Here is a 55980-nt window from a genome sequence, read left to right as displayed (position 1 = left end):
CCGCCGACCCGGCGGTGGGCGTGGAGACCCTGCGCACGGCGTTCCGGCAGATCCACGAGACGCTGGACGCCATCGACACCTACCGGGCGCGGGCGACCGAGTCCATGGCGGCGACCGTCGACTCGCTGGCCGGGGAACTGCGCACCGCGAGCGCCCATCTGGAGCGCACGCGTGCGACGGGCGCGCTCGACGGCGGTGCGGCATGAGGGCCGCGGCCCGGCGCGCGGGACGGCTCGGCGCCGCCCTGGCCGCCGTCGTCGCCGTGCTGGCCGGCTGCTCGGGCGGTGGCCCGCAGGACCGCTCACGCGAGGACGACGGGACCGCGCTGCCGGACACCACACTGCGCGTTCTCGCCTCCAGCGAGCTCGAGGACATGGGCCCCGTCCTCGAGGCCGCCCGGAAGGCGACCGGCATCGAGGTCAGGACCACCTGGAGCGGCACCCTCGACGCCGTCGAGCGGATCGCGTCCGGCGAGGCCGACGGGACGTACGACGCCGTGTGGCTGTCGTCGAACGACTATCTGCGGCTGCGGCCCGGGATCGAGCAGCGGCTCAGCTCGGAGACGCCGATCATGGCCTCGCCCGTCGCCTTCGGCGTACGGACGGAGGCCGTGCGGCGGCTCGGGTGGCGCGCGGAGGACGTCACCTGGACGCAGATCCACCGCGCGGTCGCCGACGGCGAGCTCACCTACGGGATGACCGATCCGGTCCGCTCCAACTCCGGTTTCTCCGCGCTGATCTCCGTGGCCTCCGGGCTCTCCGGGGCGCAGTCGGCGCTGACCGACGCGGACGTGCGCGCCGCGACGCCGAAGCTGACCGGGTTCTTCGCCGGCCAGCGGCTGACCTCCGGCTCCTCCGGCTGGCTGGCCTCCGCGTACACCCGCCGGGGCGATGTCGACGCGCTCGTCAACTACGAGTCGGTGCTGCTGTCCATGAACCGGGACAGCGATGCGGGGCTCACCGTCGTGCGGCCCACGGACGGGGTGGTGACCGCCGACTATCCGTTCACCCTGCTGTCGTCCGCGTCCGAGGCGCGGCGCGCGGCCGGCCGGGAGCTGACCGGGTATCTGCGCAGCCCGGAGGCCCAGCGGGCGATCACCGAGCGCACCCTGCGGCGGCCCGTCGTCGCCGGTGTGCGGCCCGCGGGCGAGCTGGCGGCCGGTGTCCGGCGGGAGCTGCCCTTCCCCGGCAGCCGCTCGGTCGCGGACGGCCTGCTGGACGCCTACGACAACCGGCTGCGGCGCCCGTCGCGGACCGTGTACGTGCTGGACACCTCGGGGTCCATGAGCGGGGAGCGTCTGGAGCGGCTGCGGGCCGCCCTGACGGAGCTGACCGAGGACTTCAGGGACCGGGAGGAGGTGACGCTGATGCCGTTCGGCTCCTCCGTGAAGCGGGTACGCACCCACACCGTCGACCCGGCCGACCCGGACGCCGCCCTGCGCGCCATCCGCTCGGACGCGGCCGCCCTCACCGCCGGCGGCGACACGGCCGTCTACAGCAGCCTGCGGGAGGCGTACGAGCACCTCGGTCGGGCCGATGTGTCGAGGGCGTTCACCTCCGTGGTCCTGATGACGGACGGGGAGAACACCACGGGCGCGTCCGCGCGGGACTTCGAGGACTTCTACCGCTCGCTGCCGCAGGGTCGGCGCGACACCCCGGTCTTCACCGTCCTGTTCGGCGACTCCGACCGCGCGGCGCTGGAGAACATCGCCGAGCTCACCGGCGGTCGGCTCTTCGACGCGCGGACGGGTTCGCTGGACGGCGCGTTCGAGGAGATCCGTGGCTACCAGTGACCGGGTGCTGCGCCGGCTGGAGTCGCGCAAGAAGCTGACGGGCAGCGCGCTCGGCGTCGGCGGGCTCGCCCTCGCCCTCACCGGACTGGCGGGCGCCTACTGGCCGTTCGTGATCGGCGGGCTGTACGCCGCCGGTGTGCTGATCGCGCCGCCCGAGCGGCCGGCGGTCCCGGACTTCCCCGGGCCCGCCGGGCAGTTGGACGCGCTGCGCGGCGACCTGGCCACGCTGCGGCGGTATCTGGCGTCCGTGGAGCTGCCGCCGGCATCGGCCCGCCTGCTCGAAGAGCTGACGGACCTGCCGGCGGCGCTGCTGGAGCCCGGCGTGCCGGCCGAGGCGGTGGCACGGGATCCCGAGGGGATGCACGTCCTGGCGCGGGCGATCCGGCAGGACGTCCCGGAGTCGGTGGACGCCTGCGTACTGACCCGCTGGTGGTCCCGGCTCGCGGCCGGGGCGCAGCCGCCGGAGCGGCATCCGGAGCGTCAGCTCGGGGTGCTGCACGCGGAGGCGGTCGCGGAGGCGGTCGCGGAGGCGGTCGCGCTGCCGGCCGCCCTGCGCGAGACGGAGTCCCGCCGCCAGGAGTCGCACACCCGCTGTCTCGAGGAGCGGGGCGGCGGACCGGCGTGACACGGAGGAGGTCCCCGGAACCCTGCGGCTTCGGGGACCTCGCCCGTCTCTCCGGGTGGCGCTCAGCGCCGGACGTAGACCGTCGCGGAGGCGGTGCTGCCGCTGTGCAGGGCGTCGCCCCCGTACGACACCGTGTACGTCACATCGCGGCGGGCCCGGGGCAGGTCGCGGACCGTGAACGTCCCGTCGGCGGCGACCGGGACGGACGACAGGCTGCCGGTGCCGAGCCGGTCGGTGCGCTCGACGGAGAGCGTGACGCCGGCGGGCAGCGGGCGGCCCTGCACCGTGAGCCGGCCGGTGATCTCCACCCCGGTGCTCATGGACGCCTCCTCGGGCGCGGTGAGCGCGAGCGCCGTCGGGGCCTTGGCGACGTCGACGGCGATCGTGACGTCCTGGGCCGGGCGGTGCGTGATGTCGCCGAGGTAGGACACCGTGTAGGTGGCGCTGCCCACGGCGTCCGGTACGTCGAGGACGGTGAAGGTGCCGTCGGCGGCCACGTCCGCGGCGGCGAGCGTGCGGGTGCCGTCGGCGGTGGTGCGTACGGCGGTCACCCGGACCGGGTCGGTGGGCGCGGGGCCGTCGAGTTCGAGACGGCCGCGGATGCCGAGCGGTTCGCCGACGACGGCCTGGGACGGGGTCTGCGTCAGCGACCCGCCGAAGCGGGAGTCGTACTGGGCGGCCGGGGGCCGCACGATGTGCAGCCAGAAGGCGTTGCCGTTCGCGTTGGTGGTGACGGCGAACAGGCGGGAGCCGTCCCGCGACCACTCCAGACCACGGGGCACGATCCGGTCGCCGTCGAGGTCGCCCTCGAAGACGAACTCCATGGCCGTCGTGCCGTTCGCCGGGTCGGCCGGCTGGATCAGCAGGTCGGGGGTGCTGCCCGTGGCCGAGGCGCCGCGCGCCACGTACGTCCCGTCGCCGCTGAAGGCGACGGCGGACGACGTGGCGCCGGCCGGCAGCGGCTGGTAGGCGGTGCCGGTGTCGCTCAGGTCGCCGGAGTCCAGCAGGCGGGTGCCGTACGCGGCGTCGGCGACGGCGAGGCGGGCGCCGTCCGCGCTGACGGCGAGGTCCTTCAGGTCCAGCGCGCCGTTGCCCTCGGCGTCCGCGAAGCGGCGGGAGTCGCCGCGCACGGGGGTGTCGCCGGTGGTGTCGAAGGAGGTGAGGAACGGGTCGGGCGAGACCGGTCCCTTGGCCTGGCCCATGAACAGCCGGCCGGCCGCCCCGTCACCGGTCGCAAGCAGCAGCTTGCCCGCGGCATTCCAGTTGGTGCGTACGTGCACCCCGCCCACCACCGAGTCCAGGTCGGTCCGGTTCTGGTCGCAGTAGGAGTCGTTGGACGCGGGGGTGGTGGTGTGCCAGCGTTTGGTTCCGGTGACCGCGAGCTCCCGGCCGCAGGAGTCCTGGTGGGCAGCGGTACGGCCGGTCTCCTGCAGGGTCAGGGTGTCGTAGGCGAAGACGCCCTCGCGCTGGCCCACGTACAGGGTGGAGCCGTCCTCGCTGAGCGCCAGCCCGGAGGCGCGGGTCGTCGTGGTGAACGAGCCGACCTTGTAGCCCTGGAAGTCGTAGGCGACGACGTTGCCGCCGTACTGGCTGTAGTAGTTCCGGTCGGAGACGAAGACCCGCCCGTTCACCGAGTCGACGACCAGGTCGGAGAACGACGAGAACGGCAGCTTGGCGACCACGTCGGACGGCTCTGCCGCGTGTGCGGCGGGCGCCGCGAGGAGGATGCCGCTGCCGCCGACCACGGCGGCCGCCACCATGGCGGCGACTCTTCGTCCGGCGTACTGATACGTGCTCAACTATGCCCCCCACAGGCTCAGTTCATCATTGAACATGAAGATCCCATGGAACATGTGAGCGAGCTGTGAGCACAAGACGCCGCGCCGGTGCATGCGGGGCAGCGTGCGGCCCCCGGAGCCTGAGGGGACTCCGGGGGCCGTCTTCACGTGGCGGATCGTTCGTGACCCCACAGGTCAGGGCGGATGTCGGGCGACCCGCCACGGGCCTTGCGGGTCAGCCGAGACGCGACACCAGGGCGCGGTACTCGTCCCACAGCTCCTTCGGCGTGTGGTCGCCGAAGGTGTTGAGGTGCTCGGGGACCAGGGCGGCCTCCTCGCGCCAGACCTCGGCGTCGACCTTGAGCAGGTAGTCGAGGTCCGCGGCCGGCAGGTCCAGGCCCTCGGTGTCGAGCGCGTCCCGCGTCGGCACGATGCCGATCGGGGTCTCCACCCCCTCCGCCTTGCCCTCGAGGCGCTCCACGATCCACTTCAGGACGCGACTGTTCTCGCCGAAGCCCGGCCAGACGAACTTGCCGGCCTCGTTCTTGCGGAACCAGTTCACGTAGTAGATCTTGGGCAGCTTGGCGGCGTCGCCCTTGGACGTCGCGGCGGCGCCGACCTTGATCCAGTGGCCCATGTAGTCGCCCATGTTGTAGCCGCAGAACGGCAGCATGGCGAACGGGTCGCGGCGCAGCTCGCCGACCTTGCCCTCGGCGGCGGCGGTCTTCTCGGAGGCGACGTTCGCACCGAGGAAGACGCCGTGGTTCCAGTCGAAGGACTCGGTCACCAGCGGGACGGCCGAGGCGCGGCGGCCACCGAAGAGGATCGCCGAGATCGGCACGCCCTTGGGGTCCTCCCACTCGGGCGCGATGATCGGGCACTGCGAGGCGGGCACGGTGAAGCGGGCGTTGGGGTGGGCGGCCGGGGTCTCGGAGTCCGGCGTCCAGTCGTTGCCCTTCCAGTCCGTGAGGTGCTTGGGCGACTCCTCGGTCATGCCCTCCCACCAGACGTCGCCGTCGTCGGTGAGCGCGACGTTGGTGAAGACGGCGTTGCCCCAGAGGGTCTTCATGGCGTTGGCGTTGGTGTGCTCGCCGGTGCCGGGCGCGACGCCGAAGAAGCCGGCCTCGGGGTTGATCGCGTAGAGCCGGCCGTCGTCACCGAAGCGCATCCAGGCGATGTCGTCGCCGATGGTCTCGACCGTCCAGCCGGAGATCGTGGGCTCCAGCATGGCCAGGTTGGTCTTGCCGCAGGCGGACGGGAAGGCGGCGGCCACGTACTTGGACTCGCCCTGCGGCGGGGTGAGCTTGAGGATCAGCATGTGCTCGGCCAGCCAGCCCTCGTCACGGGCCATGACGGAGGCGATGCGCAGCGCGTAGCACTTCTTGCCGAGCAGGGCGTTGCCGCCGTAGCCGGAGCCGTAGGACCAGATCTCACGGGTCTCGGGGAAGTGCGAGATGTACTTGGTGGAGTTGCACGGCCACGGGACGTCCTCCTGGCCCTCCTCCAGCGGCGCTCCCAGCGTGTGGACGGCCTTCACGAAGAAGCCGTCGGTGCCGAGCTCCTCGAGGACGGGCTGCCCCATGCGGGTCATGGTGCGCATGGACACGGCGACGTACGCGGAGTCGGTGATCTCGACGCCGATGGCGGACAGCGGAGAGCCGAGCGGGCCCATGCAGAAGGGCACGACGTACATCGTACGGCCCTTCATCGAGCCGCGGAAGATGCCCTTCTCGCCCGCGAAACTGTTTCCTTCTCCGGTAAAGATGGCCTTCATCTCCGCCGGGGCCTTCCAGTGGTTCGTCGGGCCGGCGTCCTCCTCCTTCTCGGAGCAGATGAAGGTGCGGTCCTCGACGCGGGCGACGTCGGTGGGGTCGGACGCGGCGTAGTACGAGTTGGGGCGCTTGATCGGGTCCAGTTTCTTGAACGTGCCCTTGGCCACCAGCTCCTCGGCCAGCCGCTCGTACTCGGCCTCCGAGCCGTCGCACCAGACGATGTCGTCCGGCTGCGTGATGGCTGCGATCTCATCGACCCAGGAGATCAGTTCCTGGTGCTGGGTGGGGACGCTGGGAGCCGCGATGTCGCGCGCCACGATCGCTCCTAAATGAGGGGTTTGTTGGTTTGTGCCCCGTGGGGGCTGCGACCCGGATGCTTCGTACCTACTTTTGGCTGGCGCTCATCCGGTGCCGACCGCACTCATCTGATCATCCGTGGCGAATGCCCATATGTCCAGAGCCCCTCTCACGTGAGCATGACCACTCCCCGCTGCGACCTACGGTCGCGTAGGTAGCATGCGGACATGGATGCAGCCAGGCCAGAAGTGACCGAGATCGACCCGACCCCGACGAAGCCGAGGCTGCGCGGCTGGCTGCACGCGGGCATGTTCCCCGCCGTGGTGATCGCCGGAATCGTCCTCACGGCACTCGCGGACTCGACCCGCGCCAAGATCGCGTGCGGCATCTACGTACTGACCGCGTGCCTGCTCTTCGGCGTGAGCGCGCTCTACCACCGCGGCAACTGGGGCCCCCGCGCCACGGCGGTGCTGCGCCGGCTGGACCACGCCAACATCTTCCTGATCATCGCGGGCACCTACACCCCGCTCACCCTGCTCCTGCTCCCCGACTCCACCGGGCGCGTCCTGCTCTGGGCGGTCTGGGCGGCGGCCGTGGCGGGCATCGCCTTCCGCGTCTTCTGGGTCGGCGCCCCGCGCTGGCTCTACACGCCCTGCTACATCGCCATGGGCTGGGCCGCGGTGTTCTTCCTGCCCGACTTCCTGCGCGAGGGCGGCATCGCGGTGCTGGTCCTGGTGGTCGTCGGCGGGCTGCTCTACAGCGCGGGCGGGGTGATCTACGGGATGAAGCGACCCAACCCGTCACCCCGCTGGTTCGGCTTCCACGAGGTGTTCCACTCCCTGACGCTCGCGGCGTTCATCGTCCACTACGTGGGGATCTCGATGGTGGCGTATTAGCACAACTGAGCCGGCCGCGGCCCGCTGACACAGAACCGAATATTGACGCCCACTCCCTTTTGAGAGTTACTGTCACTTGACATCAACTCTCCGAAGGAGGTGCGTATGTCCGCACCCGACCCCCGGCGCTGGTGGGCGCTGGCCGCGATGGTCGCGAGCCTGCTCGTGCTGGGCTTCGACATGACCATCCTCAACGTCGCGCTGCCGACGCTCGCCGAGCAGCTCGGGTCCACGACGGGCCAGCAGCAGTGGATGGCGGACGGCTACGTCGTGGTCTTCGCGGCGCTGATGCTGCCCGCCGGGCTCATCGGCGACCGGTTCGGCCGCCGGCGGATGCTGGTGGCCGGCCTGGGCGTCTTCCTGGCCGGCTCGGTCGCCGGCGCGCTCGCCGGCGACGTCACCACCGTCATCGCCGCGCGCGCCGCGATGGGCGTCGGCGCCGCCTTCGTGATGCCGCTCTCCATGGCCGTGGTGCCGTCCCTCTTCACGGGCGCCGAGCGCACCAGGGCCGTCGGCATCGTCACCGCCGCCGCCGCGCTCGGGCTGCCGCTCGGACCCGTCGTCGGCGGATGGCTGCTCGACCACTTCTGGTGGGGCTCCGTCTTCGTCGTCAACATCCCGATGGTCGCGGTGGGCATCACCGCCTGTCTGTTCCTGCTCCCCGAGACCCGGGACCCCGCCGCGCCCAGGGTCGGCGTCCTCGCCACGGCTCTGACGGCCACCGGTCTCGGCACCCTCATCTACGGGATCATCGAGGCGCCCGTCCGCGGCTGGAGCGACCCGGTGGTCCTCGCCTCGCTCACCGCCGGCACGGCGCTGATCGCGGTCCTCGTCGTACGGGAGAAGCGCTCCGTGCGGCCCATGCTCGACATGGCGCTCCTCGCCGACCGGCCGTTCCTGCTGAACACCCTGGCCGTGACCCTGGCCATGTTCGTGCTCGCGGGGCTGATGTTCGTCCTGCCGCCGTATCTGCAGGCCGTCCTCGGGAACGACGCCTTCGGCACCGGGCTGCGGATGCTGCCGATGATGGGCGGGCTGATCGTCGCCGCCAAGGGCAGCGGGCCGCTGGCCGAACGGTTCGGCGGCCGCGCCGTGATCGCCGCCGGACTCGCCGTCCTCTCCTTCGCGGGCTTCCTCGGCAGCCGCATCACCGTCGACAGCGGCTACGGCTTCACCGCGGTGTGACTGTCGGTCGCCGGACTGGGCTTCGGCTTCTCGATGGTGCCCGCGATGACGGCCGCGATCGACGCGCTGCCGCCGGACCGCGCGGGCTCCGGCTCCGGGCTGCTGACGACCGTACGCCAGGTGGGCAGCGCGATCGGGATCGCGCTCATCGGGTCGCTGCTGGCCGCCGTCTACGAGAGCCTGCTGCCGGCGGGCGCGCCGGAGGCGGCCGGCGACTCGGTGGTGGCGGCGCATCTGCTGGGCGATCCGGCGCTCGCGGCGGCGGCGGACGCCGCGTACGTACAGGGCATGGGCGTGGTGCTGGCGGCCTGCGGGACCGCCGCGCTGATCACGGCGCTGCTCGCGGGGGCCCTGCTGCCGAAGCCGGCCGGGTCGCCCGCCCCCGGGGCCCCGGGCGTGGCCGGGGCGGGGGCCGATGCCCGACAATGACGACCATGGCCGGCACCGCACCTCTGCACTACGAAGAGCACCAGCCCCCGATGGGGCTGCGGGAGCGCAAGAAGCTCAAGACCCGTATCGCGATCCGCAGGGCCACGTACCGGCTGATCGACGAGCAGGGCTACGACGCGACCACCGTCGAGCAGATCGCGGCGGCGGCCGAGGTCTCCCCCTCGACGGTCTTCCGGTACTTCCCCACCAAGGAAGACATCGTCCTCACCGACGAGTACGACCCGGTCATGGAGGCGGTCCTGCGCGCACGGCCGGCCGACGAACCGCCGCTCGAGTCCCTGCGGACCATCCTGACCGGCGCCGTCGCCGCGATCCTCGAGAACGAGCCGGAGGAGATGCGGGTGCGCACCCGGCTGATGCTGGAGGTCCCCGCCCTGCGCGCCCGGCTGACCGACAGCATGGCCGAGACCTCGCAACTCCTCGCCCGCCCGATCGCCGACCGGGCCGGCCGCGAACCGGACGACCTGGAGGTACGGGTCTTCACCGCGGCCGTCATGGCCGCCCTGCGCGAGGCGCTGATCCACTGGGGCGAGCGCGGCCAGCAGGACGACCTGATCGCACTGGTGAACCGCACGCTGGACGTCCTGGAGGGCGGCCTGCGGCTCTGACCGGCCGGGCGGGGCCGGAGAGTTGCCCTCCGGGACGCTGCACACCGTGCACCGCCTCTGACACCGGGCCCGGAGCCGGCCGCTCACGACGGCTTCCCGGGGTTGTCGGCGGATGCCGGTCAGGACCGATCTGATCTAATCGTGTCCGACGATCCCCCGGGGGCGGGGTTCAGAAGCGGGGGGCGGCGTTGCAAGCGCTGGATGCGGCAGATCCGCGGCAGGTGGGACGGTATCGGATCCTCGCGCGCCTGGGCGCGGGCGGCATGGGCCGGGTGTACCTGGGCCGTTCGACCAGCGGCCGGATGGTCGCGGTCAAGGTGGTCCGCGACGAACTGGCCGGGGACCCGGAGTTCCAGCGGCGGTTCGCCCGCGAGGTCGAGGCCGCCCGGCGGGTCACCGGGTTCTTCACCGCCGCCGTGGTCGACGCCGATCCCACCGGCTCGCCCGCCTGGCTCGCCACCGCGTACGTCCCGGGGCTGCCGCTCGACGAGGCCGTGCACAGCCACGGGGCATGGCCCCGGCGCTCGTTGCTCGTCCTGGGAGCCGGGCTCGTCGAAGCCCTGGAGGCCATTCACGGCGTGGGGCTCATCCACCGCGACCTGAAGCCGTCGAACGTGCTGCTCGCCGGCGACGGGCCCCGGGTGATCGACTTCGGCATCTCGATCGTCACCGAGGCCAGCTCCCTCACCCAGACGGGCATGGTCGTCGGAACCCCCGGGTTCATGTCACCGGAGCAGGTGACGGGACAGCCCGTCGGCCCCGCCGGCGACGTGTTCTCGCTGGGCGCGGTGCTGGCGTTCGCCGCCACCGGGACGGGCCCGTTCGGGAACGGCGCGCCGCACTCCGTGAACTTCCGTGCCGTGTACCAGGAGCCGGTCCTGAACGGGCTGCCGCCGGGCACGGAGTTCATCGGCCGGTGCCTGCAGAAGGACCCGGCCCTGCGGCCCACGGTGCCCCAGCTGCTCGCGGAGTTCGCGCAGTTGCTCGGGGACGCCGGCGGGCAGACGCTCACCGGCCGGGTGCCGAGAGAGAGCGAATGGCTTCCGGAGGCGGTGGCCTCGGCCCTCGCCCGCCAGACGTCCGGGGCCGCCGCCGGCGGCAGCGCGAACGTCACGCCGGTGCCCCCGTCCGACCCCCGGATCGATCTGGCCAAGCGCCCCGCGGCGCCGCCCGCCCCGCCCCTGCCGCCGACCGCGCCGCCGTACGCCCCCGGCGCCGTCGCACCCGGCTACGGGCCGCCGCAGCACCCCGCGCCGCACCTCCAGCAGCAGCCCTTCGTCACCGGGCCGCCCGCGGGATACCCCACGGCCCCGGCCGGGCACCCGGTGAACGGGCCCGCCCGTGCCCGGCGCCGCCGGATCGCGGCGATCGCCCTCGCCGTGGCTCTCGTCGCCGGCGGCGGCATCACCGCCCTCGTGCTGAACCAGGAGAACGACAAGGGCCGGAAGGTGGCGACCGACAAGGGAACGGACGAGGGAACGGACAAGGGAACGGGCGGCCAGAGCCCCCCGCCCACGGCGGCCGGCTTCAACGCCGCGGTCGGGCACGTCGTCAACCCCTCGGGCAAGCGGGGCGGCACCCTCCGCCTGGTCAGCTCCATGGACGCCGACTCCTGGGACCCGGGCCGCTCGTACTACGGGTGGGTCTGGAACATGCAGCGGCTGTACGCCCGCACGCTGTTGACGTACTCCCCCCGGCCGGGGAAGGAGGGCCTGGACCTCGTCCCGGACCTCGCCGCGGCCCAGCCGCGGGTGTCCGCCGACGGCAGGACCTACACCGTCAGGCTGAGGCCCGGTCTGAAGTTCGCGGACGGTTCGCCGATCACCGCCGCGGACGTCAAGTACGGGATCGAGCGGGTCTTCGCGCAGGACGTCATCAGCGGCGGGCCCACGTACCTCGTCGAGGCGCTGGACCAGCAGCAGAACTACCGGGGCCCGTACGAGGACTCGGCGTCGTCCGGGCTGCGGTCGATCGACACGCCGGACCGGCACACGCTCGTCTTCCGGCTGGCGAAGGCCGACTCCCAGTTCCCGTACCTGCTCGCCATGGGCGCGACGGCGCCCGTCCCGCAGCAGAAGGACACCGGCGCCGAGTACGGGGACAAGCCCGTCTCGTCCGGTCCGTACCGGTTCGACTCGTACCAGCCGGACCGGAAGCTGGTGCTCGTCCGCAACGAGCACTGGGACCGCGAGACCGACCCGATCCGCACGGCCCTGCCGGACCGCATCGAACTGACCGTTCTCGGCGACCCCGCCGAGGCGGACGCCCGGCTGCTGGACGGCCGGGCCGACCTGGACGCCTCCCAGACCGGCCTGGCCGAGGACGGCGCCGCCAAGGTGCTGCGGGACCCGGACCTGAAGGCCGCCGCGGACAACCCGTACCGCGGCTACCTGCGCTTCGCCGTGGTCGCCTCCAGGACCGCCCCGTTCGACGACGTGCACTGCCGCAAGGCCCTGATGTACGCGGCGGACCCCGACGACCTGCGCACCGCACGCGGCGGTCCGACGGCCGGCTCCCTGCACGGCAACATGCTGCCCCCGACGCTTCTCGGCGCGGACGACTACGACCCGTTCGGCCTGACCGACGGCAAGCCCGACCTGGCCAGGGCCAGGAAGGAGCTGAAGGCCTGCGGCAAACCGGGCGGCTTCACCACCGAGGTCGCCGTACGCAGCGACAGTCCGAAGGACGTCCAGGCAGCGGCCGCCCTGCAGAGCAGTCTGAAGGACGCCGGGATCACGCTGAAGATCGACCGGTACGAGGACTTCGCGACCTTCTACGAGCACGTCGGCTCGCCGGCTTCGATCAAGAAGAAGGGCACGGGCCTGTTCCTGCTGGGATGGGGCGCCGACTACCCCACCGGCGCCGGTTTCCTCCAGCCGCTGGCCGACAGCCGTCTCATCGGTTCCCAGGGCAGCACCAATTACGCCCAGGTCGACGATCCCCGGATCGACGAGATGTTCGACAAGGCGGCCGCCGAGAGCGACACCGCCGAGACCGAGCGGATCCACCGGGCGATCAACCACCGGCTCACCGACGGTGCGTACTACCTGCCGCTGGTCGCCGACAAGACGGTGAGCTACCGCAATCCGCGGCTGACCAACGTCTACGTCCACGAGGCGTACAACGTGATCGACATCGGGACGCTCGGTACCGGCGCCGGTTCCTGACACGGGCGACGGCGCCCCCGCTGCGCGGGCAGCAGGGGCGCCGTCGCCGTGCAGGGCGCTCACCTCCTGCGCACGTCCCCCTTCCCGCACGCCACGCCGTCCCGGTTCGGGTCGAGCCGCAGCGGGTCGTCGCCGCCGTTGACCTTCAGGCGGCCGTAGTCGTGATCGGCGAGCCAGGTGCAGCGGGCCGCAGTGGTCGGCTTCACCGTCTTCGGGAAGACGGTCGGGACGCAGACGCCCGCGTTGCCGTAGTGCCGGTCGCAGCCCGCGATCTGCGGGTCGACTGCCACCGAGTCCCGCTTCTTCCGCGGCTTCTTCGGCGCCTTGCCCAGATCGTCCGCGAAGTCGTGGACGTGGGCGGAGGGCGCGTCGGCCGCCGCGCGGGCCAGGGCCGGCGGGCCGCCGAGGTGGACCCACTCGGCCACCGAGGGCACGCCGTTGGCGTCGACGGCGAAGAGCATGTACCAGCCGGGCGGCGCCAGGTTCGGGTTGCTGGTGACGTTGAGGTCGACGTTGTCGCCGTCCACGGTCATCGGCAGGTCGACGAAACGCTGGTTGGGGTCGGAGGAGTGGGTCACCGCGGCCGGGCGGATCAGCTCGGCCTTGGCGATCGGCCGGTCGACCGTGATCCGCTGGGTGTCCCCGTAGGTCCACTCGCCGTCAATCACGGAAGTGATCTGCGGGCGCGGCCCCTTGAGCAGGTACGGCGGCGTGTAGACGGACACGTTGTGGTTGTAGGTGCCGTTGCCCGGGTTGTCGCCGACCGACATCACCCGCCCGTCGGGCAGCAGAAACGACGACGAGTGGTAGCCGCGCGGGATCGGGTCGGTCGCGAGCCCCGCCTCGTACGTGTTGGTCACCGGGTCGAAGAACGACGCCTCGTACACCGGGTCGGCCCGGTCGTGCAGGCCGCCGCCGGTCTCGAAGACCTTGCCGTCGGGCAGCAGCACCGCGGAGACGTACATCTTGCCCTCGGCGCCGGTCTGCGGTCGGCGGCCCTGGCCCTGGTCGACCTCGCCCTGCGGCAGCGGCGGGCCGTGCACATAGGCCGGATTCGGGTCCTTCAGGTCGATGATGTCGGTGTGGCGGTTGGCGACGGGGTTGGTCTCGTTGTTGCCGCCGCCGATGGTGAGCACCCGCTGGTCCTGCGCGGGCGGCAGCAGCACGCTCGCCGACTCGTCGCGCTCGTCCTTGGCCTGGAGGCCGGGCACGTCGGTGACGGTGTTCGCCTCGTAGTCGTAGATGGAGGCGCCGGTGCCGGGCGTGCCGTTGCCGAAGACATGGCTGCCGGAGTAGAAGAGACGGCCGTCTTGCATGAGGATCATCGACGGGTACAGGCCCCAGTACGACCAGGTCTGGTTGACCTCGTTCATCGGCAGCCACTTGCGCTCGGCGTCGGAGAACTTCTCGGCGGTCACATTGCCGGTGGAGTCCTCCTTCAGGCCGCCGAAGGAGATGACGTCACCGTTGCCGAGGATCGTCGCCGACGGGTACCAGTGGCCGCCGTTCATGTCGTTGGTCCGGGTGTAGGTCTCGGTCTCCGGGTCGAAGACGAACGAGTCCTTGAGGCCCTGGTAGCCGATCGTGCCGTCGGCGGACGGATAGCCCTTGTTGCCGGACATGATCAGGACCTTGCCGTCCTGGAGCTGCACATGGCCGGCGCAGAACATGTCGACGGGCGTGGGGATCGTACGGAAGGTGCCGTCGGCCGGGTCGTAGACGGCCGAGGTGAAGCTGCCCGCCTCGAAGAGCGCCGGGTCGTTGCCCGAGCCGGCGATGACGAGGACCTTGCCTCCCCCAGAGCCTCCGGCCTGGGAGGTACCCCCATGCATGACCACCGAGTGCATGGAGCGCACCGGGTTCTGCACCGGGAGGACGTCCCAGCGGCCCTTCACGCACTCCTCGGGCGTGCCCGTGCAGCCCGGTTCCGAGGCGGGGATGGTCACCTCCTCCATCGCGTAGTCGTCGGTGGTGACGGAGCCGGTGCCGTACACGGACGCGCCCCAGGCGATCCGGTCGGTGCCGGGCGGGACGGCGGGGGTGCGGACCTCGGCCCTGGTCCAGCCGGCGCTCGTCTCCAGGGTCTTGAGGTCCGTCCAGTACTGCCAGCCGGCCGTGGTGTCGTGCCGGAAGAGCGTGACGGAGGTGTCGGGGGTGGTCGACTTGTACCAGAGGGACAGGTCGTACTGCCGGTCCGGCGTGACCTGCGGCGCGCACGCCATGGATTCGGTGATCAGGGCCTTGCGGTCGCCGTCGACGCGGCGCGTGAGGGAGACCTTCATGGCCTTGGTGCCGGAGTGGGCGTCGGCGACCGTCTCGAAGGTGAAGTCGTTGTCGCCCCAGCCCGACTTCGACCAGCAGGCCGGCATGTCGGCGGTGCCCGCGGTCTCGAAGCCGGGGTTGGAGATCAGGTTCGGCGGACCGGCCTGGGCGGCCTGCGGGGCGGAGACCAGCAGCGCGGTGGTCATGGCGGCGACGGCGAGCAGCGCGGTTCTGCTCCTGCCGCGGCGGGGCCTCCTGGACGGTGTCGTGAGCGATGTCCTGACCGGTGGCGTGTGCGGCGTTCCGTGCGGCGTCCCGTGCGGTGTTCTGTGCGGTGGAGGCATGGCGGTTCCCTTCGTACGGCTCTCTTGCCAGAGGCTCCTGGGCGGTGTCGGGCGGTCAGGTGCCGGCGGGCGCGTCGGCGCGCGCGGCGCGGGCCGTGCTCGTGCGGCGCGGCAGATAGACCAGCGCCTCCGTCGCGGCGAACCGCAGGACGAACGTGGTGAGCAGCGCCAGCGCCGTCGCGGGCAGCACGGCCATGCCCAGCCGGCCGACGAGCAGCGCGATCAGCGGGATGCGCAGCAGCAGATCGGCGTTGGCGAGCAGCGCGAAGCGGCCGGCCCGGTCCGCCCAGTGCCGGTGGCGCCGGCGGTCGCGGAACAGCAGCACCTCGATGAGGAGGAAGTTCCAGACCACGCCGAACTGGTTGGCCACGATCTCGGCCGGGAGGTAGTGCATGCCCGCGCCGGTCAGCAGATGCAGTCCCAGCAGGTTCGGTATGAAGCCGGTGAGCCCGATCAGCCCGAACGCGACCATCCTGGCCATCGGGGAGGCGGTGCGCAGCCCGGTGAGATGGCCGAGGAAGCGCATGCCCTCCTTGGCCGTCGACTTGGACTCGCCGGCGAACCGGTCCTGGAAGACGAACGGCACCTCGGCGACCCTCTCGGGGCGGCAGCGCACCGCCAGTTCGAGCAGGATCTTGTAGCCGAGCGGCTTCAGCGCGTCCGCCGTCACCACGCTGCGCCGGATCGCGAAGAAGCCGCTCATCGGGTCGCTGATGCCGCGCAGCCGGCGCGGGAACAGGGCCCTGGTCAGCCAGGTCGCGCCGCGGGACACGGCGATGCGGTAGCCGCCGGCGAGGCCCTCGCGGCTGCCGCCGCGGGTGTAGCGGCTGGCGACGACCAGGTCCGCGCCCGTGTCGTCGCCCGCCGCGACCAGTTCCGGCACGAGGGCGGGCGGATGCTGGAGGTCGGCGTCCATGACGACGATCCAGTCGGACCCCGCCTTCCGTATGCCCTCCACGACGGCGCCGCCGAGCCCGCCGGCGGCGGTGTCGCGGTGCAGCACGTCCACGGGGAACGGGCAGTCCTGCGCCGCGTCGCGGATGACGTCCGGGGTGTCGTCGGTGGAGTCGTCGACGAACAGGACCTCGCAGGGCAGCCGCGCGGGCACCGACTCGGTGAGCCTGCGCAGCAGTTCGCGGATGTTGGCGGACTCGTTGAACGTCGGGACGACGATGGTGACGGCGCCGGGCTCGGCGACCTGGGCGCCGCTCAGCTCCGGGTCGCCGAGCTCTCCGGCGCCCGTACGGGGGGTGGTCACTGTGCGCCTCCAGCGGTGCTGATGCGGCGGATCTCGATACGGTCCTCGCCCGTGCCGAAGACGGCGACCGGCGTCGAATGCTTCAGTGCGGCCCTGACGTTCGGCAGGTCGACGGCGTCGCGCCGTACGGTCGGGGAGGAGACGACGTAGTCCAGGTCGCGCCAGCCGCGCGGCATGGTCTTCGTGACGGCGGGGTCGAGGTCCGCCTTGTAGAACCAGATCGCCCCGGTGCCGGGTTCGAAACCGTCGTGGACGAGATCCAGCCACAGGGCGTCGTCCACGAGGACGCGGGTGCGCGCCGGGTCCTCCACCTCGTTCTGCATCCACGCGGCGGCGGCGCGGTAGGGGCCGTTGGCGTCGACGGTGAGGGCGGCGCGGTTGCCCTCGTACCAGTGGGGCACGACGTAGGCGGTCGCGGCGAGCGCGAGGAGCGTGGCCGCGGCGAGGCGTGTGGCGCGACCGGGCGATTTCAGACTCGTCGGCGCTTGGCTCCGCCCGGTCGGCAGGGCGCGGCCGAACCGCCGCCTGAGCACCAGGTGGGCCACGCTCGCCGTGCCGCCCGCCAGGACCAGCGCCAGGAACGGCAGGGCCTGGATGACGTACATCGCCGGGAGGTAGCCCGAGGGGCGCATCGCGACGACCGCGAGGATCGCCACCACCAGCGCCGGGCCCGCCAGGGCCCGCGCCGTGACCAACCAGCGCACGGTGAGCAGCAGCAGCGCGGCGCCGGCCAGCCCGCCGAGCGGCAGCACCGTGTCGTAGTACAGCCAGGAGCGGAGCACCCCGTTGGAGCCGGAGCCGCTGTCGAGAATGAAGCCGGAGCCCTCGCGGCTCATCTGGTAGGTGATCCCGTCGATCAGGGACACATGGCCCTGGCCCGGCAGCAGTTCGTTGTTCAGCAGCGCGAACAACGGGTACGACAGGCCGATCAGCGCACATGCCGTGATCGCGCCGGTGACCGCGAACTTGCGGGTGTCGGGGTGGCTGTGCCGCCACATCGTCACCAGCAGCGCGGGCAGCACCAGCAGCATCGTCTCCTTGGTGAGCACGGAGACGGCGGCGGCGAGCCCGGCGGCGAAGTGGTGCCACAGATGCCGGTTGGGCGAGGCGGCCAGGCAGAAGGCCAGCAGCATCCACATCACGGCGATGTTGTCGAGGAAGATCTCGCGCTGGAGCACGACGGAGAGCGGCGAGAGCCCGAAGAGCAGCATCGCCAGCCCCGCCGCCCAGCGCGGCAGGAACAGCCGGCGCGCCAGTACGTACAGCAGCACCGCGCAGGCCGCGCTGACCACGAGCATGGCGAACCGCATGGAGGCGACGTTCATCGTCTCCGGGGCGATCAGCGACGGGATCCAGGTCAGGAACGCGATCTGGATCCAGCCGAGCGGCGGATGGTCGTACCAGTACGTGTAGTGGGCGAGGCCGTCGCCCTGCTGGACCGCCCACGCCTGGGCGAGGTAGGTGCCCTCGTCGTCGCTGAGCGTCGGGAAGTGGGTGATGTTCCAGCCCTGGACAAGCAGGATCACGCAGAGCAGCACCCCGCACAGCAGCAGGTCGGGACGGGAGCCGCGGAACCGTATGAGGGGGCGGACGGGCACGGGGGCCGCGGGCGCCGCCGTCCGCGCGGGGGCGGGCGCCGGCTCCGTGGTGTCCGGAGCCGGCGGCAGGGTCGTCGTCACCGGCGGGCGTCCTCTCTCGTCTCGGTCGCCTCTGTGAGATGCGCGCCGACGTGGCTGGTCAGTTCCCACTCGTTGCGTCCGCGCTGCTCCCGCCAGACCGCGCGCACGGCGGCGCCGGCGAGCAGGACCTGGTAGAAGGGGCCGCCGACGATGAGCTTCAGGTAGTGGACTCCGCGGACCCTCAGCCCGTACTGCTTGCCGAAGTCGTGCAGTCCGACGATCTCGAAGACGACGGTGACCATGGCCGTGATCAGCGGCAGGAAGGTGATGATGGCGATCCCGACGGGGACGTCGAGGAAGAGCGCGACCGCGACGTTGACCGGGATGACGACCCCCGAGTACGCCTGCAGGAACGGCGTCATCAGGGTGTAGCGGGCGAGCATGCGCTGTCCGCGGCCCGGGAGCTGCTTCCAGTCCTTTTTGCGGTAGACCTGCAGGAAGCCCTGGTTCCAGCGGGTGCGCTGCTTGAGCAGGCTCATCAGGGTGCCCGGGGTCTCCTCCCGGGTGACCATGTCGCTGTCGTACGCGACGACGACCCTCTTGCCCACGGACGACAGCCGCACCCCGAGGTCGCAGTCCTCCGCGAGGCAGTCCGGGTCCCAGCCGCCGGCCTCGCGCAGCACCGGCGTACGGACGAAGACGGTGTTGCCGCCGAGCGGGATGAAGCCCTTCTGCGCGTGCAGATGGAGCCTGCTGCGGAACCAGAAGAAGTACTCCAGGCAGTTGCGCAGGCTGTACCAGCTGGAGTGGAAGTTGATGAGCTGTACTCCGCCCTGCACCACGTCCGCCCCGGTGGAGGTGAAGGCGTGGTCGACGTGGGCCAGCAGCTCGGGGTGGACCTGGTCCTCCGCGTCGAAGACGCCGACGATGTCGCCGCGGCAGTGCGGCAGCGCGGTGTTGAGCGCCTTGGGTTTGTTCTTGGTCTCGTGCGTGTCGGTGATGACGCGCACCCGGACCGGGTCGCGCGCGGCGGTGCGTTCGGCGACCGCGGCCGTCTCCGGATCGTCGTGGCCGACGATCACGATGATCTCGAAGTTGGAGTGGCTGGATTCCAGCAGCCGCTCGATGGTGTGCTCGAGCACTGCCTGCTCGTGGCGGGCCGGCAGGAGCAGCGAGAAGGACAGTCCTGTCCCGCCCTCCGGCCGGTCGAAACGTGTCGCCGCGAGCGTCTCCGGCGTGCGCCAGGCGTGCATCTGCCACCACAGCGTGAACGCCGCCATCCAGAACAGCGCCAGCGAAATGGCAGCGACGAACAGCGATATGAGCATGTAGAAGGCCCCCCTGCCCGGTGCCGCGGCAGGACCCCCCTGTCCGTCGGCACGTACTTCCCCCACGCGCGTCACTCCCCAGTACGCGCGTCAACGCTTGTGCGTTCAGGACAATAGAGGCGGAGGGTTTCGTTCCGGGGCTTGTCCGATAAATTCAGATGTTCCGGTCTCAGTCGGTGAGTTTCCGGGCAAGTTCCGTTGCGCTTGTGGTCGGTGAATCGCACACGAAGCCGCGGCAGACGTACGCGGCCGGACTCCCGTTCACCAAGGGCCGGTCCCGCAGCAGCGGGAACTCGTCACTGTCCGGCTCCCCGGCCGCCACCGCCGCGCCCGGCGCGGTGCCCATCAGCGCCGTCAGATGCAACTCGCGCGCCGCCGGATCACCGGCCCCGCCGACGACGGCCACCTCGCGCGGGCCGTCGAGCAACGCCTCCGCGACGGCGAGCCCCCATCCGGTGAACCGCGGGGCCCGCGGCCCGAGCGCCTTCACCACGCCGAGCGCCCCTTCCGCGGCGGTGCGGTGCGCCTCGGATCCCGTGTGCGCCGCGTACAGCAGCAGCGCGCCCGCGGCCGCCGCCCAGCCGGAGGGCGCCGCGTTGTCCGTGGGGTCCTGCGGGCGGCGGATCAGCCGCTCCGCGTCGTGCGCGGTGTCGTACAGCGCGCCGCCCTCTGCGGTGAACCGGTCGATGACCATGTCCAGCAGGAAACCGGCGAATTCCAGCCAGGAGCCGTCGCCGGCGACCGCCGCCAGCGCCAGGAAGCCCTCGGCGACGTCCGCGTAGTCCTCCAGCACACCGGCGTGCGGGCCGACCGCGCCGTCCTTGGAGGTACGGGCGAGCTGCACGCCGCCTGCCGAGAAGTCCATGTGCACCCGGACCAGCAGGTCCGCCGCCTCCGTGGCCTGTTCGACCAGGTCGGGCCGGTCGAAGTACGCCCCGGTCTCGGCGAGCGCGGCGATCGCCAGCCCGTTCCAGGCGGCCACGATCTTGTCGTCGCGGCCGGGGCGCGGGCGCTGCTCCCGTGCCGCGAGCAGCCTGCTCCGGATCTCCGGGTCGGCTTCCCCGTGCGGCAGTTGGAGCACGGAGGCGCCCTCCTCGAAGGTGCCCTCCTCCGTCACTCCGAACATCCGGGCCGCCCGCTCCCCGTCCTCGTCACCGAGCGCCTCGCGCAGCTGCGCGAGCGTCCACACGTAGAACGCTCCCTCGGCGTGCCCGCCCTCCGGCGTGTCGCTGTCGGCGTCCAGCGCGGAGGCGAAGCCGCCCTCGGCCGTGCGCAGTTCCCGTACCAGGAAGTCGGCGGTCTCCAGCGCGACGCGCCGGGCGAGGCCGCTGCCGGTGGCCCGCCACAGGTGGGCGTAGACGCGGCACAGCAGGGCGTTGTCGTAGAGCATCTTCTCGAAGTGCGGAACCGTGAATTCCCGGTCCACCGAGTAGCGGGCGAAGCCGCCGCCGAGCTGGTCGTAGATCCCGCCGCGGGCCATCGCCTCGCAGGTGTCCGCCGCCATCTCCAGCGCGCCCTCGGCCCCGGTGCGCGCATGGTGGCGCAGCAGGAACTCCAGGACCATCGACGGCGGGAACTTGGGCGCCCCGCCGAACCCCTTGTGCCGCTCGTCGTACTCCCGCGTCAGCCCGAGCAGCGCCTGCGCGAGCTCGTCCTCGCCGGGCACGCCGTCGCCGCCGAACGCCAGCGAGCGTCCGGCGAGGTCGGCCGTGATCCGCTGCGCGACCTCGCCGACCTCGTCCCGCCGGTCGGTCCACGCCGTGCCAACGCCCTCCAGCACCTGCCGGAACGACGGCATGCCGTGGCGCGGCTCGGGCGGGAAGTACGTGCCGAAGTAGAACGGCTCGCCCTCGGCGTTCATGAACACGGACATGGGCCAGCCGCCGTGGCCGGTCGCCGCCTGCACGGCCTCCATGTAGACGGCGTCGACGTCCGGCCGCTCCTCGCGGTCGACCTTGATGTTGACGAAGTGCTCGTTCATGTACGCGGCGGTCTCGGGGTCCTCGAAGCTTTCGTTCGCGAGGACATGACACCAGTGGCAGGAGCTGTACCCCACGCTCAGGAAGACCGGCACATCGCGCCGCCGCGCCTCCTCGAACGCGTCGGGCTCCCACTCCCACCAGTCGACGGGGTTCTCGGCGTGCTGAAGGAGGTAGGGGGACGTGGCCTGCGCAAGTCGGTTCGCCATACCTCCAATCCTCCCGCACGGCGTCCGGCGGTGCCCGCACGGCACGGTCGGGCCCGTGTCCGCGTCGCCGGAAACTTGACGGCCGCCGCATCTGGGTAGCGACACGGCACCGGAGCTCTTCGAGGGGGACGCATATGCGGGACGGCCACCGGGCTGAAGCGGAACGGCTGTTGGCACGGGCCGTGGAGGAGGAGGTACGGCGCGCGGGCGCGGGCGCCGACGCGGGGGCGCTGCTCGCCCGCGGCCGGGCCGCCCTGGGCACCATGGCGGCGAGCGCGAGCGAGGAGTACGCGGCGTACGAGCGGGCGCTCGCGGAGGTCGAGGCCGGACAGCGGCCGCTGTCCGAGCGGTTCAGTCGCGCGAACATCGGGGCACCCACCCTGGTCACCGTCGTCGCGGCCGTCGCCGCTTTCGGCGCGGACGTCGCGCTCGGCACGGCGACGGGCACCGCGCTGGGCGCGGGCGCCGCCGTCGCCGTGGCCGGGGCGGCGACCACCGTCGCCAGGGCGACCGCCTCGCACTGGCCCGCCGCGCACCGCAGGGCGGGGGCGCTCGCGCAGCCGGGCGGCGTGGAGCAGCTGCGGCTGCAGTGGCTGACGGCGCTGGAGGTACGGGGCATCCGCCCGTTCCTGGACCAGCAGCGGATGCTGGCGTCCGCGACGCGGCCGGCCGCCGCCGAGAAGGCCGCCGTCACGCCGCCGCGGCGGACCGCCGACCGGTCCGCGGCCGCCCGGCGCAGGTCGGTGCTGGAGCAGTCGTTCGGCCATCTGCCGCAGCCCGAGGGCCCGTTCGCAGGCCGGCGCGAGCAGCTGGCGCAGATCACCCAGTGGGTGCACGCGGCCCGTGCGGCGACCCGGACCCGGCCGGTCGTGGTGGTGCTCCACGGCGAACCGGGCTCGGGACGCACGACGCTCGCGGTGCGCGCCGCGCACCATCTGAAGGACCTGTTCCGCGGCGCGTGCGTGGTCGACCTGCGGGGCGGCGGCGAGCAGCCGCTGCCCACCCGTGACGCGCTGCTGCATCTGCTGAACCGGCTGGGCGCGCCGCGCGAGCAGCTGCTGTTCCGGGAGCGGTCGTCGGCGGACCAGCAGTCGCGGCGGCTGGGCGAGCTGTACCACCAGTATCTGACCGGGCTGCCGGTGACGGTGGTGCTCGACGACGCGAGCGATCCGCAGCAGGTGCGCGCGCTGGTCCCGGAGCGGTCGGACAGCCTCGTCCTGGTCACCGCCCGCGCGCCGCTGGACCTGCCCGACGACATCCCGGCGCGGGTCCACCAGCTCCCCGTCGAGGCCCTGGACACGGCGGCCGCGGCGGAGCTGCTGCGGGCCGCCGCTCCGGAGCCGGCACCGGAGCCGTACGATGCCCGGTCGGTGGAGAGCGTGCGGGACCTGTGCGGCGGGCTGCCGCTGGCGCTGCGGATCGCCGGCTCGTCGCTCGGCGGGCGTTCCGTGGACCGCCTGGCGGCGGACCTGGCGGCGTACGAGGCGGACGGCCCGGTCGAGCGCGCGCTGTGGCTGGGCTGCGGCGACCCGTCCGAGCAGACCCGGCGGCTGCTGCGCCGGCTCGCGCTGGTGGGACGGGCGTCGCTCGGCCCCGCGGCCGCGGCGGCGCTGCTGGCGACGGACGAGCAGGAGGCGAAGCGGCTGCTGGAGGAGCTGGCGCGGGCGGGGCTGGTCGACCGGGTGCGCTCCGAGCGCTTCCGGCTGCACGACGCGGTGCGGTCCTTCGCACGGGCCCGGCTGCTGGACGAGGAGGACGCCGCGGACCGCGCGGCCGCGCAGGAGCGGCTGATCCGCAACTACGCGGAGCTGGCGGGCGCGGTGATCCGCATGGTCGACGGCAAGATGTCGACCCGCGCGGGGAGGTTCGGCGCGTACGGCTTCCCGTCGCTCGACGCGGCGCTGCGCTGGCTGGACGACGAGTCGAGCTTCATCACCTCGGCGCTGCGCCACGCGGAGGGCGTCGACCAGCAGGCCGTGCTCGACCTGCTGAGCGCGCTGTGCGACTACTGCCTGCTGCGCGGCGACCTCTACCGGCTCGGTGAGATCAGCGAGCTGACGCAGGGCCTCGACCAGGGGCTGATGGAGCGCTCGGTGCGCTGGCGTACGGGTATCGCGGCCCGGCAGCTCGGCGAGCTGGACACGGCCCGTACGACGCTGTCGTCGGTGGTGGGCCTGTACCGGGAGGCGCACCAGGACGCGGGTACGGCGCTCGCGCTGTGCTCGCTGGGGATCACGCTGCACCACCAGGGCAACCTGACCGAGGCGGCGGCCAGGCTGCACGAGGCGATCCGGCTCCAGTCCCCGCCCGAGCAGGCCGAGGACCGCGCCTGGTCGCTGCACGCGCTCGCCGCCGTGGAACGCGACCGGGCCGATCTCGCGGAGGCACTGCGGCTGCTGGACGCGGCGCTGCTGCTGCACCGGGAGGGCGAGTCCCTGCACGGCGAGGCCTGGACGCTGTACCACCGGGGCCAGGTGTGTCTGCGGACGGGCGACGTGCCCGCCGCCGAGTCGGCCCTGCGGGACGCGCTCGACCTGTACGGACGCACCCGCGACGGCCGCGGCGAGGCGTGGGCGCTGACCCAGCTCGCCCGGGCCCGGCTCGTCGACGGCGACCCGGCCCCCGCACTCGACGGCCTGCGCCGGGCGCTGGCCCGGCACCGCGACAACGAGGACGCGCGCGGCGAGGCGTGGACGCTGTACTACCTGGGCCAGGCCCTCGAGGAGTCCGGCGACCGCGACCAGGCGGTACGCGAACTGGAGCGCGCCCGGACGATGTTCTCCCGGATGCGGGACGTGTACGGGCTGGCCTGCGCCCGCCACCACTCGGGCCGGGTCACCCGCGACCAGCTCGCGGCCCGCACCGGCAGCCTGCGCAACTCGGGCTTCGCCCGTCAGCTCCTGGTCGACGCCCGCGCCGACTTCGCCCGCGTCGGCGTCGCCCACGGCGAGGCGTGGACCTGCCTGGAACTGGCGCTGATCGACGCCGGCAACAACCGCGCGCGGCAGGCCCTGGAGCTGTGCGACACGGCGGCGTCCCTGTTCGCCTCGTACCGCGACGAACGCGGCGCCGACTGGGCCCGCTTCCTGCGCTGCACCCTCCTCCCGTACGCCTCCCCGGGCGGCCTCGATGTGGGCACGGTGGTGGCGCAGGAGGAGCTGTCCCGGCTGATGGCGGCGCGCCACGCGTCGCGCGACACCAAGCTGGAGGACTGCGCGGAGGCGCTCGCGGTGATGCTGGAGCGCGGCGTCCGCCTGGAGGACGGCTGGCAGGCGTGGCACCTGAACCTGGTCCCGAACCGCCACGCACGGGAGGTCATGGGCGTACCGGTGAAGTGACGGGCCCGGCAGGTAGCGTCCCGGACATGCGGGACGACGCGGACGACGCGGACGACGGTGTGTACGTGGGCAACGCGGGCAAGGACGCGGCGCTGGACCACGGGTGGCTGCTCGGGCACTTCAAGGACGCCGGCGATCCCCGGCACAGCGAGGCCGTGGAGATCAAGTGGGGCGTCCACCCGCCCGGCGAGGAGCGCGCCCGGTGGGTGTCGGGCGAGCGGCGCACGGCGCTGCTCGTCCTGATCAGCGGCCGCTTCCGGGTCCGGCTTCCCGGCCGGGACGTCCTGCTGACGGAGCAGGGCGACTACGTGGTGTGGGGCCGCGGGGTCGACCACTCGTGGCTGGCGGAGGAGGAGTCGGTCGTCCTCACCGTCCGCTGGCCCTCCGTGCCGGGCTACGCGGTGCGGCCGCCCGGGGAGACGACCGGGCCGTGACGGCACACGTCATGACTCCGCGACACCGCCCGGTGCCGTGGAGTCACGACGGTGAGGACTGTCCGGCGGGTCAGGCCGTCGAGCCGCCGGCCTGCTTCCGCGAGGGGGCGGCGGCCGTGTCCGGCTCCGGCTCCTCCTCGAAGTTCACGCGGCCCATGTGGCGGTTCATGGACTTCATCAGGGCCCACACCCCCACCGCCAGCGCCGCGAAGACGAGGAAGCCCAGGACGCCCGGGGTGACCTTGTTCTCGTCGAGTTCCTTGGCGAGGGTGGCCATGTGAGTCATTGCGAGGTGTGCGCTTGCGCTCATGTCAGGCATTGTCCCGGATGCCCGCGAAGAGGTCGTCCTCGGGGAGGGAGGTGTCCACCAGCGACTTGGCCAGCTCGTACTCCTCGGTCGGCCAGACCTCCTGCTGGATCTCCATCGGGACGCGGAACCAGCCGCCCTCGGGGTCGATCTGCGTGGCGTGCGCGATCAGCGCGCGGTCACGGGTCTCGAAGAAGTCGCCGCAGGGCACGTACGTGGTCAGCGTCCGCTCCTCGCGCTGGAACTCCTTCCAGCGCTCCAGCCACTCCCCGTACGGGGACTCCAGGCCGCGCGCCAGCAGCGCCTCGTGGAGGGCGACGGTGCGGGGCCGGTTGAAGCCCTGGTTGTAGTACAGCTTCAGGGGCTGGTGGGCCGGGCCGTACTCGGACTCGGGGAACTTCTCCGCGTCGGCCGCTCCGTCGAAGGCCACCATCGAGATCTTGTGGGTCATGATGTGGTCGGGGTGCGGGTAGCCGCCGTTCTCGTCGTAGGTCGTGATGACCTGCGGACGGAAGGCCCGGATCCTGCGCACCAGTTCCCCGGCCGCCTTGTCGATGTCCTCGAGGGCGAAGCAGCCCTGCGGGAGCGGCGGCAGCGGGTCGCCCTCCGGCAGACCGGAGTCTACGAAGCCGAGCCAGTCCTGCTTGACGCCGAGGATCTCGCGGGCCTCGTCCATCTCCTTCCGGCGGACCTCGTGGATGTTCTCCTCGATGGAGGCGTCGCCCTGGAGCTTGGGGTTGAGGATGGAGCCGCGCTCGCCCCCGGTGCAGGTCACGACCAGCACGTCCACCCCCTCGGACACATACTTGGCCATCGTCGCCGCACCCTTGCTCGACTCGTCGTCGGGGTGGGCGTGCACGGCCATCAGTCGCAGCTGCTCAGTCAAGACTCGATCCTCAATGAATAGTCGCGTCGTGCAACTTCTATAGTGACGGAATCGGTGGCGGGAAAATTCCGGCCACCGGCGCTCGAAAGGAACGATCATGGCGGTTGCCGGCGACAAGCTCCCCCAGGGGCGGTACGGGCGATCCGCCGACGCACGCGCGGACCGCACGCTGCGGATCGTGGGCGCCGTGCTCGGCGCCGTCATGCTCGGCCTCGTCGGCTGGTTCGGCTACGACCACGTCGCGGGGACGAAGATCAGCGCCGAAGTGATCAAGTTCGACGTCACAGAGGCCGACGAGGTCCAGGTGCACCTCGAGGTGCGCAAGGACGAGCGGGCCGCCGGCAGCTGCACGCTGCGCGCCCTCGCGGAGGACGGCGGCGAGGTCGGCCGGCTCGACGTACGGATCGACGCGTCGGACGGGAGCCGCGTCGATGAGGTCGTGAAGATCCGTACGACCCGGCCGGCGACGGCCGCGGAGCTGCTGGGCTGCACCGCCGCCTGACCCCGGCGCGCCGCGCTGAGCTGGGATTCTTCATCTGCCGCGGGTTTCGTTCTCCCCCTTTGGCGTCGGAATTGTTAGGCTCGTGGTTTCGCCCGCCCAGGGAGGAACATCCTTCTTGGTAGGGCGATGCTTTGTATTCCCAGTACCTACGAGGAGCACCTGTGACCCAGACCAGCGACAACGTCACCTGGCTTACCCAGGAGGCGTACAACCAGCTCAAGGCCGAGCTGGAGTACCTGTCTGGTCCCGCGCGCACCGAGATCGCCAAGAAGATCGAGGCTGCGCGTGAGGAGGGCGACCTGCGGGAGAACGGCGGGTACCACGCGGCCAAGGAGGAGCAGGGCAAGCAGGAGCTCCGTGTGCGCCAGCTGACCCAGCTCCTGGACAACGCGAAGGTGGGCGAGGCCCCGGCCGACGACGGCATCGTCGAGCCCGGCATGGTCGTCACCATCGCGTTCGACGGCGACGAGGACGACACTCTGACGTTCCTGATGGCGTCCCGCGAGTACGCGAGCACCGACATCGAGACGTACTCGCCGCAGTCGCCGCTGGGCGTCGGCGTGAACGGCAAGAAGGTCGGCGACGACGCGGAATACGAGCTGCCCAACGGCAGGACCGCCTCCGTGAAGATCCTCGCGGCCAAGCCGTACTCCGCCTGACCGCGGCACGGGCCAGACGTACGAAGGGGCCGGACCGCGTGACGCGGTCCGGCCCCTTCGGTGTGCCGGTCGGGCCGGCGGCCCGTCAGGCGGCGGCCGAGCGGTACTTGCGGACCGCCAGGGTCCGGAAGACCACCAGGATCAGCACCGACCACAGCACCGAGGCCAGGATCGGGTGCTGCATGGGCCAGGCCTCCGACGCCCGGAAGCCGGGCGGCAGATTGCCGAACAGCTCACGGCAGGCCTGGACCGTGGCGCTGAACGGGTTCCACTCGGCGATGTGCCGCAGGAAGGACGGCATCTTGTTGGCGTCCACGAAGGCGTTGGAGATGAACGTCAGCGGGAACAGCCAGATCAGTCCGCCGGAGGTGGCCGCCTCGGGGGTGCGCACCGTGAGGCCGATCAGGGCGCCGATCCAGGAGAACGCGTAGCCCAGCAGGAGCAGCAGCACGAAGCCGAGCAGTACCTTGCCGATGTTCTCGTGGACCCGCCAGCCGACGATGAGTGCGACGACCGCGAGCACCACGAGGGTGAGCGCGGTCTGCACCAGGTCGGCGAGCGTACGGCCGGTGAGGACCGCGCCGCGTGCCATGGGCAGCGAGCGGAACCGGTCGACGAGGCCCTTGTGCATGTCGTCGGCGATGCCCGCGCCCGCGCCCGCCGTGGCGAAGGTGACGGTCTGGGCGAAGATGCCCGCCATCAGGAATTCCCGGTAGTCCGAGGCGTCGGTGGAGCCGCCCACCTCGATGGAACCGCCGAAGACGTAGGTGAACAGCACGACGAACATGATCGGCTGGATCAGGCCGAAGATGACCATCTCGGGGATGCGCATCATCCTGATCAGATTGCGCTTGGCGACGACCAGCGAGTCGTTGACCGACTGGCTGATGCCGCCCTTGGGCCGGGGCGCCGCGATCGGCGGGGTCTTGGTGGTGACGCTCACTTCGCGCCCTCCTTCGTGGACTCGTCGCCGGAGGCGTCGTCCGCCGTGTCGGCCGCGTCGGCGGCGGACTCGCCCGGGACCTCGGCCGCGTGGCCGGTCAGCGAGATGAAGACGTCGTCGAGGGTGGGGCGGCGCAGACCGATGTCGTCGATCTCGACGCCCCGGCTGTCGAGGTCGCGGATGACCTCGGCGAGCAGCTTGGCGCCGCCGGTGACCGGGACCGTCAGCTTGCGGGTGTGCTCGGCGATCGCGACGTCGCCCTTGCCGTAGGGGGCGAGGACCTCGCGGGCGGGGCCGATCTGCTCGCGCTCGTGGACGACGACCTCGACGCGCTCGCCGCCGGTGCGGGCCTTGAGCTGGTCGGCGGTGCCGCGGGCGATGACCTTGCCGTGGTCGACGACGCAGATCTCGTCGGCGAGGTGGTCGGCCTCCTCCAGGTACTGCGTGGTCAGCAGCAGGGTCGTACCGCCGCCGACCAGTTCCTGGATGACCTCCCACAGCTGCTGCCGGTTGCGCGGGTCGAGACCGGTCGTCGGCTCGTCCATGAACATCACGGGCGGCGAGACGACCAGCGCCGCGGCCAGGTCGAGCCTGCGGCGCATACCGCCGGAGTAGGTCTTGGCGGGGCGGTCGGCGGCGTCGGCCAGGTTGAAGCGCTCGAGGAGCTGCAGCGCCCGGGCCTTCGCGTCGCGGGCGCTCAACTGGTAGAGCTGTCCGACCATCTGGAGGTTCTCGCGGCCGGTCAGATACTCGTCGACGGCGGCGAACTGGCCGGAGAGGCCGATGGACCTGCGCACCTCGTTGGGGTGCTTGAGGACATCGATGCCGGCGACGACGGCGGAGCCGCTGTCGGGCTGGAGCAGCGTGGTCAGTACACGCACGGTCGTGGTCTTGCCGGCGCCGTTGGGGCCGAGAAGTCCCAGGACCGTGCCTTCGGGGACGTCGAGATCGACGCCGTCCAGTGCCCGTACATCGCCGAAGGTCTTCACAAGACCCTCGGCGTAGATGGCGCCTGGCATAGAGCTCTCCCAAGGTGCAGATGAACGATGAACTGATGGTTCGGTGCGAACCGGTGGTGCCGTGCGAAGACGTGGTCGGCGGTCGTCGCGCCTGACGGGAGCACGACAGGGTTCCTCACCGTAACGCGATACATCGCGTCACTCAACCGCTTTGAGGCGACTCAGGATGTGTCGCGTCGGCGTCCGCAGGGGTGCCGCATAACGGACGTCGGCCTTCCCCCTTGAAACAGTCGGCCGGCAGGGCTCAGCCCATCACCGTGTAACCCTCGGCGCGCAGCCTCGCCGCGACCTCTTCGCAGTGCTCGGGTCCCTTCGTCTCCAGGTGCAGCTCCACCTCCACCTCCGTGAGCCCGAGCCGCGGGTCGGTCCGTACATGGCTCACATCGAGAACGTTGGCATCCGCCACTGACAACAGCCCGAGCAGACCCGCCAGCGCGCCCGGCCGGTCCGTCAACCGCAGCCGGAGCGACAGATACCGGCCCGCCGCCGCCATGCCGTGCCGCAGGATGCGCTGCATCAGCAGCGGATCCACATTTCCCCCGGACAGCAGGGCGACGACCGGGCCCTCGAAGGACCGCGGATCGCTCAGCAGCGCCGCCACCGTGCTCGCCCCGGCGGGCTCGACCACCATCTTGGCCCGCTCCAGGCAGAGCAGCAGCGCGCTGGAGAGCGCGTCCTCGGAGACAGTACGGACCTCGTCCACAAGATCGCCAATGATTTTGAAGGGCACGTCACCGGGGCGCCCCACCTTGATGCCGTCCGCCATCGTCGACAGCTGACGGATCGACACCGGACGCCCGGCCGCCAGCGAGGGCGGATACGCGGCGGCGCCCTCGGCCTGCACACCGATCACCCTCACATCGGGGCGCAGCGCCTTCACCGCGACCGCGATGCCGGCCGCCAGTCCCCCGCCGCCGATTCCGACGACGATCGTCCGCACCTCCGGGCACTGCTCGAGGATCTCCAGACCCACCGTGCCCTGCCCGGCGATGATGTCCGGGTGGTCGAAGGGGTGGATGAGGACGGCGCCCGTCCGGCGCGCATGGTCCTCCGCGGCGGCCAGCGTCTCGTCCACCACCTGCCCCTGCAGCCGGACCTCCGCCCCGTACTCCCTGGTCGCGGCCACCTTCGGCAGCGGGGCGCCGGCCGGCATGAAGACCGTGGACCGCACGCCCAGCAGTGAAGACGCCAGCGCCACGCCCTGCGCGTGGTTGCCCGCGGACGCGGCGACGACCCCCGCGGCCCGCTCCTCGGGCCGCAGGCCGGCGATCCGCACGTACGCGCCGCGCAGCTTGAACGAGCCGGTGCGCTGCAGGTTCTCGCACTTGAGGTGGACCGGCGCACCCACCAGCTGGGACAGATGCCTGCTGCCCTCCATCGCCGTCACTCTGGCGACGCCGGACAGCATCTTCTGCGCACCCCGGACGTCGTCGAGGATCACGGAGGGAAGGATCTGGGGCGTACGGAAGGTCATGCCGCCAAGTCTGACAGTCCGGACGCCGGCCGGCCGTGGCGTCCGGATCCCGGTCCCCGGGCACCGATAAGAGGACCGTCGCCGCACCGGCCGGGGGGGCCGGGCGAGGACCGCGCCGGCGCCCGGGGAACGGCCCGTACCGCCGCCGGAACAAGGCCCCGTACTGGATTGTGCAGCGCAGGTACGCACAGCCCCGGGGCCGCGTACTCTGTCCCCCACCACCCGACCACCGCACAAGAGAGCCCCCGCAGCCATGCCCACTTCTCAGGACATGACGACCACTGCGTCTGCCTCTCGGGGGACCACCTCCTCCGAAGCGCCCGGCGGCCCCGGTCTCCTCGATGCCCTCCAGCACCAGGTGGCCCTGTTCGCCCGTCGCGCGGAGCAGACCCGGCTCGGCGGAGTCGGCCAGGTCCGCAACTCGATGGACCGTGCCGCATACCTGCTCCTCAACCGCCTCGACCTCGAAGGCCCCATGGGCGTCAAGGCGCTGGCCGCCGGTATGGGCATCGACTCCTCGACCGTGACCCGCCAGGTCGCGCCGCTCGTCGACAGCGGCCTCGTCAAGCGCACCTCCCACCCGGAGGACGGCCGCGCCGTCGTGCTCCAGCTGTCCCCGCGCGGCCTCGCCCGGCTCGAAGAGGTCCGCGACTCGCGGCGGGAGCTGATGGCCCAGGTCACGGACGGCTGGACGGAGAGCGAACGAGAGTCGTTCTGCACTCTGCTCACCCGCTTCAACGACTCGCTCTCCGCCCGGGCGTCCGGCCTCGCGCCCGGAGAGACGGACACGCCTCCGGCCTCTTGACGCCGCCCGCTTCACGACGCCCGGCCGCTGGGCGCTTCCGACCTCTTGACCCGGCGCCGTCGTCTGGCCCTATATGAGGACGTGAGCGAGCGGCATTCAGCCATGGACCGCCGCCGTGCCCGTCAGTTCGACGCCTTCGTCGCGGGCGCGGCTGGCAGGCTGCTGCACGCCGCGACGCTGCTCACCGCGGAACCCGCCACCGCCAATCCGCAGGCCCAGCGGCTGCTGACCCGCGCTCTGGCCCGTACCTACGCCGACTGGGACCGGCTGCGCGGCGAGGACCCGTACAACCGCACCCGGCAGGAACTGGCCGTCCGCTTCGCCCGCAGCGCCTGGCGCTACCACCGGGTGCGCGGCGGGGTGCTGGACCGGCTCTCCCCGCAGGAACGCCTGATCCTCGTGCTGCGTCTGCACGAGGGCGTCGCGGAGGAGCAGACGGCGGCGCTCATCGGACTGCCGGCGGACCGGGTACGGGCCATCTGCAGCCGGGCCGTCGCAGTCATGCGCAGCGCACCGCGCGCTCCCCGCCCGGCCGTGCTGCGGGCGGCGTCATGAGCGGCCCCAAGGAGGACGAGGTCCGGCGGATGATGGACACCGTCCACCCGGCGGTCCCCGCCGACCTCGGCCCGCGCGCGGTCGCGCTCGGCGCCCGGCTGCTCCGCCGTTCGCGGATCGTCCGCAGGGTGTGGCTCCTGCTGCTGGTCGCGGCGGTGATCGCGTGCTCGGTGTGGGCGGCGGTGGCGGAGCCGTGGGCCGTGCCGCCCACGGACACCACGCCTCCGCTCGACGGCTGGTGACCAGCCTTTCGTACGGATCTATCCTGGTTTGAGAGGCATCTGGAACCAGCTCAGGAGGCCCTCATGACCAGGAAAGTCGCCGACTGCCGCAACACTCCGAGCGTGTCGGGATGCACCCTCACCATCAGCGGTGAGGAGGAGGAAGTCGTACGCGCGGCCGTGGAGCACGCCGTCTCCGTCCACGAGCACACCGACACCCCCGAGCTCCGGCAGATGGTCCGTGAGTCCCTCGAGGACGAGAAGGCGGCCGTCTGAACCCGCCCCGCCGGAAAGCCGTCGGGTCCCCGGGCGCGGGCGCGCTCCGGGGACCCCAGGGACGTGACGGAACGTCGGGCAGGGGGCGTCAGCCCAGCGCCTGCTGAAGATCCGCCAGCAGGTCGTCCGCCGCCTCGATGCCCACGGACAGCCGGACCAGGTCGCCCGGCACCTCCAGTGCGGAGCCCACGACGGACGCGTGCGTCATCCGGCCCGGGTGCTCGATCAGCGACTCGACACCGCCCAGCGACTCGCCCAGCGTGAAGAGCTTCGCCCGGTTGCAGACCTCCACCGCCGCCTGCTCGCCGCCCTGGACGCGGAACGAGACCATGCCGCCGAAGGACCGCATCTGCTTCGCCGCGATCTCGTGCCCGGGGTGTTCCGGCAGGCCCGGGTAGAGGACCTCGGTGACCTTCGCGTGCTTGGTCAGCATCTCCGCGACCCGGGTCGCGTTCTCGCTGTGCCGGTCCATCCGGACCGGCAGCGTCTTGATGCCGCGCAGCACCAGCCACGCGTCGAACGGCCCGGCGACCGCGCCCATCGCGTTCTGGTGGTACGCCAGTTCCTCGCCGAGACCGGCGTCGGCGGCGATCAGCCCGCCACCCACGACGTCCGAGTGACCGCCCATGTACTTGGTCAGCGAGTGCACGACGATGTCCGCGCCGAGCGCGATCGGCTGCTGAAGGTACGGACTGGCGAAGGTGTTGTCGACGACGAGCTTGGCGCCCGCCGTGCGCGCGATGTCGGCGACGGCCGCGATGTCGGTGATGCCGAGCAGCGGGTTCGACGGCGTCTCGACCCAGATCACCTTCGTACGGTCGGTGATCGAGGCCCGCACCGCCGCCGGGTCGGAGGTGTTCGCCACGGAGAAGTCCACGCCCCAGCGCTCGACCACCTTGGCGAAGAGCCGGAAGGTGCCGCCGTAGGCGTCGTTGGGGATCACCACGTGGTCGCCGGGCCGCAGCAGTGTCCGCAGCAGGCAGTCCTCCGCCGCGAGCCCGGACGCGAAGGCGAGGCCCCGCTGTCCGCCCTCGATCGCGGCGAGGTTCTCCTCCAGTGCGGTACGCGTGGGATTGGCGCTGCGGCTGTACTCGTAGCCGCCGCGCAGGCCGCCCACGCCGTCCTGCTTGTAGGTGGACACCTGGTAGATGGGCGGGACGACCGCGCCGGTCTGCGGATCCGCCGTGTTGCCCGCATGGATGGCGCGGGTCTCGAAGCTGTGGAAGCTGTGGTCGCTCATGGCACCCGAGCGTAGTCCCGTACGGGGCGGGCCGTGGCAGCTCTCCGGATGCGTCCTGGACAATGGGCCCATGGAGATTCTCTGGTTCCTGATCGCGCTGTGCATGCTGGTCGTGGTCCTCGGCCCCTTCCTCCGGAGCCGCCGCAACCGCGTCCAGCTCGCACGGCCCGGTTCGCCGGACGCCGCCGACCCGGAGACGTACGGCTTCGTGCGCCAGGAGGAGCTGGACGTCCGGACCCCCGGGCCGGACCAGGACCTCCTCGACGTGCTGGAGCTCGTCCAGCGCACCCAGGAGTGGAAGGCGGCGGCGCAGCTGCTCGCCGGCACGCCCAAGGAGGGCGAGCAGCGCTGGCAGCGCGTCCAGGCGTTCGCCGGCGCCGCCTCCCTCGAACTCGCGCAGCAGCCCGGCGTCGGCGGCGCATGGCTGCGCAGCTGGCGCGCGGAGGCCCCGAAGGACGCGGGGGCGGCGCAGGTGCACGCCGAGTTCCTCGTCCAGCAGGCGTGGCGCACCGCCGACGTGGGCTCCGACGAGTTCCGGATCATCCTCGAGGAGGCCAGGAAGGTCTGCGGCGAGGCCGCGCTCCTCGCCCCCGGCGACCCGGTCCCGTACATCACCGAGCTGGCCGTCGCCCGCGGACTGGGCTACGGCCCCGAGCAGTTCGACCAGCTCTGGGCCAAGGTCATCGACCGCGCGCCCGAGCACATGGGCGCCCATCTCGCCGCGCTGCACCACCTGTGCGAGAAGTGGCACGGCTCCCGCGCGGAGGCGGACCACTTCGCCACCACCGCCGCGGCGCGCGCCCCGCACGGATCGCTGCTCGCCGCCCTCCCGCTCTTCGCGGTGTACGAGCACCTGCCCGAGGTGAACCTCGTGCGGTCCTTCTACCAGAGCGCGGTGGTCACCAAGGCGATCGAGGGCGCGCTGTACGCGGTGCACTCCGCCCGCCCCGACGACCCGATGCTCCCGCACGTGCGCCACCTGCTCATCGTGTTCCTGGTCAACTCCGAGCGGTGGACCGAGGCGATGCACCAGCTCGTACGGGTCGACGGGCACGTCGGCGCGCTGCCCTGGACGACCGAGCCCGACCCGGCCGCGGCGTACGCGGTCTACCGCGCCCTGGCGGTCGCCGGCTACGAGGCGAGCGGCGGCAGCCCGGCGACCCTGCCGCACTGACAGCGCGGCCGGGGCCCGCTCGCGCGGCGGGGCCCGGCGCGGAATTCCGGACGGCGCCGGGACGTTCTTCCCGGTGCCGTCACCGTGAAGGAGAACCAGCCATGCTCTTCGGCCGTACGCCCGTGCTGCCCACCCCCGAGCAGGCCCTCAAGGGCCGCCCGGACCCGTCCTTCACCGTGCCCGACCGCCACACGGTCCTCGGCAACCCGCTGCTCGGCCCGTACCCCGCCCACCTGGAGACCGCGGACTTCGCGATGGGCTGCTTCTGGGGCGCCGAGCGGAAGTTCTGGCAGACCCGGGGCGTATGGACGACCCTCGTCGGCTACCAGGGCGGATACACCGAGAACCCGACGTACGAGGAGGCCTGCTCGGGCCTGACCGGCCACACGGAGGCGGTCCGCGTCGTCTTCGACCCGTCGGTCGTCTCGTACGAGACGCTGCTGAAGATCTTCTGGGAGTCCCACAACCCGACCCAGGGCTTCCGCCAGGGCAACGACGTGGGCACGCAGTACCGTTCGGCGATCCACACCCACTCCCCCGGGCAGGCCGCCGCGGCGAAGGCGTCCCGCGACGCGTACCAGAAGGTCCTGACCGGCTCGGGCTACGGCACGATCACCACGGAGATCCTTCCGGCGGCCGACCGCCCGTTCTACCCGGCGGAGGCGTACCACCAGCAGTACCTCGACAAGAACCCGGCGGGCTACTGCGGCATCGGCGGCACGGGGGTCTCGTGCCCGATCGGGGTGGCGAAGGCGCCCGGAGAGTGACCGCACCGTCGGCCGACCCCGCACATGAGCGTTTGACCAGGCTCTGGCAGGACCGCACACCTGCCGGGCCGCTGCTCCCCTCTACCTGAAGACGGCGTACGCCGACCGTTGGGTGCGCTTTCACAGCCTGCCGGCGTCGAAGCGCTACTCGGAGAACGAAGCGGAGTACGCCGTCCTCCTCGACTGCTACAACACGGTCCTGGACGAGCTGTTCGCGGGCGGCGAGGTGTACATGGTGACGACCGACTGGTCCCATCCCTCCGAGCCGACGCACTGGTCGGACCACCGCCGTGCCCTTCATCCGCAGGGCACGCTGTGGACCACGTTGGACGACACCGACGATCCGGATCCGGACTTCCACACACGCTGGTACTTCTACGCCGACCGCCGCCCCTGGCAGCGCGGCTGCCTCGACGAGCTGCTCCGCGCCGCCGCGGACGAGGCTCTCCCGGGCATCTTCGTCGCGGACACCGAGCTCACTCGTATCCACCATCCGTACGACGGAGGCGCGGACGTCGTCCTCGCCACCTCGGAGGAACGGCAACGGATGCGCGACCGGCACTCCGCCTGGCTGTCCGACCACCCCTCGGGGTACTGATCAGGGCGGTCGCCCGCTGCGCGTCCGGGTGGAGCTCGTACGGTCCGAAGGAGTCCGGACCGGCAGGACAAGCGAACCGACACCGGCCGGGCGACGGCACCGCTCCTGTTCCCACCGAGGACGGCCGGTCTGCGGGTGTTGCCGGGCGGGGGTCGCCGGGACAATGGAAGGGCCGGGAACGTACACCGTCACAGGGAACGAGGGCCCCATGCTGTTCGCCAGAGGCCGGGATCTGCGTCTGCCCACGCCCGAGGAGGCCCCGCCGGGGCGCCCGGAGCTCGCGTACGAGGTGCCGGAGCGCCATGCCGTGCTGGGGACTCCGCTGCAGGGGCCCTGGCCGGCGGGGCTGGAGGTCGCCGAGTTCGCCCTCGGCTGCTTCTGGGGCGCGGAGCGCCGGTTCTGGCAGACGTTCGGCGTCTGGACCACCGTGACCGGCTTCCAGGGCGGGCACACCCCGAACCCGGTGGACGACGAGATCCGGACCGGGCTGACCGGGCACGCGGAGACCGTCCGCGTGGTGTTCGACCCGGCGAAGGTGTCGTACGACGATCTGCTCAGGCTGTTCTGGGAGTCGCACGATCCCACGCAGGGTTTCCGCCAGGGCAACGACATCGGCACCTACGTCAGGTCGCTCCTCTTCACCCGCACCCCGGCCCAGGCCGCCGCCGCAGAGGCGTCCCGCGACGCGTACCAGAAGGCCCTGTCCGCCTCCGGGTACGGGCCGATCACGACGGAGATCCTGCCGTCCGGGGAGCACCCGTTCTATCCGGCACGGGCGTACCACCAGCAGTATCTGGACCGGAATCCGGCGGGCTACTGCGGCGCCGGCGGCACGGGGGTCTCGTGCCCGGCCTGGGCCGTGAGGACCGGCTGAGGCGGGCCCGCGGCGTCAGGCGACGGCGCGGCCGGTGAGCGGTTCGCCCGGGGTCAGGCACCAGGTCAGGACGGACGGCCAGGCACCGTATCCGGCTTCGAGGTCGAGGTGCGCGCCGCCCGGGACGACGTCGGTGTCGAGGCCGAGGGGGCGGCCGAAGTGCCGCTCCGCGCCGCCCGGGCAGTAGGGGTCGTCGTCCCCGGCCACGAGCCGTGTGACCGCGGCGGCCGCCCGGACCCGCTCCCCTGCGACCTGGAGGCGGGCGAAACCGGCGACCTCCGGGTGCCCCGCGATCACGTCGAGGGACGGCGGTGCGACGAGCAGGACCCGGTCGGCGCGTACGCCGCCGCGCGCGGCCGCGTGCAGCCACAGCAGCACGGCGAGGCTGTGGCAGACGACGACCCGCTCCCGGCCGGCGCCCTCCGGTTCCGCGCCGAGGAGGGTGTGCAGGCGCTCCAGCCAGACCTCCAGGTCCGGGCTGTCCGGGTCCGGCAGTTGCGGGTAGCCGACGGCGTGGCCGCGGGCGGTCAGTTCACCGGCCAGCCAGTACTGCCAGTGCCCCGGCGGCCTGCGGTTCTGCCAGCCGTGGAGGATCAGGAACGACGACGGCGCGGAGGTGGCTGCAGAGGCGGCGGATGACGAGGTCATGCCGTGATCGTCGGTGACCGGGGCCGCCCCGGTCCACCCCGTTCCGGACGGTGGACATGGCACACTGGGCGGCATGGGTTCCCATCTGCACTACTTCTTTCTCTGATTCCGGGCGCGGACGCGGCGTGCGAGTCGTAGGACTCCGCTGACGTCCCTCTTTTCCGCCCGTCCGACAGAACCCCGGCCCCGTTCCGGCGTGCCCGCAGGCGCAGTGGTGCGCCCGCACGCCCTGGGCGGGTCCGCAGTCCTCAGGGAAAGAACATGCGTGAACGCGCCCCATCGGCCATGGCCCAACTGACCATGAAGGACGTATCGAAGGCGTATCAGGGCCGTGCGGTCCTCGAACAGGTGTCGCTGACCGTGCGGCCCGGTGAGCGTGCCGGTGTCATCGGCGAGAACGGCTCGGGGAAGTCGACGCTGCTGCGGCTGATCGCCGGCGAGACGCCCGACACCGGCGAGATCACCGTCGCCGCTCCCGGCGGCACCGGGCATCTCGCCCAGACCCTGGACCGGACGTTCGGGCTCGGCCCCGAGCACACGGTGCAGGACGTCGTCGACGCCGCGCTCGCCGAACTGCGCGGAATCGAACGGCGGTTGCGGCAGGCGGAGGCACGGCTCGCCGACGCGGACGACGACGGCCTCGCCGCGTACGGCGAACTGCTCACGGCCTTCGAGGAACGCGGCGGCTACGAGGCCGACGCCCGCGTCGACGCCACCCTGCACGGTCTCGGCCTCGCCGGGATCGGACGGTGGCGAAGCCTGCGTACGCTCTCCGGCGGTGAGCAGTCGCGGCTGGCCCTGGCGGGCGTGCTGGCCGCCTCACCGGAGCTGCTGCTGCTCGACGAGCCGACGAACCATCTCGACCGGCAGGCCGCCGAGTGGCTGGAGGACCGGCTGCGCGGCCACCGCGGCACGGTGGTGGCCGTCACCCACGACCGGGCGTTCCTCGAACGGGTCGCGACCACCGTCCTGGAGGTCGACCACGACACCCGTACGGTGCGCCGGCACAACGACGGCTGGGCGGGCCACCGTGCGGCGCACGCCGCGGCGCGCCGCCGCCGGGAGCAGCGGTACGAGGAGTGGCTCGGCGAACTCGCCCGTACCCGCGAGCTGGTGGAGTCGTCGGGTCAGCGGCTCACGGCCACGGGGAAGGACCCGCGGCAGGGCTTCGGCAAGCACCGCCGCTCCCACGAGGCGAAGCTGTCGGGCCGGATCAGGGCGGCGCGACAGCGTCTGGAACGCCTGGAACGTGAGCCGGTCGCCGCGCCCGCCCCGCCGCTGCGGTTCGCCGCACGGCCGGTCACGGCGGGCCGTGCGGGGCTGCTCGCCGAGCTGACGGACGTCGCCGTGGGCGAGCGGCTGCGGCTGGACTCCCTGCGCGTGGAGTCGGGGCAGCGGCTGCTGGTGACCGGTCCCAACGGGGCGGGCAAGACGACGCTGTTGCGCGTACTCGCCGGTGAACTGCGCCCCGACGCGGGGACGGTGCGCCACCAGGAACGGCTCAGGATCGGGTATCTGGCGCAGGAGCTGCCGGCCGGGCGGCCGCGCGGACCGCTGCTGTCGGCGTACGCGGCGGGCCGCCGCGGCCTGCCGGAGGAGTACGCGGACGAGCTGCTCGGACTCGGGCTGTTCCGTGCGGAGGACCTCGACGTGCCGGTGGCCGATCTGTCCGTCGGGCAGCAGCGGCGTCTGGAGCTGGCGCGTCTGGTGTCCGCGCCGGCCGATCTGCTCGTCCTCGACGAGCCGACCAACCACATGGCGCCCGGTCTGATGGAGGAGGTGGAGCAGGCGCTGGAGGCGTACGGGGGCGCGGTGGTCGTCGTCTCGCACGACCGGCGCCTGTGCGGCCGTTTCACGGGCGAGCGGCTGGAGCTGCGCGCGGGCGGGCCGACCGTCTGAGCAGGGCCTCTGCCCGTAGCGAATCTGCTGCGGGCAGAGGTTTCTGACAGAGCGGCAGCGGCGGCCGGACAGTGTGAGGACCGCGGCGGGCCGTCGTCGCGGACCACCACGAGGAGGCCCCGATGCCACCGCTCGCCCCGCATCCGTACGAGCCGTTCCCGCGGGCCGCCGACGAGGACACGCCCCCGTCGCGGTTCGACGACCATCTGGCCGCCCAGCTGCTGGCGCAGCGGATCGTGTTCCTCGGGACGCAGGTCGACGAGGTGTCCGCGAACCGGGTCTGCGCACAGTTGCTGCTGCTGTCGGCCGAGGACCCGAGGAGCGACATCAGCCTCTACATCAACAGCCCCGGCGGCTCGGTGACGGCCGGGCTGGCGATCTACGACACGATGCGGCTGATCCCGAACGACGTGTCGACGCTCGCGATGGGCTTCGCCGCGAGCATGGGGCAGTTCCTGCTCACCGTCGGCACGGCGGGCAAGCGCTTCGCGCTCCCGAACGCGCGGATCATGATGCACCAGCCGTCCGCCGGTATCGGTGGCACGGCCGCGGACATCGCGATCCAGGCCGAGAACCTGGAGTTCACGAAGAAGGCCGTCGAGCGGATCACCGCGGAGCACACCGGCCGGAGCGAGGAGACGATCTCCCGCGACGGCGACCGCGACCGGTGGTTCACGGCCGCGCAGGCGAAGGAGTACGGCATGGTCGACCACGTCGTCGAGTCGCTGGCGGACGTGCGGCCGGCCGGACCGGCCCGGCGTATCGGGCTGGGAAGCTGACATGGGCCAGTACACGATCCCGAACGTCGTCGAGCGCACCCCGCAGGGCGAACGGTCCTACGACGTCTTCAGCCGGCTGCTGTCCGAGCGGATCATCTTTCTGGGCACGGAGATCGACGACGGTGTGGCGAACGTCGTCATCGCCCAGCTGCTCCACCTGGAGTCGTCGAGCCCGGACACGGAGATCGCGATCTACCTCAACTCGCCCGGCGGCTCGTTCACTTCGCTGATGGCGATCTACGACACGATGTCGTTCGTGCGTGCGCCGATCTCGACCTTCTGCGTCGGCCAGGCGGCCTCGACGGCGGCGGTGCTGCTGGCCGGCGGGGACCCGGGACGGCGGTTCGTCCTCGAGCACGCGCGGGTGCTGCTCGGGCAGCCGGTGAGCGCCGGCCGCCAGGGCACGGTCTCCGACCTCAGCCTGCAGGCCAAGGAGATGCTGCGGATCCGCTCCCAGGTGGAGGAGGTGCTGTCCCGGCACACGCACCACGAGGTGGCGGCCCTGCGTGCCGACATGGACCGGGACAAGGTGTTCACGGCCCACGAGGCCGTGGCGTACGGCCTCGCGGACGAGGTCCTGAGCCGCCGGGCCCCGGGCCCGGCCTGACCCGCCGTCACGCCGCGAGACGCACGTCCCCCGGCAGCGCGGCCGAACGGACGGTCGTGGAGCGGACCGTGGTGGAACGGACCGTGGTGGAACGGACCGTGGTGACGCGGGCCGGGCGGACGAGCTCGCGATGGGTCAGGGCGAGCAGGTCGGCGAGCCCGTAGCCGAGCGCGTGCGCGGCCGCGGCGAGGACCTCGGAGGAGGCCTCCTTGCGGCCGCGTTCAAGCTCGGAGAGGTACGGGACGGAGATCCGGGCGGCGTCGGCCACGTCCTTGAGCGTGCGCTCCTGCGCCAGCCGCTCCCGCCGCAGCACACCCCCGACGACGTGCCGCCACAACGGCTCCCTGCCGCCGCGGCCCGCCGCGGGCGCCACGGCCGGGCGCAGGGGAACGACACGGTCTCGGTTCGCCTCGTCACTGCTCATCGCCCCAGCCTAGAAGCGCCCGGCCCACCCGGGCAGCACCCCCGGTTGCGCCGGGGGCGAAACGACCGCCGGGCGACGGTCACCGGGCCTCACAGCGTCGCGTGGAAGTAGCCGATGCCGCGCTCGCGCACATAGCCCAGCCGGTCGTTGACGGCGAGCATGGGGCCGTTCTCGGCGGCGACGGTCGTGGCGATCTGCCGGACGTCGGGACACCGGTCGGTCAGCACGGATGTCATGTGGCGTTTGACGGCCAGGCCGAGGCCGCGGCCGCGATGGGCGGGGAGCACGACCGTGTCGTACTGGAGGGCGCGGACGTCGGAGGGGTCGCGCAGGACCAGTTCGGTGTAGGCGGCGACGGTGTCGGCGCCGGCCGCGGTGTGGAGGACCGCCGCGGAGAGCAGGACGCCGCCGCGGTCACCGATCACGCGGGCCGCTGCCCGTACCCGGGCGGCGTCCCACCTGGGGGCGCTCAGGGCCACGTCGCCCGTCGGCGCGTCCTCCATGGCGTTGTGGGCCTCGGCGAACGCGTCGGCGAGCGTGTCCGGGACGACGCCGGTCCAGTGGGCGTAGGCGTATCCGTCGGGCAGCGCGGGGTGGGCGGCGGGCGCGGCGGGGACGTCCTGGACGTACCAGGCCGGCGGCAGGGCGTTCGCGAAGCCGTGGCGGGCGGCGAACGCCTCGCCCGGGCCACCGAGTTCGACGGCTGTGGAGACCGATGTGCGGCCGTCCGCGGCGAGTCCGGCGCGCAGGGCCTCCCAGAGCCGGGTGCCGGTGCCGCGCCGTCTGGCCCGTGGGTGGACGGCCAGTCGGTCGAGGAAGGCGGCGTGCCGGTTGTTCTCGTCGGTGAACAGCACGGCCGTCGCCACGCCGTCGTACGAGCCGTCGGCGGCCACGGCCACCCGGTGCAGGGCCCGGGAGTTCACGGACGGCGTCCGCAGCCTCCCCTCGGTCTCGACGCGGCCGGGCGGGGGCACGTGCGCGGGCAGGTCGTGGGCGTGCGAGGCACGGACCACGGCGTGCCAGGCGTCGACGGCGGGCCCCGCAAGGGGCGTAGGGAGGCTGGTGACGGTCATACGGGGACGCTACGAGCCCGGAGGCCGCGGCCGCTCGGAATTTACGCGGGCCCGAGCGGGGGCGGGAAGACCGCGGTGGCGGCACCCTTCGCGGGTGCCGCCACCGTACGTACGGGGAGCGGGTCAGACGGCCGAGCCGGCCTTCCACTGCGCCCAGTCCATGTTCCAGCCGTTCAGGCCGTTGTCCGGCTTGATCGTGGTGTCCTTGGAGTTCTTGACGATGACGACGTCGCCGATGAGCGAGTTGTTGTAGAACCAGGCGGCGGGCTGGTTCTTGTCGCCGGCGCCCTTGACGTCGTTCAGGCCGACACAGCCGTGGCTGGTGTTGGCGCTGCCGAAGACCGAGTCCGGGCCCCAGTAGTTGCCGTGGATGAAGGTGCCGGACGTGGACAGCCGCATGGCGTGCGGCACGTCCTTGATGTCGTACTCACCCTTGCCGTCGTCGTCGGTGAAGCCGACCGTCGCGCCGTTCATCCGGGTCTCCTTGAACTTCTCGGAGATCACCATCTGACCGTTGTACGTCGGGTTCTCCGGGGAGCCGGCGGAGATCGGGATGGTCTTGACCGTCTGGCCGTCCTGCGTGATCGTCATCATCTTCGTGGACGCGTCGACGGTCGAGACCTGGTTGCGGCCGATCTTGAAGGTGACCGTCTTCTGCTGCACACCGAAGACGCCGTCGGCGCCCTCGACGCCGTCCAGCGCGAGCTTGAGCGTGACGGTGGAGTCCTCGGCCCAGTACTGGTCGGGGCGGAAGTCCAGGCGCTGGCTGTTGAACCAGTGGCCGACGACCTCCTGGCCGCTGCTGGAGGTCACGGTGATCCCGGACTGGACGGCCTTGCGGTCCGTGATCGCCTTGTTGAAGTTGATCGAGACCGGCATGCCGACGCCGACGGTGGAACCGTCCTCCGGCGTGAAGTTGCCGATGAAGCTGTTGTCGGGCGAGACGGTGGTGAACGACGCGTTCTCGTGCGCCTCCAGGCCGGCCGCGTCCTTCGCCGTGACGGCGATCTTGTAGGTGGTGGAGCGCTCGAGCTGGGCGTCCGGCTTCCAGCTCGTGCCGTCCTCCGCGAGCGTCCCCTCGACCGGGGTGCCGTCCTTGGTGGTCATCGTGACCTCGGTCAGGGTGCCGTCGGCGACGGTGACCTTGGCCGCGTTGTTGATGCTCGCGTTCGTCGCGCCGTTCTCGGGCTCGATCGCTATTCGCGCCTTCGAGACCTCCTTGGCGGCCGCCTCGTCGATCTGCGCCTGTGACGTCTTGTTGTTCTCGGCAGCCGGGTCCTTGCCGTCTTCCCCGCCGCTGCAGGCCGACAGGACCAGCACGCCCCCGAGCACCGCGGATGCGACCTTGAGGCCGCTGCGCCGCTTGCTGTCCGTCATCACACGCTTCTCCATCGCTGCCGAGTCCCCTGACCAACCTCTACGGACAACCCCATTTCAGGGCATCCGGTTCCACATCCGTGAAAGATGTGGGGAACAACACGTCGAGTACGTCCGCGGACACCCGGTCCGCCGGACACACTTCCCCACCACACTGATCGACGCTCCAACCGCCTCATCGGTTGCACGGCGACCTGTCCGGGTTTCACTTCTTCGATTGTCGCCCCCGCTCCTACGGCACGGAAGGGAGCGGGCCCCGGTTCGCCTTCCCGGCCGGCGGAGGCCCGAAGCCTGCCGCATGCCGCCGCTTTGTGCGATCTGCGGCACATGCGCCGCGTCAGGCTCGCGGGCCGTCCTCGTCGGTGTCGGTTCCGGTGTCGAGCAGCGGGTAACCGTCGGGGCCGTCTCCGTAACCGTCCACCACCTCGCCGTCGTCATCGTCGTCGTCGTCGGCGTCGAGCTGCCAGTCGTCGGAGTCCGGGTCGTACTCGATCTCCTCGCTGCTCCAGGACGCCTGGGCCAGCTCGATCCCGGGGACCGCGCTGATCAGGTCGAACGGGTCCACGAGATAGGCCAGGGCCTCCGCGTCGTCCTCCCGCACCGCGGACTGCGCATGTGTCCGCTCCGCGTCGGGCATGAATTCGTCGGCGGCGATCCGCTCGAGCGCCGCACCGGTCAGCGCACCGGAGTCGTCGACCTCGATCACCAATTCCACTCGTAGCCGCACATACCGTGATGTCTCAGAGACGGTCATACGACGGAGCGTATGGCCGGCGACCCGCGGCTTTCCCACGACCCGCTGCGTTCACTAGCATCTGCCCACCGGCCAATCCCAGGATGCCTCAAGGGGGACCGACTCCGTGTCCGTCGCACGTCGACCGCTGCTCACCGCCATCGCCGCAGGGACGGTGCTGTGCGCGCTGTGGTTCGTTCCCTCGGCGAACGCCACTGCCGAGGATCCGGAACGGCCGGCGGGGGTCTCCTCCGGCGCGGTGACGCAGCAGGCCGGCCAGGAACCGCTGCTGCTGGCCGAGACGGGCAGCGTGGACACCACTCCGTACGTGATCGGCGGCTCGGCGTTCCTCGCCGTCGGAGCCGGCTTCATCGCCTTCTCGATGCGCGGCGGCGCGTCCAGCGCCGCCTGAAGCCCCCGGCAGCACACAGGCCGCCGAGGGGGAGGCGCGTCAGGCCAGCGGGCCGGTCACCGGCTCGACGGCGGCGACGAGGAGCCCGTCCCGTACGAACGCGTCCGCCGCCTCCAGGTCGGGCGCGAGGAAGCGGTCCGGGCCGGGGCCCTGGACGCCTGCCGCGCGCAGCGCCTCGATGGCGGCCTGCGACGCCGGGGCCGGGGTGAGGTGGCGGCGCAGCTCGATGGCGCGGGTCGCCGCGTACAGCTCGACGGCGATGATCCGGCTCAGGTTGCCGACGGCGGTACGCAGCTTCCGGGCGGCGGACCAGCCCATGGAGACATGGTCCTCCTGCATGGCGGAGGACGGGATGGAGTCGGCGGACGCCGGGACGGCGAGCCGCTTCAGCTCGCTGACCAGCGCGGCCTGGGTGTACTGGGCGATCATCAGCCCGGAGTCGACGCCCGCGTCGTCCGCCAGGAACGGCGGCAGGCCGTGGCTGCGGTTCTTGTCGAGCAGCCGGTCGGTGCGGCGCTCGGCGATGGAGCCGAGGTCGGCGGCGGCGATGGCGAGGAAGTCCAGTACGTAGGCGACCGGAGCGCCGTGGAAGTTGCCGTTGGACTCGACACGGCCGTCGGGCAGGATCACGGGGTTGTCGACGGCGGAGGCGAGCTCGCGCTCGGCGACCAGCCGGGCGTGGGCCATGGTGTCGCGTCCGGCGCCGGCGACCTGCGGGGCGCAGCGCACCGAGTAGGCGTCCTGGACACGGGGCGCCGCCTCCTCCTGGAAGTGGCCGGTGAGCCCGGAGCCCTTCAGGACGGCGAGCATGTTCGCCGCGGAGGCGCCCTGCCCGGGGTGGGGGCGGATGGCGTGCAGTTCCGGTGCGAGGACCTTCTCGGTGCCGAGCAGGGCCTCCAGCGTCAGGGCCGCGGTGATGTCGGCCGACTTGTAGAGGCGCTCCAGGTCGGCGAGGGCCATGACCAGCATGCCGAGCATGCCGTCGGTGCCGTTGAGGAGGGCCAGGCCCTCCTTCTCGCGCAGCTCGACCGGGGCGATGCCGTGCTCCGCGAGCAGCTCGTCCGCGGGGCGCACGGTGCCGTCGGGGCCCTCGGCGTCGCCCTCGCCCATGAGCGCGAGCGCACAGTGGGACAGCGGGGCGAGGTCGCCGGAGCAGCCGAGGGAGCCGTACTCGTGGACGACGGGCGTGATGCCCGCGTTGAGCACGTCGGCCATGGTCTGCGCGACCTCGGGGCGTACGCCGGTGCGGCCGGAGCAGACGGTCTTCAGGCGGAGGAACATCAGCGCGCGGACGACCTCGCGCTCTACGCGCGGTCCCATGCCGGCGGCGTGCGAGCGCACGATGTTGCGCTGGAGCTGGGCGCGGAGTTCGGGGCTGATGTGGCGGGTGGCGAGGGCGCCGAATCCGGTGGAGACGCCGTACACGGGCTCGGGCCTGGCGGCCAGCGCGTCCACGACGGCGCGGGCCTCGGCGAGGGCGGCGAGGGCCTCGCCGGAGAGCTCGATACGGGCGCCGTGGCGGGCCACGGCGATGACGTCATCGGCGGTGGTACCGGACGTCCCCACCACGACTGTTTGCATATCCATATTCAGCAGCGTACGGATTGAATCCAAACCTGTCACCACCGGCGGGCATGTTGGCCCCTTACCGGCCGGTACCGGGCCACGGGGCCGTCAGGGCTCGCTCCACGGCTCCTCCTGCACCTCCTCCGGGCGGGCGTCCCGGAAGCGGCGGCGGTCCTGCGGGGACCGCGGCGGCGAGTCGGCGAGCCGCATCACCGTGCCGTCCCGGCCGGCCACCACCGGCTGCGGGGAGCGTGCCGCCTTGGCCCGGTACTGGGCCGCGTCCGCCAGCCGGAAGAGCCGCCGGGCCGAGCGCACCTCGCCGATCGGGTCGCCCGTCGACGCGACGCCGCAGGCGACGCCCTCCCCCAGCTCCAAGTCCTTCGCCCGGACGCACAGTTGCCCGGCGACGTCGACCACCTCGTCGGCCGAAGGGCCCACCGTGACCAGACAGAACTCGTCACCGCCGAGCCGGGCCGCCAGCGTGCCCGGCAGCATCGCCCCGCACAGCGACAGGACGGAGCCGAACCGCTCCAGCAGCCGGTCGCCGACCGCGTGCCCCTGGGTGTCGTTCACCCGCTTCAGCCCGTTGACGTCGCAGACCACCAGGCCGACGACCGCGCCGTCCGCCCGGTGCCGCTCCAGCGCCTCGTCGAGCCGGGTGTCGACCGCGCGGCGGTTGGCGAGGCCGGTGAGGGGGTCGGTGAACGCGAGCCTGCGGACCTCCTCGAGCCGCTCGGTCTGCGCGATACCGGCCGCCACGACGGACGCCAGCACGGTCGCGAAGTCGGCGTCCTCCCGGTCGAACACCGCCGCCGACTCCGGCCGGGCCACGTACAGCTCCCCCCACGCCCTGCCGTGCAGCACGATCGGCGCGACGACGCAGCAGCCCCGGCCGCGGCGGCGCAGCGCGGCGACCCTCCCCCACAGGACTGCGTCCGTGGGAGGTACCCCCTGGCGGCAGTAGCCGTGCCCGGGCGTCGCGGGGCCCGCCGCCGTCTCCACCCAGGCCTCCGGCTCACCGCCGCCGGCCCAGCGTTCGTGGAGGAACTCGGTGATCTCGGGGAAACGATTCACCGGGTACGCCTCCGACTCGGGGAACTCCTCTTCCTCCGGCGCGCGTTCGCCCGCGTTCACCAGCACCCGCAGCCGTCCGCGCTCCCGTTCCCACACGGACAGCGCCGCGAACGACCCGGCGAGCGCGCCGCAGGCCCCGACGGCCGCCGCCCGCCAGGACTCACGCGGCGTCTGAGCCGCGGCCATCGCCTGCGCCAGCGCCACCACGGCTCGCAACCGCCCATCCACAGCCATCCACCCAGCTTAGGGAGGTTTCCACCGATTTGATCAGTTGAAGGGGCCCGGGTCGCGGACCCGGGCCGCCGCCGTCGCCGTGGACTCGCTCACTCGCTCACTCGCCGGGCCACTGCGGCTTCCGCTTCTCGTTGAACGCGGCGACGCCCTCCGCCCGGTCCCCGGAGAACGCCGTCGCCCGCCATGCCGCGTCCTCGACCTCCAGCCCGGCGCGCAGGTCCAGCCCGTGCCCGAGCCGCATGGCCTTCTTCGCGTTCCGCAGCCCCACCGGCGAGTTCGCGGCCATCCGGGCGGCGAGCGCGAGCGCCTCGGTACGGGCGTCCTCCGCGAGTACGTCGACCAGCCCCAACTCCCTTGCCTCCGCGGCCTCCACGCGCCGCGCCGTGAAGACGAGCTCCGCGGCGCGGGCGGCCCCGACCCTGCGCGGCAGCAGCTGCGTGCCGCCGCCGCCGGGGATCACGCCGACGGACACCTCGGGCAGACCGACGACCGCGGTCGCGTCGGCGACGATCACGTCGCACGACAGCGCCAGCTCGAAGCCCCCGCCGAGCGCGAAGCCGTGCACGGCGGCGACGGTCGGCATCGGCAGCTCCAGCACCCCGGTGTACGCACCGCGGGTGGTCGGCCGCTGGCGCGACAGGTCGGCGTCCGTGAAGGAGTTGCGCTCCTTCAGGTCGGCGCCGACGCAGAAGGCCCGCTCACTGGTGGAACTGAGCACCCCCACCCGCACCTCCGGGTCCGCCGCGAGCGCGTCACAGGCGGCCCGGATGGAGCGCGCCATCTCCGTGGAGACGGCGTTCATGGCCTTGGGGCGGTCGAGGACGAGCTCGGCGACGTGGCCGTGGGCGTGCTTGCGGATGGCGACGAATTCTCCGAACCGCTGCTCGGACTCCGACATGAGACACCCTCCCGGTTAACGATGGTTCACGGGATCATATGCGGGGTGGCGGAAACGGGTACGGGTGCCGCTGCGCGGGGCTGTTCCCCTACCCTCCCCTTCCCGAACCGGGGCAGGCCCCGGACCCCGGAACCGGGCAACTCAAGCCTCGCCGGCGTTTGAGGCGCGGGGTTCGGGGCGGAGCCCCGACGAGACCGGCCACACCCAGCCCCGTCGGCGTTTGAGGCGCGGGTCCGGGCAGAGCCCAGTTACGGGAAGGTGGGGGTCCCCCCGCGGCCGCCAGGCCGCAGGGGAGGGTAGGGGAACAAGCCCGCCGCAGGCGCGACCGCACGCGCTCAGGACGGTCGCCGCGTCAGGAGCCACGGCTCCACCACGCCAAGCCCCCGCACCGGCCGCTGCCACATCGGCTGGAGCGCGAAGCGGTACGTCGGCACCTCGCGGCCCTCCTTCTCCGCCTTGGCCGCTTCCTCCGCCGCCTCCGCCTCGGAGGCCGGCGCGTCGCCGGTGCGGATCAGTTCCTCGGCGAACGCCCCGTCCACCAGGAGCGCGTCCTTCGGCGCTATCGACGTCAGCCGGCTCGCCAGGTTCACCGTCGTACCGAAGACGTCGCCCATCCGGGTCGTGACCGTCCCGAAGGCGATCCCCACCCGCAGGGCGGGCATCGTCTCGTCGTCGGTCATCGTCTCGATGAGCCGGAGCGCGATCTCCGCCGCCGTGCCGGCGTCGTCCGCCGCGTACAGGACCTCGTCGCCGAGGGTCTTGATCAGCCGGCCGCTGTGCGCGGCGACCAGGTCCGCGCAGGTGGTCTCGAAGGACTCGACGAGCTCGCCGAGCTCCTCCTCCTCCAGCCGGCGGGTCAGCCGGGTGAAGCCGACGAGGTCGGCGAAGGCGACGGCGAGGCGGCGGTCGACCATTTCCTCGTCGTCCGCGGCCTGCACGACCCGGCCGGTCGCGGCCGCGAGCTGCCGCCGCCAGACGTAGACCAGGAACTCCTCGAGTTCGGGCAGCAGCAGCTCGACCAGCGGATAGGTGACCTCGGTGCGGGTCATGCCGGGCTCCGGCGGTTCGGTCAGCCCTTCCAGGAAGGAGTCGATCTGCCAGTCGGCGAGCCGGGCGGTGGTCTGCCCGGTGGAGCGGGCGACCTGGACGGCCATCGGCTCACTGAGCAGGCCCGCCTCCACCAGACCGGCCAGCCGCCGCAGGGCGAGCACGTCCGCCTCGGTGAGGGCCTTCGCCTGCCCGATGTCGGCGAAGCCCATGGCCCGCCAGAAGCGGGCGGCGAGCTCCATGGAGACGCCGGCGGTACGGGCGGCCTGGAAGGCGGTGTAGCGGCGCTCGGCGCCGAGGATCAGCTGTTCGAGGCGGATGGCCAGCGGGTCGTCGGACGGCTCCGCCGTGTGGTCGACCTCGTGGTGGGGCGTCGGATGCACCGCCCCGGAAGACCCGCCGGACCCCGAGCCGGAGCCAAAGCCCGAAGCGCCCTGCCCCGACGAAGCGGCGGACGCGCCGGAAGAGCCGTCCGACGGCGGCTGCGCGCCCGCGCCGGAAGTGGTGTCGTCGACGGTCACCAGCCGCCTCCTGCCCGTTCCCTGCGCAATGCCCTGCCGATCTGTCGCGCGATCGCCTCAACGATACGGCAGGTGTGCCCCAGCTCACGTCCCGGCGGCGAAGGAGGTTCGAGTCCGCGTACGCCCGGCGTCCGTCAGCCCGCCGGCCGCAGGTGAACGATGTCGCCCGCGCTCACGGGCTGCCGTTCCCCGCTCTCGGTGACCAGCACCAGCCTGCCGTCGCCGTCCAGCGCGACCGCCTCGCCGGTCACGGCCGTGCCGCCGGGCAGTTCGGCACGCACCCGGCGGCCCAGGGTGGCGCAGCCCGCCACGTACGCCTCCTGGAGTCCGCAGGCCGACGGGTCGCCGACGACGGTGCGCCAGTCGGTGTACCACTTCTCCAGCGAGCGCAGCACGGCCCGCAGCAGCGGGTCCCGGTCGGTGGACACGGCGTTCGCTAGGCCCAGCGATCCCGCCCCGGGGACGGGCAGCTCGTCGGCGCGCAGCGACACATTGATGCCGAGGCCGAGCACCACCGCGTCGTCCCCGGCACGCTCCAGCAGGATGCCGCCGGTCTTGCGTTCCTCACCGTCCACGGTCACCAGCAGGTCGTTGGGCCATTTGAGGGACATGTCGACGCCGGCGGCCCGTGCGAGTCCGCTCGCGGCGGCGACGCCGGCGAGCAGCGGCAGCCAGCCCCAGCGGGTCACGGGCACGTCGGGGCCGGGCCGCAGGAGTACGGAGAAGAAGAGGCCGGAGCGGGCGGGCGCGGTCCAGGCGCGGTCCAGCCGGCCCCGCCCCGAGGTCTGCTCCTCGGCGATCAGCACGGCTCCCTCGGGCAGGGAGGCGGCCCGTGCCGCCAGGTCGGAGTTGGTGGAACCGGTGGCCGTCACCACGTCCAGGGAGGTCCACAGACCACCGGGCACGACGACGCCGCGGCGCAGGGCGGCGATGTTCAGAGGCGGCCGGTCGAGGTCGGACCAGCGGCTCTCGGGCGCATTCGGAGGCGTCATGCAAGCCAGCGTAGGTGTGGCAAACGCCGCACTGCCGAACCGTATCGGCGCCGATACGCTACGAGCCAGTAGCAAACGATCGTCAACCGTCCCCTTGAGTCCAGTCCCCGTTAGCCGTCCCCGTGACCAGCCAGGGAGCCGCATCCCGATGTCCGAGCCGGAAACCGCCCTCTCGCAGAACCCGAGCAGCCACACCACCGCGGGAAAGATCGCGGATCTTCAGCGCCGTATCGAAGAGGCGACGCACGCCGGCTCCGCGCGGGCAGTGGAAAAGCAGCACGCCAAAGGCAAGTTGACGGCCCGGGAGCGCATCGCGCTGCTCCTGGACGAGGACTCGTTCGTCGAACTCGACGAGTTCGCCAGGCACCGTTCGACCAACTTCGGGCTGGAGAAGACGCGCCCGTACGGGGACGGTGTCGTCACCGGCTACGGCACGGTCGACGGCCGCCCGGTCGCCGTCTTCTCGCAGGACTTCACCGTCTTCGGCGGCGCTCTCGGCGAGGTATTCGGACAGAAGATCATCAAGGTGATGGACTTCGCGCTGAAGACGGGCTGCCCGGTCATCGGCATCAACGACTCCGGCGGCGCACGTATCCAGGAAGGCGTCAGCGCGCTGGGCATGTACGGCGAGATCTTCCGCCGCAACACCCACGCCTCCGGCGTCATCCCGCAGATCTCGCTGGTCGTCGGCCCGTGCGCGGGCGGCGCGGTGTACTCCCCCGCGATCACCGACTTCACGGTGATGGTCGACCAGACCTCGCACATGTTCATCACGGGCCCCGACGTCATCAAGACCGTCACCGGCGAGGACGTCGGCTTCGAGGAGCTGGGCGGCGCCCGCACGCACAACACCACCTCCGGTGTCGCGCATCACATGTCGGGCGACGAGAAGGACGCCATCGAGTACGTCAAGTCCCTGCTGTCGTACCTGCCGTCCAACAACCTCTCCGAGCCGCCGTCCTTCCCCGAGGAGGCGGACATCGCGGTCAGCGACGAGGACCGCGAGCTGGACACGCTCATCCCGGACTCGGCGAACCAGCCGTACGACATCCGCACCGTCATCGAGCACGTCCTCGACGAGGGCGAGTTCCTCGAGACGCAGGCGCTGTTCGCGCCGAACATCGTCACCGGCTTCGGCCGCGTAGAGGGCTACCCGGTCGGCATCGTCGCCAACCAGCCGATGCAGTTCGCCGGCTGCCTGGACATCAACGCCTCCGAGAAGGCCGCGCGCTTCGTCCGCACCTGCGACGCGTTCAACGTCCCCGTGCTGACCTTCGTCGACGTCCCCGGCTTCCTGCCGGGCGTCGACCAGGAGTACGGCGGCATCATCCGCCGCGGCGCCAAGCTGATCTACGCCTACGCCGAGGCGACGGTCCCGCTGATCACCGTCATCACCCGCAAGGCGTTCGGCGGCGCGTACGACGTCATGGGCTCCAAGCACCTCGGCGCCGACCTGAACCTGGCCTGGCCGACCGCTCAGATCGCGGTCATGGGCGCGCAGGGCGCGGTGAACATCCTGCACCGCCGCACCATCGCCGCCGTCGAGGGCGCGGAGGAGCAGGAGGCGACGCGGGCCCGGCTCATCCAGGAGTACGAGGACGCCCTGCTCAACCCGTACACGGCGGCCGAGCGCGGCTACATCGACGCGGTGATCATGCCGTCCGAGACCCGCGCCCAGCTGGTGAAGGGCCTGCGGCAGCTCCGCACCAAGCGCGAGAGTCTGCCGCCGAAGAAGCACGGGAACATCCCCCTGTAGAGCTCCTACGCACGAGGAAGGGCCAGACGATGATCAAGGTCGTACGAGGAAACCCGACCCCCGAGGAGCTGGCCGCCGCCCTGGCAGTGGTCCAGGCCCGCGCGGCGGCGATCGAGGGCAGCGCGACGGACGGCCCCCACCCGCCCGAGGGCTGGTCCGACCCGGCCCGCATCGCCCGCACCACGCGCCCCCTCCCGGGCCCCCGGGCATGGGCCCGCAGCTACTGGCCGGTCTGACACCGCCACCGCGCGGAGCGCGGTACGGGTCCGGGCAACGCCGGCCCGGCCTGGGGGCACCTCCCACGGCCGCCAGACCGTAGATTGAGGCCAGCGCGCGGAGCGCGGTACCGGGCCCGGGCTTCGCCCGGGCCCGCCCACCCAGCGGCACGGGACCTGGGGCGGAGCCACGGACTCACCGCCCGGAGGGCGGCACCGGGTCCGGGGCTGCGCCCCGTCACGCGGCGGAGCCGCACATCCGGTACGGCGGGAAGGGGCGGGGGCGGGGAGGGGAACAGTCCCCGCCCCGCCCCCGCGTCACCGCAACCCCGCCGCGAACATCGCCACCACCATCGCCAGCGCCAGCAACAGCCCCGCGCGCCGCAGCATCGTCTGCATGTCGCGGAGTTCCTTCGGCGGCTCGTTCTCCGGGTCGGACCACAGCATGCCTTCGATGGTGCTGGCGCACGGCCCCGCGCGCCTGAGTACGCGTACTCAAAAAGGGGCCCGGGGGCCAGAAAACTCGGCGGCGGAAGGCGCCCGTTTACGATGGGCCGCATGACTCGTCTCGTGCTCGCCTCCGCCTCCCCCGCCCGGCTGAACCTGCTGCGGCAGGCCGGTCTCGCACCCGAGGTGATCGTCAGCGGCGTCGACGAGGACGCTCTCACCGCGCCCACGCCCTCCGAGCTCGCGCTCGTCCTCGCGGAGGCGAAGGCCGCGGCGGTCGCCGCCCGTCCGGAGGCCGCCGGTGCGCTGCTGATCGGGTGCGACTCCGTACTGGAGCTCGACGGCGAGGCGCTCGGCAAGCCCGCCGACGCCGAGGAGGCGACCGCCCGTTGGAAGGCGATGCGCGGCAGGGCGGGCGTCCTGCAGACCGGGCACTGTGTGATCGACACGGCGACCGGCCGCCGCGCGTCGGCGACCGCGTCGACGACGGTGCGGTTCGGCGAGCCGTCGGACGCCGAGGTCGCCGCGTACGTCGCGAGCGGCGAACCTCTGCACGTCGCGGGCGCGTTCACCCTCGACGGGCGCTCCGCGCCGTTCATCGACGGCATCGACGGCGACCCCGGCAACGTCATCGGCCTGTCGCTGCCGCTGCTGCGCCGGCTCCTGGCGGAGCTGGGCTTCTCGATCACCGACCTCTGGGCCGAGCAGGAGGCGTAAGACGCCTCACGCGGGCGACGCCACCCCGCCCACAGCCGGACCGGCAGGATCGGCCGGACCCGCCGGCGCCTCCGGCTCGTCCGCCGGCCGCTCCCTGCCGTACACGATCAGCGACGCCACCAGCAGCCCCAGCACCACCATCATGAACGCGAAGGCGTTCCAGCCGACCAGACCCACCGTCAGCGCGCCGAGCACGCCGTGCACGACGGCGAGGCCGATGAGCAGGACCCGGGTGAAGCGGCCGGGCGCCCGGTCCCGTACCGCCACGACCAGCAGCAGCACGCCGGCGAGGGCGAGCAGCAGCCCGGTCCCTATGCCCAGCCCCCAGGTCGCGGTCACCATGACATCCGTGTCGAGGCCGTCGAGCGACATCCGCTGGGCGTCCACGAACGTGGCCATGATGCCGTTGAGCACGACGATGCCGACGGCCTCCGCCAGCAGGACAAGCGCAGCCACCACGGCCACCGGTCTGCGCACCACGGCGCCCCCAACCCTGTGTGTACCGGAAGTACGTACGACAGCGGCGAGGCTACTGACCGGTAAACGCGGGGGCAAGGGATTGGGCACGCCCGGTCGGCCGGCAAAGAATCATTGGGCCATTCGTAGGGACTCCACAAAGAAACGCTCTGGCCCGCTGCGTTCAAAGACAGAGACCTTGACCACACCAGAGGGCTACTGTGCGGGAGAGGAACCCGTCGTACCGTGGTGCGACAAGGGATTTCGCGCTCGAGCGAGCCTCGAATCACGCTCCGTGTGGGCAAGCTCACCAATGGGGACGGGTCGAAAGGCCGTGTCGGCAGTCCCTAAACTCAGCTTGTTTCAAGGAGGGAGCCATCGTGCGCAAGGTGCTCATCGCCAACCGTGGCGAAATCGCTGTCCGCGTTGCCCGTGCCTGCCGGGACGCCGGGATCGCGAGCGTA

51 protein-coding genes and 1 pseudogene (1 of these 52 only partly in view) are annotated in these 55980 nt (G+C 72.2%); 27 read left to right on the top strand and 25 right to left on the bottom strand.

Going from position 1 to position 55980, the window contains the following annotated elements:
- The 3 genes in view from ACWD01_RS05855 to ACWD01_RS05845 are tightly spaced (each overlapping or abutting the next) and all read left to right on the top strand, a layout consistent with a single transcriptional unit that may run on beyond the window.
- Positions 1-206: the end of a toxic anion resistance protein gene (locus tag ACWD01_RS05855; RefSeq protein WP_451158487.1), read on the top strand. It extends 631 nt beyond the left edge of the window; the window shows 206 of its 837 coding nt (coding positions 632-837); its start codon lies beyond the left edge, outside the window; the stop codon is at positions 204-206.
- Complete coding sequence (locus ACWD01_RS05850; protein WP_451158485.1) at positions 203-1792, top strand: substrate-binding and vWA domain-containing protein; 1590 nt, start codon at positions 203-205, stop codon at positions 1790-1792. The genes ACWD01_RS05855 and ACWD01_RS05850 overlap by 4 nt, the downstream gene beginning before the upstream one ends.
- Entirely contained in the window at positions 1779-2417 is a 639-nt protein-coding gene (locus ACWD01_RS05845; RefSeq protein WP_451158483.1) for a hypothetical protein, read from the top strand. Before ACWD01_RS05850 ends, ACWD01_RS05845 begins: the two co-directional genes overlap by 14 nt.
- A gap of 62 nt (positions 2418-2479) precedes the next feature.
- On the opposite strand, the gene ACWD01_RS05840 is transcribed toward ACWD01_RS05845, so the two are convergent.
- Together ACWD01_RS05840 and ACWD01_RS05835 are read right to left on the bottom strand one after the other, a co-directional pair.
- Positions 2480-4216 carry an Ig-like domain repeat protein gene (locus tag ACWD01_RS05840; RefSeq protein WP_451158481.1) on the bottom strand — a complete coding sequence of 579 codons (1737 nt, stop codon included), beginning with the start codon at positions 4214-4216 and terminating at the stop codon, positions 2480-2482.
- A gap of 214 nt (positions 4217-4430) precedes the next feature.
- Complete coding sequence (locus ACWD01_RS05835; RefSeq protein WP_451158479.1) at positions 4431-6284, bottom strand: phosphoenolpyruvate carboxykinase (GTP); 1854 nt, start codon at positions 6282-6284, stop codon at positions 4431-4433.
- 207 nt (positions 6285-6491) lie between these two features.
- On the opposite strand from ACWD01_RS05835, the gene trhA reads away from it, so the two are divergent.
- From trhA to ACWD01_RS05815, 4 genes and pseudogenes are all read left to right on the top strand, one after another.
- Positions 6492-7160: a PAQR family membrane homeostasis protein TrhA gene (gene trhA, locus ACWD01_RS05830; protein WP_451158477.1), complete on the top strand. Its 669-nt coding sequence runs from the start codon at positions 6492-6494 to the stop codon at positions 7158-7160.
- A 105-nt stretch (positions 7161-7265) separates the two neighbouring features.
- Positions 7266-8774: pseudogene (locus ACWD01_RS05825) on the top strand (MFS transporter).
- Positions 8775-8779: 5 nt separating this feature from the next.
- Positions 8780-9403, top strand: coding sequence for a TetR/AcrR family transcriptional regulator (locus tag ACWD01_RS05820; protein WP_451158475.1), 624 nt, complete (start codon positions 8780-8782; stop codon positions 9401-9403).
- A gap of 221 nt (positions 9404-9624) precedes the next feature.
- Positions 9625-12570 (top strand): ABC transporter substrate-binding protein, encoded by a 2946-nt coding sequence (locus ACWD01_RS05815; protein WP_451158473.1) that lies wholly within the window; start codon positions 9625-9627, stop codon positions 12568-12570.
- 59 nt (positions 12571-12629) lie between these two features.
- Here ACWD01_RS05815 and ACWD01_RS05810 read toward each other — a convergent pair whose 3' ends face one another.
- The 5 genes from ACWD01_RS05810 to ACWD01_RS05790 all read right to left on the bottom strand — a co-directional run bounded on the left by ACWD01_RS05810 (position 12630) and on the right by ACWD01_RS05790 (position 21569).
- The gene (locus ACWD01_RS05810; RefSeq protein WP_451158471.1) at positions 12630-15038 is read right to left on the bottom strand and encodes a galactose oxidase-like domain-containing protein; all 2409 of its coding nucleotides are present in this window, start codon (positions 15036-15038) and stop codon (positions 12630-12632) included.
- Between the two features lie 193 nt (positions 15039-15231).
- Positions 15232-16434 carry a glycosyltransferase gene (locus ACWD01_RS05805; RefSeq protein WP_451158469.1) on the bottom strand — a complete coding sequence of 401 codons (1203 nt, stop codon included), beginning with the start codon at positions 16432-16434 and terminating at the stop codon, positions 15232-15234.
- Positions 16431-18113, bottom strand: a complete 1683-nt coding sequence (locus ACWD01_RS05800; RefSeq protein WP_451158467.1) for an ArnT family glycosyltransferase — start codon at positions 18111-18113, stop codon at positions 16431-16433. The genes ACWD01_RS05805 and ACWD01_RS05800 overlap by 4 nt, the downstream gene beginning before the upstream one ends.
- Positions 18110-19381, bottom strand: a complete 1272-nt coding sequence (locus ACWD01_RS05795; protein ID WP_451158465.1) for a glycosyltransferase — start codon at positions 19379-19381, stop codon at positions 18110-18112. The genes ACWD01_RS05800 and ACWD01_RS05795 overlap by 4 nt, the downstream gene beginning before the upstream one ends.
- A 169-nt stretch (positions 19382-19550) precedes the next feature.
- Positions 19551-21569, bottom strand: a complete 2019-nt coding sequence (locus ACWD01_RS05790; protein WP_451158463.1) for a thioredoxin domain-containing protein — start codon at positions 21567-21569, stop codon at positions 19551-19553.
- A 134-nt stretch (positions 21570-21703) separates the two neighbouring features.
- Between ACWD01_RS05790 and ACWD01_RS05785 the strand changes: the two genes are divergently transcribed.
- Positions 21704-24907, top strand: a complete 3204-nt coding sequence (locus ACWD01_RS05785) for a tetratricopeptide repeat protein (RefSeq protein ID WP_451158461.1) — start codon at positions 21704-21706, stop codon at positions 24905-24907.
- Between the two features lie 26 nt (positions 24908-24933).
- Positions 24934-25341: a signal peptidase I gene (locus ACWD01_RS05780; RefSeq protein ID WP_451158459.1), complete on the top strand. Its 408-nt coding sequence runs from the start codon at positions 24934-24936 to the stop codon at positions 25339-25341.
- 70 nt (positions 25342-25411) lie between these two features.
- Here the strand turns inward: ACWD01_RS05780 and ACWD01_RS05775 are convergent, their stop codons facing one another.
- Entirely contained in the window at positions 25412-25660 is a 249-nt protein-coding gene (locus ACWD01_RS05775; protein ID WP_451158457.1) for a hypothetical protein, read from the bottom strand.
- Complete coding sequence (mca, locus tag ACWD01_RS05770) at positions 25653-26534, bottom strand: mycothiol conjugate amidase Mca (RefSeq protein ID WP_451158455.1); 882 nt, start codon at positions 26532-26534, stop codon at positions 25653-25655. Before mca ends, ACWD01_RS05775 begins: the two co-directional genes overlap by 8 nt.
- Positions 26535-26631: 97 nt before the next feature.
- Here mca and ACWD01_RS05765 point away from each other — a divergent pair, with 97 nt between their 5' ends.
- Positions 26632-27036: a DUF4307 domain-containing protein gene (locus ACWD01_RS05765; protein WP_451158453.1), complete on the top strand. Its 405-nt coding sequence runs from the start codon at positions 26632-26634 to the stop codon at positions 27034-27036.
- A gap of 161 nt (positions 27037-27197) precedes the next feature.
- Positions 27198-27695, top strand: coding sequence for a transcription elongation factor GreA (gene greA / locus ACWD01_RS05760; protein ID WP_451158451.1), 498 nt, complete (start codon positions 27198-27200; stop codon positions 27693-27695).
- An 85-nt stretch (positions 27696-27780) separates the two neighbouring features.
- Here the strand turns inward: greA and ACWD01_RS05755 are convergent, their stop codons facing one another.
- The 3 genes from ACWD01_RS05755 to ilvA form a co-directional block, all read right to left on the bottom strand.
- Complete coding sequence (locus ACWD01_RS05755) at positions 27781-28638, bottom strand: ABC transporter permease (protein WP_451158449.1); 858 nt, start codon at positions 28636-28638, stop codon at positions 27781-27783.
- Positions 28635-29657 carry an ATP-binding cassette domain-containing protein gene (locus tag ACWD01_RS05750; RefSeq protein WP_451158447.1) on the bottom strand — a complete coding sequence of 341 codons (1023 nt, stop codon included), beginning with the start codon at positions 29655-29657 and terminating at the stop codon, positions 28635-28637. The genes ACWD01_RS05755 and ACWD01_RS05750 overlap by 4 nt, the downstream gene beginning before the upstream one ends.
- 244 nt (positions 29658-29901) lie before the next feature.
- Positions 29902-31131 (bottom strand): threonine ammonia-lyase, encoded by a 1230-nt coding sequence (gene ilvA, locus ACWD01_RS05745; protein WP_451158445.1) that lies wholly within the window; start codon positions 31129-31131, stop codon positions 29902-29904.
- 253 nt (positions 31132-31384) lie between these two features.
- Between ilvA and ACWD01_RS05740 the strand changes: the two genes are divergently transcribed.
- The 4 genes from ACWD01_RS05740 to ACWD01_RS05725 all read left to right on the top strand — a co-directional run bounded on the left by ACWD01_RS05740 (position 31385) and on the right by ACWD01_RS05725 (position 32988).
- Positions 31385-31936, top strand: coding sequence for a MarR family winged helix-turn-helix transcriptional regulator (locus ACWD01_RS05740; RefSeq protein ID WP_451158443.1), 552 nt, complete (start codon positions 31385-31387; stop codon positions 31934-31936).
- Between the two features lie 102 nt (positions 31937-32038).
- Positions 32039-32491: a sigma factor-like helix-turn-helix DNA-binding protein gene (locus tag ACWD01_RS05735; protein WP_451158441.1), complete on the top strand. Its 453-nt coding sequence runs from the start codon at positions 32039-32041 to the stop codon at positions 32489-32491.
- Entirely contained in the window at positions 32488-32733 is a 246-nt protein-coding gene (locus ACWD01_RS05730) for a hypothetical protein (protein WP_451158439.1), read from the top strand. The genes ACWD01_RS05735 and ACWD01_RS05730 overlap by 4 nt, the downstream gene beginning before the upstream one ends.
- Before the next feature lie 63 nt (positions 32734-32796).
- Positions 32797-32988 (top strand): DUF1059 domain-containing protein, encoded by a 192-nt coding sequence (locus ACWD01_RS05725; protein ID WP_356897140.1) that lies wholly within the window; start codon positions 32797-32799, stop codon positions 32986-32988.
- Positions 32989-33076: 88 nt separating this feature from the next.
- Here ACWD01_RS05725 and ACWD01_RS05720 read toward each other — a convergent pair whose 3' ends face one another.
- Complete coding sequence (locus ACWD01_RS05720; RefSeq protein ID WP_451158437.1) at positions 33077-34228, bottom strand: cystathionine gamma-synthase; 1152 nt, start codon at positions 34226-34228, stop codon at positions 33077-33079.
- A 70-nt stretch (positions 34229-34298) separates the two neighbouring features.
- Between ACWD01_RS05720 and ACWD01_RS05715 the strand changes: the two genes are divergently transcribed.
- The 4 genes from ACWD01_RS05715 (at position 34299) to msrA (ACWD01_RS05700) (ending at position 37641) form a co-directional block, all read left to right on the top strand.
- Positions 34299-35402, top strand: a complete 1104-nt coding sequence (locus ACWD01_RS05715; RefSeq protein WP_451158435.1) for a hypothetical protein — start codon at positions 34299-34301, stop codon at positions 35400-35402.
- Positions 35403-35503: 101 nt separating this feature from the next.
- Complete coding sequence (gene msrA, locus ACWD01_RS05710; protein WP_451158433.1) at positions 35504-36169, top strand: peptide-methionine (S)-S-oxide reductase MsrA; 666 nt, start codon at positions 35504-35506, stop codon at positions 36167-36169.
- 112 nt (positions 36170-36281) lie between these two features.
- Positions 36282-36767 (top strand): DUF3885 domain-containing protein, encoded by a 486-nt coding sequence (locus tag ACWD01_RS05705; RefSeq protein WP_451158431.1) that lies wholly within the window; start codon positions 36282-36284, stop codon positions 36765-36767.
- Positions 36768-36975: 208 nt separating this feature from the next.
- Positions 36976-37641 (top strand): peptide-methionine (S)-S-oxide reductase MsrA, encoded by a 666-nt coding sequence (msrA, locus tag ACWD01_RS05700; RefSeq protein ID WP_451158429.1) that lies wholly within the window; start codon positions 36976-36978, stop codon positions 37639-37641.
- A 15-nt stretch (positions 37642-37656) separates the two neighbouring features.
- Here msrA (ACWD01_RS05700) and ACWD01_RS05695 read toward each other — a convergent pair whose 3' ends face one another.
- Positions 37657-38289 (bottom strand): RBBP9/YdeN family alpha/beta hydrolase, encoded by a 633-nt coding sequence (locus ACWD01_RS05695; protein ID WP_451158427.1) that lies wholly within the window; start codon positions 38287-38289, stop codon positions 37657-37659.
- A gap of 261 nt (positions 38290-38550) precedes the next feature.
- On the opposite strand from ACWD01_RS05695, the gene abc-f reads away from it, so the two are divergent.
- The 3 genes from abc-f (at position 38551) to ACWD01_RS05680 (ending at position 41574) form a co-directional block, all read left to right on the top strand.
- Positions 38551-40188 carry a ribosomal protection-like ABC-F family protein gene (gene abc-f / locus ACWD01_RS05690; protein WP_451158425.1) on the top strand — a complete coding sequence of 546 codons (1638 nt, stop codon included), beginning with the start codon at positions 38551-38553 and terminating at the stop codon, positions 40186-40188.
- 122 nt (positions 40189-40310) lie between these two features.
- Complete coding sequence (locus tag ACWD01_RS05685) at positions 40311-40967, top strand: ClpP family protease (RefSeq protein WP_451158423.1); 657 nt, start codon at positions 40311-40313, stop codon at positions 40965-40967.
- 1 nt (position 40968) lies between these two features.
- Entirely contained in the window at positions 40969-41574 is a 606-nt protein-coding gene (locus ACWD01_RS05680; protein WP_451158421.1) for a ClpP family protease, read from the top strand.
- A gap of 7 nt (positions 41575-41581) precedes the next feature.
- On the opposite strand, the gene ACWD01_RS05675 is transcribed toward ACWD01_RS05680, so the two are convergent.
- The 4 genes from ACWD01_RS05675 to ACWD01_RS05660 form a co-directional block, all read right to left on the bottom strand.
- Positions 41582-41998 (bottom strand): helix-turn-helix domain-containing protein, encoded by a 417-nt coding sequence (locus ACWD01_RS05675; RefSeq protein WP_451158419.1) that lies wholly within the window; start codon positions 41996-41998, stop codon positions 41582-41584.
- 89 nt (positions 41999-42087) lie between these two features.
- Positions 42088-43071 (bottom strand): GNAT family N-acetyltransferase, encoded by a 984-nt coding sequence (locus ACWD01_RS05670; protein ID WP_451158417.1) that lies wholly within the window; start codon positions 43069-43071, stop codon positions 42088-42090.
- 123 nt (positions 43072-43194) lie between these two features.
- On the bottom strand, positions 43195-44463 hold the full coding sequence (locus ACWD01_RS05665) for a L,D-transpeptidase (RefSeq protein WP_451158415.1): 1269 nt from the start codon (positions 44461-44463) through the stop codon (positions 43195-43197).
- Positions 44464-44785: 322 nt separating this feature from the next.
- On the bottom strand, positions 44786-45202 hold the full coding sequence (locus ACWD01_RS05660; protein ID WP_451158413.1) for a hypothetical protein: 417 nt from the start codon (positions 45200-45202) through the stop codon (positions 44786-44788).
- A 106-nt stretch (positions 45203-45308) separates the two neighbouring features.
- Here ACWD01_RS05660 and ACWD01_RS05655 point away from each other — a divergent pair, with 106 nt between their 5' ends.
- Complete coding sequence (locus ACWD01_RS05655; protein ID WP_451158411.1) at positions 45309-45593, top strand: LAETG motif-containing sortase-dependent surface protein; 285 nt, start codon at positions 45309-45311, stop codon at positions 45591-45593.
- A 39-nt stretch (positions 45594-45632) separates the two neighbouring features.
- Here the strand turns inward: ACWD01_RS05655 and hutH are convergent, their stop codons facing one another.
- The 5 genes from hutH to ACWD01_RS05630 form a co-directional block, all read right to left on the bottom strand.
- Positions 45633-47174 carry a histidine ammonia-lyase gene (gene hutH / locus ACWD01_RS05650; RefSeq protein WP_451158861.1) on the bottom strand — a complete coding sequence of 514 codons (1542 nt, stop codon included), beginning with the start codon at positions 47172-47174 and terminating at the stop codon, positions 45633-45635.
- Positions 47175-47267: 93 nt separating this feature from the next.
- Complete coding sequence (locus ACWD01_RS05645; protein WP_451158409.1) at positions 47268-48467, bottom strand: diguanylate cyclase domain-containing protein; 1200 nt, start codon at positions 48465-48467, stop codon at positions 47268-47270.
- Positions 48468-48564: 97 nt separating this feature from the next.
- Entirely contained in the window at positions 48565-49365 is an 801-nt protein-coding gene (locus ACWD01_RS05640; protein WP_451158407.1) for an enoyl-CoA hydratase/isomerase family protein, read from the bottom strand.
- Between the two features lie 335 nt (positions 49366-49700).
- Positions 49701-50933, bottom strand: coding sequence for an adenylate/guanylate cyclase domain-containing protein (locus ACWD01_RS05635; RefSeq protein ID WP_451158405.1), 1233 nt, complete (start codon positions 50931-50933; stop codon positions 49701-49703).
- 134 nt (positions 50934-51067) lie between these two features.
- The gene (locus ACWD01_RS05630; protein ID WP_451158403.1) at positions 51068-51925 is read right to left on the bottom strand and encodes a biotin--[acetyl-CoA-carboxylase] ligase; all 858 of its coding nucleotides are present in this window, start codon (positions 51923-51925) and stop codon (positions 51068-51070) included.
- Between the two features lie 148 nt (positions 51926-52073).
- Between ACWD01_RS05630 and ACWD01_RS05625 the strand changes: the two genes are divergently transcribed.
- Positions 52074-53681 carry an acyl-CoA carboxylase subunit beta gene (locus tag ACWD01_RS05625; protein ID WP_356897108.1) on the top strand — a complete coding sequence of 536 codons (1608 nt, stop codon included), beginning with the start codon at positions 52074-52076 and terminating at the stop codon, positions 53679-53681.
- Positions 53682-53710: 29 nt separating this feature from the next.
- Complete coding sequence (locus tag ACWD01_RS05620) at positions 53711-53917, top strand: acyl-CoA carboxylase epsilon subunit (protein ID WP_451158401.1); 207 nt, start codon at positions 53711-53713, stop codon at positions 53915-53917.
- A gap of 297 nt (positions 53918-54214) precedes the next feature.
- On the opposite strand, the gene mmpB is transcribed toward ACWD01_RS05620, so the two are convergent.
- Positions 54215-54343 carry a morphogenic membrane protein MmpB gene (mmpB, locus tag ACWD01_RS05615; protein WP_451158399.1) on the bottom strand — a complete coding sequence of 43 codons (129 nt, stop codon included), beginning with the start codon at positions 54341-54343 and terminating at the stop codon, positions 54215-54217.
- A 102-nt stretch (positions 54344-54445) separates the two neighbouring features.
- Between mmpB and ACWD01_RS05610 the strand changes: the two genes are divergently transcribed.
- Positions 54446-55060, top strand: coding sequence for a nucleoside triphosphate pyrophosphatase (locus ACWD01_RS05610; protein ID WP_451158397.1), 615 nt, complete (start codon positions 54446-54448; stop codon positions 55058-55060).
- Positions 55061-55066: 6 nt separating this feature from the next.
- Here ACWD01_RS05610 and ACWD01_RS05605 read toward each other — a convergent pair whose 3' ends face one another.
- A complete protein-coding gene (locus ACWD01_RS05605; RefSeq protein WP_451158395.1) occupies positions 55067-55516 on the bottom strand; it encodes a hypothetical protein in 450 nt (149 codons plus the stop codon).
- 380 nt (positions 55517-55896) lie between these two features.
- Here ACWD01_RS05605 and ACWD01_RS05600 point away from each other — a divergent pair.
- The coding region (locus tag ACWD01_RS05600; protein WP_355335748.1) for a biotin carboxylase N-terminal domain-containing protein at positions 55897-55980 on the top strand (84 nt) is incomplete at its 3' end.

Source organism: Streptomyces sp. NPDC002835 (assembly GCF_053591995.1).
This window is presented reverse-complemented; position numbering and strand designations above follow the sequence as displayed.

Excerpts from the sequence above, each read along its gene's own strand:
- trhA (WP_451158477.1), top strand. The coding sequence starts at position 6,492 with ATGGATGCAGCCAGGCCAGAAGTGACCGAGATCGACCCGACCCCGACG.
- ACWD01_RS05630 (WP_451158403.1), bottom strand. The coding sequence starts at position 51,925 with ATGACGCCTCCGAATGCGCCCGAGAGCCGCTGGTCCGACCTCGACCGG.
- ACWD01_RS05665 (WP_451158415.1), bottom strand. The coding sequence starts at position 44,463 with ATGGAGAAGCGTGTGATGACGGACAGCAAGCGGCGCAGCGGCCTCAAG.
- ACWD01_RS05810 (WP_451158471.1), bottom strand. The coding sequence starts at position 15,038 with ATGACCACCGCGCTGCTGGTCTCCGCCCCGCAGGCCGCCCAGGCCGGT.
- ACWD01_RS05850 (WP_451158485.1), top strand. The coding sequence starts at position 203 with ATGAGGGCCGCGGCCCGGCGCGCGGGACGGCTCGGCGCCGCCCTGGCC.
- ACWD01_RS05740 (WP_451158443.1), top strand. The coding sequence starts at position 31,385 with ATGCCCACTTCTCAGGACATGACGACCACTGCGTCTGCCTCTCGGGGG.
- hutH (WP_451158861.1), bottom strand. The coding sequence starts at position 47,174 with ATGCAAACAGTCGTGGTGGGGACGTCCGGTACCACCGCCGATGACGTC.
- ACWD01_RS05670 (WP_451158417.1), bottom strand. The coding sequence starts at position 43,071 with ATGACCGTCACCAGCCTCCCTACGCCCCTTGCGGGGCCCGCCGTCGAC.
- ACWD01_RS05680 (WP_451158421.1), top strand. The coding sequence starts at position 40,969 with ATGGGCCAGTACACGATCCCGAACGTCGTCGAGCGCACCCCGCAGGGC.
- ACWD01_RS05820 (WP_451158475.1), top strand. The coding sequence starts at position 8,780 with ATGGCCGGCACCGCACCTCTGCACTACGAAGAGCACCAGCCCCCGATG.
- mmpB (WP_451158399.1), bottom strand. The coding sequence starts at position 54,343 with ATGCTGTGGTCCGACCCGGAGAACGAGCCGCCGAAGGAACTCCGCGAC.
- abc-f (WP_451158425.1), top strand. The coding sequence starts at position 38,551 with ATGCGTGAACGCGCCCCATCGGCCATGGCCCAACTGACCATGAAGGAC.
- ACWD01_RS05720 (WP_451158437.1), bottom strand. The coding sequence starts at position 34,228 with ATGAGCGACCACAGCTTCCACAGCTTCGAGACCCGCGCCATCCATGCG.
- msrA (WP_451158429.1), top strand. The coding sequence starts at position 36,976 with ATGCTGTTCGCCAGAGGCCGGGATCTGCGTCTGCCCACGCCCGAGGAG.
- ACWD01_RS05790 (WP_451158463.1), bottom strand. The coding sequence starts at position 21,569 with ATGGCGAACCGACTTGCGCAGGCCACGTCCCCCTACCTCCTTCAGCAC.
- ACWD01_RS05660 (WP_451158413.1), bottom strand. The coding sequence starts at position 45,202 with ATGACCGTCTCTGAGACATCACGGTATGTGCGGCTACGAGTGGAATTG.
- ACWD01_RS05725 (WP_356897140.1), top strand. The coding sequence starts at position 32,797 with ATGACCAGGAAAGTCGCCGACTGCCGCAACACTCCGAGCGTGTCGGGA.
- ACWD01_RS05645 (WP_451158409.1), bottom strand. The coding sequence starts at position 48,467 with ATGGCTGTGGATGGGCGGTTGCGAGCCGTGGTGGCGCTGGCGCAGGCG.
- ACWD01_RS05785 (WP_451158461.1), top strand. The coding sequence starts at position 21,704 with ATGCGGGACGGCCACCGGGCTGAAGCGGAACGGCTGTTGGCACGGGCC.
- ACWD01_RS05730 (WP_451158439.1), top strand. The coding sequence starts at position 32,488 with ATGAGCGGCCCCAAGGAGGACGAGGTCCGGCGGATGATGGACACCGTC.
- ACWD01_RS05780 (WP_451158459.1), top strand. The coding sequence starts at position 24,934 with ATGCGGGACGACGCGGACGACGCGGACGACGGTGTGTACGTGGGCAAC.
- ACWD01_RS05795 (WP_451158465.1), bottom strand. The coding sequence starts at position 19,381 with ATGCTCATATCGCTGTTCGTCGCTGCCATTTCGCTGGCGCTGTTCTGG.
- ACWD01_RS05695 (WP_451158427.1), bottom strand. The coding sequence starts at position 38,289 with ATGACCTCGTCATCCGCCGCCTCTGCAGCCACCTCCGCGCCGTCGTCG.
- ACWD01_RS05640 (WP_451158407.1), bottom strand. The coding sequence starts at position 49,365 with ATGTCGGAGTCCGAGCAGCGGTTCGGAGAATTCGTCGCCATCCGCAAG.
- ACWD01_RS05620 (WP_451158401.1), top strand. The coding sequence starts at position 53,711 with ATGATCAAGGTCGTACGAGGAAACCCGACCCCCGAGGAGCTGGCCGCC.
- ACWD01_RS05715 (WP_451158435.1), top strand. The coding sequence starts at position 34,299 with ATGGAGATTCTCTGGTTCCTGATCGCGCTGTGCATGCTGGTCGTGGTC.
- ACWD01_RS05735 (WP_451158441.1), top strand. The coding sequence starts at position 32,039 with ATGGACCGCCGCCGTGCCCGTCAGTTCGACGCCTTCGTCGCGGGCGCG.
- ACWD01_RS05610 (WP_451158397.1), top strand. The coding sequence starts at position 54,446 with ATGGGCCGCATGACTCGTCTCGTGCTCGCCTCCGCCTCCCCCGCCCGG.
- ACWD01_RS05775 (WP_451158457.1), bottom strand. The coding sequence starts at position 25,660 with ATGCCTGACATGAGCGCAAGCGCACACCTCGCAATGACTCACATGGCC.
- ACWD01_RS05750 (WP_451158447.1), bottom strand. The coding sequence starts at position 29,657 with ATGCCAGGCGCCATCTACGCCGAGGGTCTTGTGAAGACCTTCGGCGAT.
- ACWD01_RS05675 (WP_451158419.1), bottom strand. The coding sequence starts at position 41,998 with ATGAGCAGTGACGAGGCGAACCGAGACCGTGTCGTTCCCCTGCGCCCG.
- ACWD01_RS05765 (WP_451158453.1), top strand. The coding sequence starts at position 26,632 with ATGGCGGTTGCCGGCGACAAGCTCCCCCAGGGGCGGTACGGGCGATCC.
- msrA (WP_451158433.1), top strand. The coding sequence starts at position 35,504 with ATGCTCTTCGGCCGTACGCCCGTGCTGCCCACCCCCGAGCAGGCCCTC.
- ilvA (WP_451158445.1), bottom strand. The coding sequence starts at position 31,131 with ATGACCTTCCGTACGCCCCAGATCCTTCCCTCCGTGATCCTCGACGAC.
- ACWD01_RS05625 (WP_356897108.1), top strand. The coding sequence starts at position 52,074 with ATGTCCGAGCCGGAAACCGCCCTCTCGCAGAACCCGAGCAGCCACACC.
- ACWD01_RS05685 (WP_451158423.1), top strand. The coding sequence starts at position 40,311 with ATGCCACCGCTCGCCCCGCATCCGTACGAGCCGTTCCCGCGGGCCGCC.